General features: G+C 69.4%; 47 protein-coding genes. 28 read left to right on the forward strand and 19 right to left on the reverse strand.

Annotation, left to right across the window (positions count from 1 at the left end):
- The 5 genes from VGB75_15615 to VGB75_15635 form a co-directional block, all read left to right on the forward strand.
- Positions 1 to 146 (forward strand): integrase core domain-containing protein (locus tag VGB75_15615; GenBank protein HEY0168470.1); only part of this gene is annotated, 146 nt, incomplete at its 5' end.
- Between the two features lie 48 nt (positions 147 to 194).
- Positions 195 to 797 carry a hypothetical protein gene (locus tag VGB75_15620; protein HEY0168471.1) on the forward strand — a complete coding sequence of 201 codons (603 nt, stop codon included), beginning with the start codon at positions 195 to 197 and terminating at the stop codon, positions 795 to 797.
- 312 nt (positions 798 to 1,109) lie between these two features.
- Positions 1,110 to 1,601, forward strand: coding sequence for a hypothetical protein (locus VGB75_15625; GenBank protein ID HEY0168472.1), 492 nt, complete (start codon positions 1,110 to 1,112; stop codon positions 1,599 to 1,601).
- Between the two features lie 58 nt (positions 1,602 to 1,659).
- A complete protein-coding gene (purD, locus tag VGB75_15630; protein HEY0168473.1) occupies positions 1,660 to 2,904 on the forward strand; it encodes a phosphoribosylamine--glycine ligase in 1,245 nt (414 codons plus the stop codon).
- 101 nt (positions 2,905 to 3,005) lie between these two features.
- Positions 3,006 to 4,847, forward strand: a complete 1,842-nt coding sequence (locus VGB75_15635; GenBank protein HEY0168474.1) for a DUF4157 domain-containing protein — start codon at positions 3,006 to 3,008, stop codon at positions 4,845 to 4,847.
- Positions 4,848 to 5,016: 169 nt separating this feature from the next.
- Here the strand turns inward: VGB75_15635 and VGB75_15640 are convergent, their stop codons facing one another.
- Complete coding sequence (locus VGB75_15640) at positions 5,017 to 5,844, reverse strand: ABC transporter permease subunit (protein ID HEY0168475.1); 828 nt, start codon at positions 5,842 to 5,844, stop codon at positions 5,017 to 5,019.
- Positions 5,841 to 6,773, reverse strand: coding sequence for an ATP-binding cassette domain-containing protein (locus tag VGB75_15645; protein ID HEY0168476.1), 933 nt, complete (start codon positions 6,771 to 6,773; stop codon positions 5,841 to 5,843). Before VGB75_15645 ends, VGB75_15640 begins: the two co-directional genes overlap by 4 nt.
- 111 nt (positions 6,774 to 6,884) lie before the next feature.
- Between VGB75_15645 and VGB75_15650 the strand changes: the two genes are divergently transcribed.
- Positions 6,885 to 7,577 carry a TetR/AcrR family transcriptional regulator gene (locus VGB75_15650; protein HEY0168477.1) on the forward strand — a complete coding sequence of 231 codons (693 nt, stop codon included), beginning with the start codon at positions 6,885 to 6,887 and terminating at the stop codon, positions 7,575 to 7,577.
- Between the two features lie 13 nt (positions 7,578 to 7,590).
- Here VGB75_15650 and VGB75_15655 read toward each other — a convergent pair whose 3' ends face one another.
- Complete coding sequence (locus VGB75_15655) at positions 7,591 to 9,441, reverse strand: 5'-nucleotidase C-terminal domain-containing protein (protein ID HEY0168478.1); 1,851 nt, start codon at positions 9,439 to 9,441, stop codon at positions 7,591 to 7,593.
- A gap of 120 nt (positions 9,442 to 9,561) precedes the next feature.
- Here VGB75_15655 and purB point away from each other — a divergent pair, with 120 nt between their 5' ends.
- Positions 9,562 to 11,082 carry an adenylosuccinate lyase gene (gene purB, locus VGB75_15660; protein HEY0168479.1) on the forward strand — a complete coding sequence of 507 codons (1,521 nt, stop codon included), beginning with the start codon at positions 9,562 to 9,564 and terminating at the stop codon, positions 11,080 to 11,082.
- Positions 11,083 to 11,098: 16 nt separating this feature from the next.
- Here the strand turns inward: purB and VGB75_15665 are convergent, their stop codons facing one another.
- The 3 genes from VGB75_15665 to VGB75_15675 form a co-directional block, all read right to left on the reverse strand.
- Positions 11,099 to 12,661 carry a hypothetical protein gene (locus VGB75_15665; GenBank protein ID HEY0168480.1) on the reverse strand — a complete coding sequence of 521 codons (1,563 nt, stop codon included), beginning with the start codon at positions 12,659 to 12,661 and terminating at the stop codon, positions 11,099 to 11,101.
- On the reverse strand, positions 12,658 to 13,158 hold the full coding sequence (locus VGB75_15670; protein ID HEY0168481.1) for a SigE family RNA polymerase sigma factor: 501 nt from the start codon (positions 13,156 to 13,158) through the stop codon (positions 12,658 to 12,660). Before VGB75_15670 ends, VGB75_15665 begins: the two co-directional genes overlap by 4 nt.
- Positions 13,159 to 13,369: 211 nt before the next feature.
- Entirely contained in the window at positions 13,370 to 14,722 is a 1,353-nt protein-coding gene (locus tag VGB75_15675) for a hypothetical protein (GenBank protein ID HEY0168482.1), read from the reverse strand.
- Between the two features lie 207 nt (positions 14,723 to 14,929).
- On the opposite strand from VGB75_15675, the gene VGB75_15680 reads away from it, so the two are divergent.
- Together VGB75_15680 and VGB75_15685 are read left to right on the forward strand one after the other, a co-directional pair.
- On the forward strand, positions 14,930 to 15,856 hold the full coding sequence (locus VGB75_15680) for a phosphoribosylaminoimidazolesuccinocarboxamide synthase (GenBank protein ID HEY0168483.1): 927 nt from the start codon (positions 14,930 to 14,932) through the stop codon (positions 15,854 to 15,856).
- 52 nt (positions 15,857 to 15,908) lie between these two features.
- The gene (locus VGB75_15685; GenBank protein HEY0168484.1) at positions 15,909 to 16,460 is read left to right on the forward strand and encodes a GNAT family protein; all 552 of its coding nucleotides are present in this window, start codon (positions 15,909 to 15,911) and stop codon (positions 16,458 to 16,460) included.
- A gap of 12 nt (positions 16,461 to 16,472) precedes the next feature.
- On the opposite strand, the gene VGB75_15690 is transcribed toward VGB75_15685, so the two are convergent.
- Positions 16,473 to 17,003 carry a hypothetical protein gene (locus VGB75_15690; protein HEY0168485.1) on the reverse strand — a complete coding sequence of 177 codons (531 nt, stop codon included), beginning with the start codon at positions 17,001 to 17,003 and terminating at the stop codon, positions 16,473 to 16,475.
- A 61-nt stretch (positions 17,004 to 17,064) separates the two neighbouring features.
- Between VGB75_15690 and purS the strand changes: the two genes are divergently transcribed.
- From purS to purM, 9 genes are all read left to right on the forward strand, one after another.
- Positions 17,065 to 17,295, forward strand: a complete 231-nt coding sequence (gene purS, locus VGB75_15695; GenBank protein HEY0168486.1) for a phosphoribosylformylglycinamidine synthase subunit PurS — start codon at positions 17,065 to 17,067, stop codon at positions 17,293 to 17,295.
- 134 nt (positions 17,296 to 17,429) lie between these two features.
- Complete coding sequence (purQ, locus tag VGB75_15700; protein HEY0168487.1) at positions 17,430 to 18,107, forward strand: phosphoribosylformylglycinamidine synthase subunit PurQ; 678 nt, start codon at positions 17,430 to 17,432, stop codon at positions 18,105 to 18,107.
- The gene (gene purL, locus VGB75_15705) at positions 18,104 to 20,473 is read left to right on the forward strand and encodes a phosphoribosylformylglycinamidine synthase subunit PurL (GenBank protein HEY0168488.1); all 2,370 of its coding nucleotides are present in this window, start codon (positions 18,104 to 18,106) and stop codon (positions 20,471 to 20,473) included. Before purQ ends, purL begins: the two co-directional genes overlap by 4 nt.
- Positions 20,474 to 20,476: 3 nt before the next feature.
- Positions 20,477 to 21,250 (forward strand): sterol carrier family protein, encoded by a 774-nt coding sequence (locus VGB75_15710; protein ID HEY0168489.1) that lies wholly within the window; start codon positions 20,477 to 20,479, stop codon positions 21,248 to 21,250.
- 89 nt (positions 21,251 to 21,339) lie between these two features.
- On the forward strand, positions 21,340 to 22,488 hold the full coding sequence (locus VGB75_15715; GenBank protein HEY0168490.1) for a hypothetical protein: 1,149 nt from the start codon (positions 21,340 to 21,342) through the stop codon (positions 22,486 to 22,488).
- The gene (locus tag VGB75_15720; GenBank protein HEY0168491.1) at positions 22,485 to 25,370 is read left to right on the forward strand and encodes a tetratricopeptide repeat protein; all 2,886 of its coding nucleotides are present in this window, start codon (positions 22,485 to 22,487) and stop codon (positions 25,368 to 25,370) included. The genes VGB75_15715 and VGB75_15720 overlap by 4 nt, the downstream gene beginning before the upstream one ends.
- A gap of 34 nt (positions 25,371 to 25,404) precedes the next feature.
- Positions 25,405 to 25,956 carry an MOSC domain-containing protein gene (locus VGB75_15725; GenBank protein ID HEY0168492.1) on the forward strand — a complete coding sequence of 184 codons (552 nt, stop codon included), beginning with the start codon at positions 25,405 to 25,407 and terminating at the stop codon, positions 25,954 to 25,956.
- Positions 25,957 to 26,069: 113 nt separating this feature from the next.
- Positions 26,070 to 27,638, forward strand: a complete 1,569-nt coding sequence (gene purF, locus VGB75_15730; GenBank protein ID HEY0168493.1) for an amidophosphoribosyltransferase — start codon at positions 26,070 to 26,072, stop codon at positions 27,636 to 27,638.
- Positions 27,635 to 28,762, forward strand: a complete 1,128-nt coding sequence (gene purM, locus VGB75_15735; GenBank protein HEY0168494.1) for a phosphoribosylformylglycinamidine cyclo-ligase — start codon at positions 27,635 to 27,637, stop codon at positions 28,760 to 28,762. The genes purF and purM overlap by 4 nt, the downstream gene beginning before the upstream one ends.
- Positions 28,763 to 28,774: 12 nt before the next feature.
- On the opposite strand, the gene VGB75_15740 is transcribed toward purM, so the two are convergent.
- Complete coding sequence (locus VGB75_15740) at positions 28,775 to 28,978, reverse strand: DUF3073 domain-containing protein (protein ID HEY0168495.1); 204 nt, start codon at positions 28,976 to 28,978, stop codon at positions 28,775 to 28,777.
- Between the two features lie 372 nt (positions 28,979 to 29,350).
- Here VGB75_15740 and VGB75_15745 point away from each other — a divergent pair, with 372 nt between their 5' ends.
- The 4 genes from VGB75_15745 to VGB75_15760 all read left to right on the forward strand — a co-directional run bounded on the left by VGB75_15745 (position 29,351) and on the right by VGB75_15760 (position 33,210).
- On the forward strand, positions 29,351 to 29,563 hold the full coding sequence (locus VGB75_15745; protein HEY0168496.1) for a BldC family transcriptional regulator: 213 nt from the start codon (positions 29,351 to 29,353) through the stop codon (positions 29,561 to 29,563).
- A gap of 309 nt (positions 29,564 to 29,872) precedes the next feature.
- The gene (locus VGB75_15750) at positions 29,873 to 31,210 is read left to right on the forward strand and encodes an FAD-dependent monooxygenase (GenBank protein HEY0168497.1); all 1,338 of its coding nucleotides are present in this window, start codon (positions 29,873 to 29,875) and stop codon (positions 31,208 to 31,210) included.
- A 93-nt stretch (positions 31,211 to 31,303) separates the two neighbouring features.
- On the forward strand, positions 31,304 to 32,185 hold the full coding sequence (locus tag VGB75_15755) for a patatin-like phospholipase family protein (protein ID HEY0168498.1): 882 nt from the start codon (positions 31,304 to 31,306) through the stop codon (positions 32,183 to 32,185).
- A complete protein-coding gene (locus tag VGB75_15760) occupies positions 32,182 to 33,210 on the forward strand; it encodes a 1-acyl-sn-glycerol-3-phosphate acyltransferase (GenBank protein HEY0168499.1) in 1,029 nt (342 codons plus the stop codon). The genes VGB75_15755 and VGB75_15760 overlap by 4 nt, the downstream gene beginning before the upstream one ends.
- Positions 33,211 to 33,272: 62 nt before the next feature.
- Here VGB75_15760 and VGB75_15765 read toward each other — a convergent pair whose 3' ends face one another.
- The 4 genes from VGB75_15765 to VGB75_15780 all read right to left on the reverse strand — a co-directional run bounded on the left by VGB75_15765 (position 33,273) and on the right by VGB75_15780 (position 38,822).
- Complete coding sequence (locus VGB75_15765) at positions 33,273 to 34,463, reverse strand: CaiB/BaiF CoA-transferase family protein (GenBank protein HEY0168500.1); 1,191 nt, start codon at positions 34,461 to 34,463, stop codon at positions 33,273 to 33,275.
- Complete coding sequence (locus VGB75_15770; GenBank protein ID HEY0168501.1) at positions 34,460 to 36,634, reverse strand: 3-hydroxyacyl-CoA dehydrogenase NAD-binding domain-containing protein; 2,175 nt, start codon at positions 36,632 to 36,634, stop codon at positions 34,460 to 34,462. Before VGB75_15770 ends, VGB75_15765 begins: the two co-directional genes overlap by 4 nt.
- Positions 36,634 to 37,848 carry an acetyl-CoA C-acetyltransferase gene (locus VGB75_15775; GenBank protein ID HEY0168502.1) on the reverse strand — a complete coding sequence of 405 codons (1,215 nt, stop codon included), beginning with the start codon at positions 37,846 to 37,848 and terminating at the stop codon, positions 36,634 to 36,636. Before VGB75_15775 ends, VGB75_15770 begins: the two co-directional genes overlap by 1 nt.
- 188 nt (positions 37,849 to 38,036) lie before the next feature.
- Positions 38,037 to 38,822: an alpha/beta hydrolase gene (locus VGB75_15780; protein ID HEY0168503.1), complete on the reverse strand. Its 786-nt coding sequence runs from the start codon at positions 38,820 to 38,822 to the stop codon at positions 38,037 to 38,039.
- A 106-nt stretch (positions 38,823 to 38,928) separates the two neighbouring features.
- Between VGB75_15780 and VGB75_15785 the strand changes: the two genes are divergently transcribed.
- The 4 genes from VGB75_15785 to VGB75_15800 all read left to right on the forward strand — a co-directional run bounded on the left by VGB75_15785 (position 38,929) and on the right by VGB75_15800 (position 41,021).
- Positions 38,929 to 39,420 carry a metallophosphoesterase family protein gene (locus VGB75_15785; GenBank protein ID HEY0168504.1) on the forward strand — a complete coding sequence of 164 codons (492 nt, stop codon included), beginning with the start codon at positions 38,929 to 38,931 and terminating at the stop codon, positions 39,418 to 39,420.
- A gap of 129 nt (positions 39,421 to 39,549) precedes the next feature.
- Entirely contained in the window at positions 39,550 to 39,891 is a 342-nt protein-coding gene (locus VGB75_15790; GenBank protein ID HEY0168505.1) for a metalloregulator ArsR/SmtB family transcription factor, read from the forward strand.
- A gap of 3 nt (positions 39,892 to 39,894) precedes the next feature.
- A complete protein-coding gene (locus VGB75_15795) occupies positions 39,895 to 40,401 on the forward strand; it encodes an SRPBCC family protein (protein ID HEY0168506.1) in 507 nt (168 codons plus the stop codon).
- Positions 40,401 to 41,021 (forward strand): dihydrofolate reductase family protein, encoded by a 621-nt coding sequence (locus VGB75_15800; protein ID HEY0168507.1) that lies wholly within the window; start codon positions 40,401 to 40,403, stop codon positions 41,019 to 41,021. The genes VGB75_15795 and VGB75_15800 overlap by 1 nt, the downstream gene beginning before the upstream one ends.
- A gap of 55 nt (positions 41,022 to 41,076) precedes the next feature.
- Here VGB75_15800 and hutI read toward each other — a convergent pair whose 3' ends face one another.
- The 3 genes from hutI to VGB75_15815 are packed head-to-tail and all read right to left on the reverse strand — an operon-like array spanning position 41,077 to position 43,309.
- On the reverse strand, positions 41,077 to 42,240 hold the full coding sequence (gene hutI / locus VGB75_15805; GenBank protein HEY0168508.1) for an imidazolonepropionase: 1,164 nt from the start codon (positions 42,238 to 42,240) through the stop codon (positions 41,077 to 41,079).
- Positions 42,237 to 42,812 carry an HhH-GPD-type base excision DNA repair protein gene (locus tag VGB75_15810; GenBank protein ID HEY0168509.1) on the reverse strand — a complete coding sequence of 192 codons (576 nt, stop codon included), beginning with the start codon at positions 42,810 to 42,812 and terminating at the stop codon, positions 42,237 to 42,239. The genes hutI and VGB75_15810 overlap by 4 nt, the downstream gene beginning before the upstream one ends.
- A gap of 53 nt (positions 42,813 to 42,865) precedes the next feature.
- Positions 42,866 to 43,309: a DUF4190 domain-containing protein gene (locus VGB75_15815; protein HEY0168510.1), complete on the reverse strand. Its 444-nt coding sequence runs from the start codon at positions 43,307 to 43,309 to the stop codon at positions 42,866 to 42,868.
- 185 nt (positions 43,310 to 43,494) lie between these two features.
- Here VGB75_15815 and VGB75_15820 point away from each other — a divergent pair, with 185 nt between their 5' ends.
- Positions 43,495 to 44,268, forward strand: coding sequence for a PHB depolymerase family esterase (locus VGB75_15820; GenBank protein HEY0168511.1), 774 nt, complete (start codon positions 43,495 to 43,497; stop codon positions 44,266 to 44,268).
- 30 nt (positions 44,269 to 44,298) lie between these two features.
- Here the strand turns inward: VGB75_15820 and VGB75_15825 are convergent, their stop codons facing one another.
- Positions 44,299 to 45,669, reverse strand: a complete 1,371-nt coding sequence (locus tag VGB75_15825; GenBank protein ID HEY0168512.1) for a hypothetical protein — start codon at positions 45,667 to 45,669, stop codon at positions 44,299 to 44,301.
- Positions 45,670 to 46,965: 1,296 nt separating this feature from the next.
- On the opposite strand from VGB75_15825, the gene VGB75_15830 reads away from it, so the two are divergent.
- Entirely contained in the window at positions 46,966 to 47,835 is an 870-nt protein-coding gene (locus VGB75_15830; protein HEY0168513.1) for a hypothetical protein, read from the forward strand.
- 48 nt (positions 47,836 to 47,883) lie between these two features.
- Here the strand turns inward: VGB75_15830 and VGB75_15835 are convergent, their stop codons facing one another.
- The 3 genes from VGB75_15835 to VGB75_15845 form a co-directional block, all read right to left on the reverse strand.
- Positions 47,884 to 48,420 (reverse strand): hypothetical protein, encoded by a 537-nt coding sequence (locus VGB75_15835; protein HEY0168514.1) that lies wholly within the window; start codon positions 48,418 to 48,420, stop codon positions 47,884 to 47,886.
- Positions 48,421 to 48,903: 483 nt separating this feature from the next.
- The gene (hutU, locus tag VGB75_15840; protein HEY0168515.1) at positions 48,904 to 50,577 is read right to left on the reverse strand and encodes a urocanate hydratase; all 1,674 of its coding nucleotides are present in this window, start codon (positions 50,575 to 50,577) and stop codon (positions 48,904 to 48,906) included.
- On the reverse strand, positions 50,574 to 50,779 hold a 206-nt coding region (locus tag VGB75_15845), incomplete at its 5' end, for a hypothetical protein (GenBank protein ID HEY0168516.1). The genes hutU and VGB75_15845, both read right to left, overlap by 4 nt.

A 50,779-nucleotide genomic window follows, 5' to 3' on the forward strand; every position in this document is an offset into this window, starting at 1 on the left:
ACGCCCGCTACTACGACTCCGAGACAGCCCGCCGCCAAGCACTCCCAGCATGGCTGCACTTCTACAATCACCACCGAGCCCACAGCGCAATCGGAGCCCTACCGCCGATCAGCCGCCTGACCAACCTGCCTGGACATCACAGCTAGGGCATGGGCGGCGATCAGAGATGGCCAGCCCGCTGACGAGGTCATCTCATGACGGCTCGGAAGAAGTCGTCGAAGGGCGAAACGGCCGCTGAGCTGATCGCCGAGTTGCAGGACGATCAGGAATACCAGCGCAGAACCGGAGCGGCCGAGGCGGAGCGCCAGGTGCGCGTGCGGGAATTGCGCCGCGCTGAGCAGCCAATCGTGGCTGATCTGCGCGACGCCGGAGTAGAGGTCGATTCGGTCTGGGATCTGGTCAACACATCGGACCCATACCCGGCGGCGCTGCCGGTGCTGCTGAAGCATCTGCAGCAAGGGGGTTACCCCGACCGGGTGATGGAAGGCATCGCCAGCGCGCTAGCGGTGAAACCAGCCGCCTTCGCATGGGGCATCTTGCGAAAGCTCTATGTGAAAGCGCAGGGGCGGGGTGAGGAAGAAGGGTTGGCCGTCGCGCTGGCCGCATCCGCGACTGAGCAGCACCTCGATGAGCTGATCGAGCTGCTGCACGAGGACTCCCGTGGCGATACACGCATCCACTTCCTGAGCGCCATCAAACGCCTCGGCGGTCAACGAGGACGGCAGGTGCTTGAATCGCTCAGGTCCGATGCCATGTTCGGCAAGGAGGCTCGGGCCTTGCTGAAGTCGCGCGGCTGATCGTCGCGCACAGCCGCACAGCCGCACAGCCGCACAGCCGCACAGCCGCACAGCCGCACAGCCGCACAGCCGCACAGCCGCACAGCCGCACAGCCGCACAGGCGCAGCGCTGAGCCCGCGCGGCTCAGCGCTGCGCTCGGCAGCGGTCGGCAGGTCGGTCAACCCGGAGGCGGGGGTGCGCGCAGACGCCACCCGGGTCCGCTGTGTGGGCACAGTGAAGCGATTTCGGCCCGGCTTGACGGCATTGGCCCTATACGCCACCGTGTGCCTTACTTACACCCCCTTTCCGTCCCCCGACTGATTGGCTCATCCATGAGAAATCGCTTTTTCGTACTCCTAGCGGGCCTGGTGATGGCGCTGACCGGCCTGGTCGCGACCAGCGCCCCGGCTTCGGCCGTCACCAAGCTGACCCACGCCCAGGCCACCTCGCAGCTGTCCAGCGCGGGCATCACCTGGAGCTCCAGCGGTAACTGCTCCAACCGCAACATCTCGACGTGCACGTCGTTCGAGCAGATCAACCAGAGCACCATCTCGGGCGTCATCACCCTCAAGCGCTCCAGCGGCTGCTCGATCAACATCACCGGTGGCACCGAGACCGGTCACGCCAGCGGCACCTACAGCCACTGGAACGGCTACAAGGTCGACATCAGCCACCGCACCTGCGTCGACTCCTACATCAAGAACAGCTTCACCCGGATCGGCAACCGCGGCGACGGCTACCCGCAGTGGCAGGCCGCCTCGGGCAACATCTACTGCGACGAGGGCTCGCACTGGGACATCCTGTACTACACCTGCGGCTGCTGACAGCCGCTGCCGCCTGGCAGCAGAACCCGCATACCCTCCACTAGTTAGCCTGGCGGGTATGCGGGTTCTTGTCGTTGGCTCCGGTGCTCGTGAGCACGCCCTCTGCCTGTCGCTGGCGGCCGACCCCGCGGTCACCGCGCTGATCTGCGCTCCAGGCAACGCGGGCACCGCGACTATCGCCGAGCATCGCGGACTGGACGCCTCGGACCCGGCCGCGGTCGCCGCGCTGGCCGTCGACGTCCGGGCCGACCTAGTGGTGATCGGCCCGGAGGCGCCGCTGGTGGCCGGCGCCGCCGACGCGGTCCGCGCCGCCGGCATCGCCTGCTTCGGACCGTCGCGGCAGGCGGCCCAGCTCGAGGGCAGCAAAGCCTTCGCCAAGGACGTGATGGCCGCGGCCGGGGTGCCCACCGCCCGGGCCGCGCTGTGCGTCACCGCCGAGCAGGTCGCCGCCGCGCTGGAGGAGTTCGGACCGCCCTACGTGGTCAAGGACGACGGCCTGGCAGCGGGCAAGGGCGTGGTGGTGACCGCTGACCGGCGCCAGGCCGCCGAGCACGCCGCAGCGTGTGGCCGGGTGCTGGTAGAGGAGTACCTCGACGGTCCCGAGGTGTCGCTGTTCTGCGTCACCGACGGAGTGAGCGTGCTGCCGTTGCTGCCGGCCCAGGACTTCAAGCGGATCGGCGACGGCGACACCGGCCCGAACACCGGTGGCATGGGCGCCTACGCGCCGCTGGACTGGCTGCCCGCCGAGACGGTCGAGCAGGTGGTGGCACAGGTCGCCCAGCCGACCGTGGACGAGCTGCGCCGGCGAGGCACGCCGTTCGCGGGGTTGCTCTACGTCGGCCTGGCGATGACGGCGGCCGGGCCGCGGGTGATCGAGTTCAACGCCAGGTTCGGCGACCCGGAGACCCAGGTGGTGCTGGCGCTGCTGGAGTCCTCCTTGGCCGGGCTGCTGCACGCGGCGGCGACCGGCACGCTGGCCGAGCACCCGCCGCTGCGTTGGCGCGCCGGCGCGGCCGTCACCGTCGTGATCGCGGCGGCGAACTACCCTGGCCCGCCACGGCTGGACGATCCGATCACCGGCGGCGACCAGCCCGGGGTGATCCACGCCGGCACCCGCCGCGACGGCGACGGGGTGCTGCGCTCGGCCGGCGGCCGGGTGCTGTCGGCCACCGCCGTCGGCGACACCCTGGCCGAGGCGCGCGACGCGGCGTACCGGCTGGTGGCCGGCGTCGAGTTGGCCGGCAGCCAGCACCGCACCGACATCGCGGCCAAGGCACTGGCCACCCGCTCGCCGGCCAGCTGAAACACGTCCTCGACTGCTCACGGCCCCCTCATTCAGTTAACATGGACTTAATTCCGCTGCCGCGTTAGCCGGCGCGGTCGGGTGCGGGCTGAGGGGCGACGATGGCGGACGGCCCCACTTCCAAGCAGGCCAAGCAGGCCAAGCAGGCCAAGCCCGAACGGTCAGACCCGACCTCCGCCGACCCGCACCGACCGACTGTCATTGAGCAGAGCCCGGCCGCCGCGGCGGTCTGGATGCCGCCGGTGCCGGGGTTGGCCAGCGTCCAGCCGCACTTGCGGCGCAGCTCGGGCGCTGCCGAGGACCCGCTCGGCGGAACCGAGATCCCGTCCGACATCGTGTCGACCTTGCGACGCCGGGCCGGCGGCGGCCGCCCGTTGCCCCCGGGCATAGCCGAGCCGATGGGCCAGCAGCTGGGGCATGACCTGTCCGGCGTCCGGGTGCATGCCGACAACGAGGCCGCCTCAATCGCCCGCCGGGTACAGGCGGTCGCCTTCACCTCCGGCAACGACGTCTACTTCAGCCAGGGCAGCTACAGCCCGGACTCGGCCGGTGGCCAGCGGCTGCTGGCGCACGAGCTCTCCCACGTCGCGCACGAGGCGAGAGGTTCGGCTGGGGGTGCGGCTGTGATCGGGCGCGCCGATGACCCGGCCGAGCGGGCGGCCGATCGCAGCGCCGACCAGATCGTCGGCGCGCTGCGCCGGCAAGCGGCCAGCCGGCCGGCGCCTCAGTGCGAGCACTCGCCGGCAGCGGGCACCGATGGGCCGGTCCGGCGTAGCCTGGCCGAGCCTGGCGTGCTTCGCCGCGCCCTGCTGAACAACCTGGTCGGAAACACCGTCACCGACGTCGGCATCGGCGTCGGGATGGGCGCGCGCTCGCTCGGAGGTTGGCTGGTGGGTGAAGGCCCGAGCGCCGCGCCGACGTTCGGGCCGCTGAGCAGCGGCGGTTTCGGCACCAGCATGTACACGGTGCTCGGCCCCGGTTATCCCAAAGCCGGCGGCGAGCCAGCCAACGACGCGCCCGCCATGCACGGCTGGGATCAGGTGCTGTCGCGCCGCAAGCCCGCCAATGGCAGGGGCGCGTACTACGTCCGGGCGCACTTGCTGCGAGACAAGTTCGGCGGGCCGGCCAGTTGGAGCAACCTGGTTCCGCTGACCAACGACGGAAACAACGGCATGCAGCCGCTGTCGCATTTCCGGGCGGTCGAGCAGCTGATCCAGGCCGAGCTCGTGAACCACAAGACGATCGGTTACAAGGTGCAGCCGGTCTACTCCCAGATGCCGTTCGGGGCGCCCAGGCTGGCAGTGGGCACCCTGGCCGGGTGGCTGCCGTTCCTCGGTGAGCTGGGAGAGTTGCTGTATTGGGAGTCGCTGATTCCCACCGCCCTGACCACCAGCTGGTGGGACGCCGAGTCCTGGAATCCGGTTCCCTCGGTGCGGGTGATCCGCAACTGGGCGCACTCCGACGCGGACCTGCTGACCATGCGGATGCGGGTGAACGGCATCGCCGGCGCCCAGGTGCTCACCGGCCAGCAGATGGTGCTGCTGGCCGTGGTGGAGGCACTCAAGCTTGCGGTGGCGGCCGGAGCGCCGCTGCTGATCGGCGCCGCGGCCGGCGTGAGTTACGGCGAGTGGGCCGACATCCTCGGCTCGTCCACCTGGGCGACGCTGCGCCCGCTGGTGAGCATGCTGGCCGGCGCGGTCGGGCTGGGCGGGCTGGTGCCGACCGACCCGACGGTGCTGGCGGCCCTGTTTGCCGAGGTCTTTCGGCAGTTGCCGTGGTGGAGCGCGGCCGAGAGCGTCGGCCAGGTGGGCATGTCACAGCGGATGCGCCGCCTGCTCGGCGGTTACGGCGGCTTCGTGCCGTCAGCGGCCAGCATCGCCGCCGCCGTCGGCACCGCGGGGGCAGCGGCGGTGCGGCTGGCTGCCGGCCCCGCCGAAGACTGAGCATCGCGCAGCCGGCCGCCGGATAGTCCGGCGGCCGACTGAGGCGATCAGGTCGACCAGGTCGACCAGGCGACCAGGCGACCAGGCGACCAGGTCGACCAGATCGATCAGGCGATCACTCGATCAGGTCGACCAGGTCGATCAGGCGATCACTCGATCAGGGGTCCTGTCAGGCGTCGACGCGGCGAAGCTGCCAGGCGGCCAAGCCGATCAACACCACCGCGTAGCCGCACATCACGCCGAATCCGGTCCACGGCGCCAGCGGGTCGCTGAGGCCGTAGTCGCCGCCGACCAGCATCGCGCCGGCGTTGGATGGCAGGTACTGCGCGAAGTGGTCGGCGAATGAGGCAGGCAGCAGCATGGTCAGCGGCGGGATCACGAAGAAGGCGCCGACGAAGGTTGAGATCGCGGCGGCGGTGTTGCGCAGCAACGCACCCAACGCGACACCGGTGATGCCCGCGACGGTCAGGTAGAGCGCCGCGCCGACGATCGAGCGAAGCGTCCCTGGCGTGGTCAGCGAGGCGTTCTGGTGGTGCCCCTCCAGCAGCGCCTGGCCGGTGACGAAGGCCGTGAAGCTGGCGATCAGCATGGTGAGAAACACCGCCGCGGCGAACACGGCCAGTTTGGCCCACAGCATCGGCAGCCGCCGGGGCACCACGGTCAGTGAGGCGCGGATCATGCCGGTGCTGTACTCACCGCTGATCAGCAGTACCCCGAGCACGCCGATGGCCAGCTGCGCGAAGAACGTGCCGGTCAGGCTGGTCGATGTCGCGTTCTCTCCGGGGCCGAAACCGCTGGGCTGGCTGGCGGTGACGGCCGAGAACACGGCGCCGAGCCCGATCAGAAGCACAGCGGCGACCAGCAACGTGTGCAGCGTCGAGCGCAGCGAGCGGAACTTGGTCCACTCCGAACGCAGGACTCGCGGCTGCGTCACCCGCAACTGGGTGGCGCGGGCAGCCGCTGCCGAGGCCGAGGCAGGAGCCAGCGTGGCGGTCATGCCGCCACCGCCGCAGTGCCCGCGATCTCGGTCGAGCGGTAGTCGACGGTTTCACGGGTCAGGTGCATGAACGCTTCCTCCAGTGAGGCTTGCCGGACGGACAACTCGAAAATCGGCACATGGGCCTGCCACGCGATGGCGCCGACGCGTTCGGCCGTCAGGCCGTCGATCCGCAGCACGTCGGACTGCTCCCTGGTCACGGTGATGTCCGGAAACGGCAGCAGATCCCGTAGCCGAGCCGCCTCCGGCGTGCGAACCGTGACGGAGTTCTGTGAGGCGCGGGCGACGAATTCGGCGACCGTGGTGTCAGCGATGAGGCGGCCACGGCCGATGACCACCAACCGGGTGGCGGTGAGGGCCATCTCGCTCATCAGGTGAGATGACACGAACACCGTGTGTCCGTCGGCGGCCAGAGCCTTGAGCATGGTGCGCATCCACAGCACGCCCTCCGGGTCCAGGCCGTTGGCCGGCTCGTCGAGAACCACCGTCCTGGGATTGCCCAGCAGCGCCGAGGCCACTCCCAGCCGCTGGCCCATGCCGAGTGAGAACCCGCCGACCCGCTTTCGGGCCACCTCGCGCAGGCCGACGAGCTCGATCACCTCATCCACCCGCTGCCGGCCGATGCCGTTGGTCTGGGCCAGCGCGAGCAGGTGATTGCGGGCCGACCGACCGGTGTGCACCGCTTTGGCTTCCAGCAGGACGCCGAGTTCGGCCATCGGTGTGGTCGCGGACCGGTAGTCGCGGCCGTTGACCGCGACCCGGCCGGCGCTCGGCTGGTCCAGGCCCGCGATCATCCGCATCGTGGTGGACTTTCCGGCGCCGTTCGGGCCGAGGAACCCGGTGACGGTTGCGGGCTGCACCACGAAACTCAACCCGGCCACCGCCAGCTTGTCCCCGTAACGCTTGCTCAGGTTCTCTACCTCGATCATCGGCTTGCCTTTCGCTGGCGAGTGGGTCGACCGTACTTAGTACGAGACCGTATAGTACTTAGTACGGCCCTGTAAAGTACTTAGTACGAACCGCTCGGACTGGGGAGTGAGATGGCCAAGACCGCAGATCAGGCAGAAGTCGCCGAACGGGTTCCGCTCAGCCGCGATCGGGTGCTGGGAGGCGCCGTCGCGGTGGCCGATGCGGGGGGCATCGCGGCTCTCACGATCCGCACGCTGGCCCATGAACTCGGCGTCAAACCGATGTCGGTCTACCACTACGTCGCCAACAAGGACGAGATCCTCGACGGCATCGTCGATCTCGTCTTCAGCGAGATCGAGCTACCGGTGGTCGGCGGGGACTGGCAGACGGAGATGCGCCGGCGAGCGGATTCAGCCCGGCAGGTGCTCAGGCGTCACCCGTGGGCGACCCCGCTGCTGCAATCACGCCTCAACGCAGGCCCCGCGACGCTGCGACACCACAACGCGTTTCTCGGCACCCTGCGGGGGGCAGGCTTCACCGTGCAGCAGGCCGCCCATGCCTTTGCCCTGATCGACAGTTACGTCTACGGCTTCGCGATGTCGGAGAGGGCGCTGCCCATACACGGCCCCGAGAGTGTCGCCGACCTAGCCGCGGTGATGGTGAAGCGGTTTCCGGCCGATGAGTACCCACACCTGTTCGAGTTCACCATCTCCCACGTCATGCAGCCCGGTTACGACTTCGGCCTGGAGTTCCAGTTCGGACTGGACTTGATCCTCAGCGCCCTCGCCAGGTCTGTCTCCGACGCGGCGCATCCCGGCGACTGACCTCCCGGCCAGCTCAGCCGCTGATCTGGATCGGTTGGCCGTTAGACACCAGCTTCCAGTCGACCTTGGCGAAGACCGTCGGGTCGATCACCTTGGCGGCACTCACCCAGTCGATGATCAGCTGCCGGATCTCGACCTGGGCGTTGTAGACCACCGGCGCGGTCTTGACCCCCGGGTAGTTGCCGCCCCCGGACTGCCGGTAGTTGTTGATCGCGATCACGAATCGCTGCCCGTCGGTCACCGGGGCGCCGCCGTAGCTCAGGTTCTTGATCCGGGACCCGACGGCCTGGGCGATGTCGATGTCATAGGTCAGCGGGGCGTCCAGGCCGCCCATGATGTCGTAGTTGTAGTCCGGGGTTCCGTTCGGCGCAGTCGCGGTGACGGCATTGGTGAGCTGGCTCGGCGAGAAGGGGCCGACTCCGCTTATCTGCTTGAAGTACGCCGCCGAGAACTCCAGGTAGGCCCTCACCTGGGCGCCGGTGAACACGATGCCCAGCAGGGTGTTGTCGAAGATGTAGAGACCGGCCACGTCGCGCACCGTCACGTCGCCGGCCGGGATCGCCGCGGCGGAGTTGAACGGGGCAGCGATCGACAGGACCGGCAGCGACGCCGAGGGCGAGCCGGCCAGCGCCTTCTTCACCGCCTCACCCTGGACGTGGTTGATGAAGTCCATCGCGGCGGTGTCCCGGTAGCGCGAGGTCGCTGCCGACATGGCGGCGGTGGACGTTCCGACCACTCCGTTGACGTAGCTGCGCACCTTCTCGTGCTGCTGGCGGACCAGCGAGACGACCTTCTCGTCGGCGGCGACGGTGTTGGCGTTGAGCACGGTCGCGCTGGCGGCGCCGACCTGCCAGCGACCGCGGTCCTTGACCAGGTCCAGGTCCATCACGGTCAGCCGCTCACCCCAGCGCAGCGGCTCGGACAGCAGCACCTGCTTGCCGGTAGCGGTGTTGCGCACGAAGCGCTGCGGGATCTCCTGGTGGGCGTGCCCGACCAGGATCGCGTCGATGCCGGGCACCTCTTGGGCCAGCAAGGTCGAAGCGTTCTCGGGCCAGGGCAGCGCGTCGCCGTAGCTGGAGGAGGTGTCGGCGCCGGAGTGGCAGGACACGATGACGATGTCGGCGCCGGCCTGCTTGACCTTCGGGATCACGATCTGAGCCTGCTCGACGATGCCGTTGAACTTGATCTTGCCGTCGAGGTTGGCCTTGTCCCAGATGGCGCAGCCGGGCGTCACCAGGCCGACGATGCCCACTGTGACGAACTCGCCGGTCCCCTGATGCTGAGGGCCGCGGCGTTGGCCCACCCGGACCTTTCTGAGGATGAACTCGGGAAACGCCGGCTCGCCGGTGTTCCAGTCCAGGGCGTTGGCGCACAGCAGCGGGTGATGCAACTGCGACTGGAACTTGCGCAGAGTCTCGACGCCGTAGTTGAACTCGTGATTGCCCAGCGCGGCGGCGTCGTAGCCGATCGCGTTCATGGCGGCGGCCATCGGGTGAATCGGCGCCTTCGCGCCGGTGATCGGGTCGATCCGGGCGTAGTAATAGGCCAGCGGGGTGCCCTGAATGGTGTCGCCGGCGTCCAGGGTCAGCGTCGCCTCCAGGCCTCGCTCGGCGCGCATCGCGCTCACCAGCGTGGAGATCTTGGCCAGGCCGACGTCGTTGTGCTGGGCGTCGTCGTACTCAGCGTCCTTGAAATAGTCCCAGTTCAGGACGTTGCCGTGGGTGTCTGTCGTCCCGAGCACCGTCAGCCGGAAGCCGTCGTGGGCGTCGCGGCCCCTGCCCAGCGCCGCCGCCGGAGCGGCAGCGAAGAATGCGGCGCCTACCGTGCCGACAGCGGCGGAGGCCAGCAGTTGACGTCGGCTCATCGTGATCTCGTCCACTAGAAAGTCCATCCTGTCTAGAAGCGGATATATGACCGCTTGTGCGCATGTCGCAGCCTAGGTGACCGGTGCGACACCCACGCGGCAGTGCGGAAGAATGTCGGCGTGACCGACCAGCCAGCCCAGCCCGCCCACCCCGCCGACACCGCCGCTCCCGAGTCAGCCAAGCCAGCCATTCCCAACGTGCTTGCCCACCGCTACGCCTCGACGTCGATGGCGACCCTGTTCAGCCCGCAGCACAAGGCAGTGCTCGAACGCCAGCTGTGGCTGGCGGTGCTCATCGCGCAGCGGGACCTGGGCATCAGCACCCCGGACGGCGCGATCGAGGCCTACCGCAAGGTGGTCGAGGCCGGCGTCGAGGCCGTGGACCTGGACTCGATCGCCGAGCGCGAGCGGGTGACCAAGCACGACGTCAAGGCCCGGATCGAGGAGTTCAACGCGCTGGCAGCCGAGGGGGCGACCACCGAGCAGCCCTACGAGCTGATCCACCGGGGGATGACCAGCCGCGACGTGACCGAGAACGTCGAGCAGTTGCAGGTCCGTTCGGCGCTGAAGCTGGTCCGGACGAAGACGCTGGCGGTGCTGGTCAGGCTGGCCCGCCGAGCCGCCGAGTACGAGTCGCTGGCCCTGGCCGGCCGCTCGCACAACGTCGCCGCCCAGACCACCACGCTGGGCAAGCGGTTCGCCTCGGTGGCCGACGAGCTGCTGGCGGCGCTGGCCCGCCTGGACGACCTGCTGGCCCGGTATCCGCTGCGCGGCGTCAAGGGCCCGGTCGGCACCGCTCAGGACATGCTCGACCTGCTCGACGGCGACTCGGGCAAGCTGGCCGAGCTCGAGCGCCGGGTCGCTGAGCACCTGGGCTTTGAGAAGACGCTGACCAGCGTCGGCCAGGTCTACCCGCGGTCGCTGGACTACGACGTGCTGTCGGCCCTGGTGCAGCTGGCCGCCGCGCCGTCCAGCTTCGCCACCACCCTGCGGCTGATGGCCGGCCACGAGTTGGTCACCGAGGGCTTCCGGCCCGGCCAGGTCGGCTCGTCGGCGATGCCGCACAAGATGAACACCCGATCGGCCGAGCGGATCAACGGCTTCGCGGTGCTGCTGCGCGGCTACGCCTCGATGGCCGGCGAGCTGGCCGGCGACCAGTGGAACGAGGGCGACGTCAGCTGCTCGGTGGTCCGCCGCATCGCGCTGCCCGACGCCTTCTTCGCCTTGGACGGCCTGCTGGAGACCACCCTGACGGTGCTGGATGACTTCGGGGCGTTTCCGGCGGTGATCGCCCGGGAGCTGGACCGCTACCTGCCGTTCCTGGCCACCACCAAGGTGCTGATGGCCGCGGTCCGGGCCGGCGTGGGGCGCGAGCAGGCGCACGAGGCGATCAAGGAGCACGCCGTCCGGGTCGCCCTGGACATGCGCGAGCAGGGCGCGGCCGGCAACGACCTGCTGGCCCGGTTGGCCGCCGACGAGCGGCTGGGACTGGACGAAGACGCCCTGACCGGCCTGCTGGCCGACCCGCTGGCCTTCACCGGCGCCGCCCAGGCCCAGGTCCGGGCCGTGATCGCCGCCGTCGAGTACGCGCTGGAGAGCGAGCCGGCCGCCGCCGGCTACGCCCCCGAGCCCATTCTGTAGCTACCGCAGCACCCGGCTACCGCGGCGGGTCGGTGGCACGGTACGCCAGCGCCCACAGGATCGTCCCGCCGTTGACCTGCCCGCCCAGCAGTGTGGTGAGTTCGTCAGTGCGAGGGTCGTAGCTGAGGATCTGCTGGTCGGTTCCGCAGCCCACGCCCACGTCCAGGTACAGCATCTGCCGGGTGGCCTGCAAGATGTGAGCCCCTTGGCGCGTGCCAGCGCGTTTCTGGAAATTCAGCGGGCGTGCTGTGCCGTCCGGCTGCAGGACGGAGAGGTCGATATCGCCGCAGTGAAGATGGCCGTGCTCGAGGAAGGTCTTGGAACCGGCCTCAATGGCGTCATTGAACTCGATCGGGTCGGCTTGCGATGTCAGCAGCGGCGTCGCGGGCGCGCCGGTGATCGGCACCAGCCACAGCTTGGGGTCATTGTGCGTAGGGCCGGGGTAGCAGGTCATCAGCATGGTGGTGTCAGTCCACCAGCGGTGAAAAAGGCAATGCGCGATCCCTGCGGGCCTGGCCACCCCTCGCACCACGGCGCCGTCGTTGGTGGTGACCACCCAACCCTGGTCGGTGCTGCGGATCAACTGGCTGCCGTCCGGGGTGTAGTGCCCCCCGCTCACCTTGCCGACACCGGGCTGGGACGTCGGGTACAGCAGCTGCCGAGAGCCGTCCAGGCCGACGCGCTCGAGTCCGCTGTCGCGGCTCACCAGCAGGGCCAGGCCACGCGGCTTGGTGTAGCTGAAGGTGGCACGGCCGGGGACGCTGATCTCGCGCCAGGCGCCGGTGTCGAGATTGAGCTCCACATTGGTGGAGGTGGTCGAATTCGCGTTCGGGATCCTGCGCGCGAAGCTCGCCCGCCGGCCGTCGCCGGACCACTGCTCCAGTTGCAGGTGATGGTTCACCGGCAAGGTCGTGATCAGGTAGCGGCCTCCCACCGGGTTGACCAGGAACAGGCTTTCCGGGGCGTTTCTCAGCGTCGCACCTTGGGTGCTCTCGTCGATTTCGGTGGTCGGCGACCACAGGGCCAACGTCCAACCAGGGCCGACCTGGCTCCACGGGACCTGGGACCGGTCGCCTTGCTTGCCGTTGCCCAGCAGCGGCGCCTGCGCCGGTGGAGTGGCGGTAGCTGACGATTGGGCGTCGCCCGACGGGGACGGCGCGGGGTCGGTGGGCGTCGGGGACAGGCTCGGCGCCGGCGTGCTTATCTGGGTGGCCGGCGGGGCAGGCGCGCGGTCGCCGTTGTTGACCGAGGTCGAGACGGCGGTGACTCCGACGGCCACCGCGATGACCGCGGCCGCTGCCAGCGCCGGAGCGAACCAGCGGGCGTGCCGGGACGAGCCGGCCGGGTGGTCGACGTCGAGCCGGGTCACCGTGGTGCGGGGCGCGAAGGGGTTACTGCCGTCAGGGTCGGCGTCGGCGAAGCCCGGGATCGTGGAGAAGTCGTCGGAGTCCGAGCCGTCGAGGTCTGCGGCGAGCAGCTGGCGCCGCTGGGCGGCGAGCTGGTCCAGGCGCTCGTCGGTGACCTGCTCGGCCTTGGCGTCGAACGCGGCGCGTAGCCGGTCCTCGGTCTGGCGGTTCATCGGGTGTCTCCCAAGATTGTTTCGAGCTTGTCCATCCCGCGGCTGGCGTTGGACTTCACCGCGCCGCGCGAGATGCCCAACGCCTCGGCGATCTCGGCCTCGGACAGGTTCGCCCAGTACCGCAGGGTCAGCACTTCGCGCTGGCGGGCGGGAAGTTGGCGGACGGCGGCCAGCACCTCCTGGTGCGCGGCGGCCAGCATCAGCTCGCTGTCGGCCGGTTCGGCGTCCTGCAGTCTTGCCAGGCTCAGATGGCGGCGGGCGGTCTGGCGCTTGCGCAGCACCGAGCGGGCGTTGTTGACGACCGTGGTGCGCAGGTAGCCGAGCGCGGCCGCCGGCTCGCGCACCCGGTCCTGGTTCTGGTGCAGCGCGGTGAACGCGTCGTGCACCACGTCCTCGGCGCTGCCGATGTCATCGACCAGCAGCACCGCCATTCGCACCAGCTTCAGCCGGTGAGCGGCGTACAAGCCGGCGATGTCGATCGTGAGGGATTGCGTCACTGCGCTGTCCGTTCCTGGCCGTGGAAAGCCGGCCAACGCCCCGTGCGGAGAATGTTCCGCTTGTCGGACGCACTCCGCATGCCAGGGTTGCATCGGCGATTCTGTGAACCGCCTACCGTTACCGAGGTGTGACTGAATGAGCCTGACAAGCGGCTGGACCTGGTTGAAGCGCTTGGCGAGCCGGCCGCCGCCGGCTACGCCCTCCGAGCCTCTAGTAACGCCGTGCTGCTCCGTCGCGGCTGGGGTAGGAGAACACCCTGTTACCGAACCCTGTGGCCAAAGTCATCTTGGCTCCGGTCACGATGTCGACCGCGATCAACGAGACCGGGTCGGGCTTGTACGAGCACTGCCTCCGCTGGTCCACGATCACGACATCCCCGTCTACGGCGTGTAACGGCGGCGGGTTAGCGATGCCTGACGGCAGCGCCAGCTTGCTGATCACCCCGTTGCGCAGGACGTCCAGCTCGCCCGGGCCACAGCCGGACTCTTCACGCAGCAACAGACCGCCGCTGTACCGCCAGGCGTTCTGAATGCCGAACGGGGTGGCTGCGCTGGCGCCGGCCAGCTTCGTCGGGCTGCCGCCGGACACGGGTTGGAGGAAGAGTTCGGAGGGCAGAAAGATACGTTGACTCTTGATGACGTGGTTCGTGCATCTGGTCAACACCGTCGCCGCGTCCCACCACTTGATCGGGTCGCACTCGCGTTGCTCCGCCGGCGCAGGCAGCGTCCGGATGACATGACCGTCATTTCCGAGCAATGCGAGGCCGTTTCGGGCGCCGATCAGCAGCTCAGTGCCGTCGGGGCTGTACAGGGCGGTCTGGGTCGACAACTTCCCCAGGCCGGGCAGCTCGGAGGGGTAGGTCAGCTGGTGGCGGCCGTCGGTTCCAAATCTTTGCAGTGTGGTCCGCGCCGTGGATCCCTTGCCGACGGTCACCTCTACCAGGATGGCTTGACCTGTCGGCCGGGTGTAGCTGACGAACGAGGCGCCTCCAGGGATGGTGAAGGTGCGCAGCACCTTCCCGGTTGCCAGCTCCAGCTCACTGAAGTCACCTGCCCCTTCCTCTTTAAGCAGGACCCGTCTGCCGTCAGGTGACCAGGCGCGGATGTCGCCAATGGCCACCTGGCTGATCAGATACCGGCCGCCGATCGGGTTGACCAGGTAGAGCGGGGCCTTCGCTGCCTCAGGCGTGGCAGTGCTGGAGATCAGATGCCAACCGGAGCCGACTTGGCTCCACGGGATCTGGGACTGGTCTGCAAGCTGGCCGTTCCCCAGCGGCGGCGCCATCTGCGCCGGCGGGGTGGCGGTGGCCGCGGGTCTGGCCGAGCCGAGGCCGGCAGGCCGTGGCGCGGGCGTGGTGTGGCTGGGCGTCGGACTCGGACTCGGCGCCGGCGTGCTGAGCTGGGTGACCGGCTGGATGGTGGTGCGCTTGCCGTTGTCGACCGAGGTCGAGACGGCGGTGATTCCGACAGCCACCGCGACGGCGGCGGTCGCGGCCGCGGCCAGCGCCGGAATCAACCAGCGGGCGCGCCGGGGCCAAGCGGCCGGGCGTTCGAGCCGGGTCACCGGAGTTCCAGCCGGTGGGTCGCGTTCAAGCCGGCGATGTCAATCATCAAAGAGTGCGTCACTGCGCTGTCCGTTCCTGGCCGTGTGTGAGCCGGCCACCGCCCCGTGTGGAGAATGTTCCGCTTGTCAGACGCGTCCCCCCTCGCGAGGTTGCACTTCAAGATCTGTCGGGCAACATCGTTACCCGGGTGTGACAGGATTCGGCCCGTGCCCTCCACACCGGCCACCGACCGCCCCGACAGCGGCCTGACCCACGTCCACTCGGGCAAGGTGCGCGACCTGTACGCCACCGACACCGGGCACCTGGTCATGGTCGCCAGCGACCGGATCTCGGCCTTCGATTACGTGCTGCCCACCGAGATCCCGGACAAGGGCCGGATCCTGACGGCGATGTCGGTCTGGTGGTTCGACCAGCTCGCCGACCTGGTCGACAACCACCTGATCAGCTATGACGACGAGCTGATCCCCGACGCCTGGCGCGGCCGGTCGATGCTGTGCGCCAAGCTCGACATGATCGCGGTCGAGGCGGTGGTGCGCGGCTATCTCACCGGCGGCGGCCTGCTGGACTACCAGGCCACCGGCTCGGTCTGCGGCATCGCGCTGCCGCCGGGGCTGACCGACGGCGACCGGCTGCCCGAGCCGATCTTCACCCCGGCCGCCAAGGCCGCCGTGGGTGAGCATGACGAGAACATCAGCTTCGCGGCGGTGGTCGAGCAGGCCGGGGAGAAGACCGCCGGCCGGCTGCGCGCGCTCAGCCTGGCGATCTACGCCCGGGCCCGCGACATCGCCGCCGACCGCGGCATCATCCTGGCCGACACCAAGTTCGAGTTCGGCCTGCATTCCTGTACCGGCGAGCTGATGCTCGGCGATGAGGTGCTGACCCCGGACTCGTCCCGGTTCTGGCCGGCTGAGCAGTGGCAGCCCGGGCGCCGGCAACCCAGCTATGACAAGCAGTACGTCCGGGACTGGCTCAGCTCGCCCGAGTCCGGCTGGGACCGGCACTCCGATCAGCCGCCGCCCCCGCTGCCCGAGGAGGTGGTGGCCGCCACCCGGCAGCGATATTTGGATGCCTACGAGCGGCTCACCGGGTTACGGTTCGACGAATGGTTGGCCCCGGCCCGGACAGCTCCGTGAACCTCGGAGCCGACTTGCCGGTCGAGGCCGAGGACGAATGGGGTGCGCCGCGATGCTGTTCGGCAAGCTGGTCACGCTTCGGGCCTTGACCGACGCCGACCTACCGAGGCTGACCGAGTTCAAGAACGACGTCGAGGTCGAGCTGTTCGGCGGCGGCGACCCGCCTCGCCCTCGCTCATTCGAGGTGGTTCGCGCTGCCTACGAGGAGGAGGCGAAGGACAAGGAGAGGCAGAACTTCGCCATCGAGGCTGACGGCGTCTTCATCGGTGAGTGCGGGCTGCACAACGTCAACCGGCGCGACGGCACGGCCGAGGTGGGCATCGGCATCGGCGACCGCGCGTACTGGGGCCGCGGCTACGGCCGCGAGGCGCTGACGTTGCTGGTCGATTACGGCTTCCGGATGCAGAACCTGCGCAAGATCTGGCTGGAGACCCATGGCGGCAACGAGCGGGCGATCCGGTCCTACCGCGCGGTCGGCTTCGTCGAGGAGGGCCGTCAGCGTGAGCAGGTGTGGTCCGGCGGCCGGTACGAGGACACCGTCCTGATGGGCCTATTCCGGTCGGACTTCTGGTCTAGGCCGGCCGACTCAGCGCCGGCCGGCTGAGCCCTGGCCGACTCAGCGCCGGCCGACTGAGCCCTGGCCGACTGAGCGCAGCCACCGCCGGGCCTGTCTCGGTGAGCTCAGCCGGATCACCGTCAGACCGCTGCGCCGCTGGATCGCTGCTCGCGTCATAGACCGCTGCCGTGCATGGGTGCTCCACGCCCACCGGACCGGGTGCTCGGGATCGAGCCAGTCCCGGAACCCCTCGGTGTTGCCGTTGAAGATCGGTTCGCGCAGGGCGGCCCGCCGAAACGACCGTCGCAGTACCCGGTGCATCACGGTCCGGCGCGGAAAGTCCAGCCAGATCAACGTGTCGGCGCGAGCCAGCAGCAGCGGCCGGACTTGGCCGTACTGCCACTCCGACACCCACGAGTCACCGGCGGCCACCGCCTGGACATCATCGCCGAACTCCGGACGCGGCACCCAGTTCGGGCCGTGGAACAGCGAGTCCAGCTCGACGTAGGGCAGGCCCAACCGGCGCGAGAACTCCGCGGCCAGGGTCGATTTGCCCGAGCCGGACGAGCCGGCGACCAGGACGCGCTGCACGGACGCCGAGGCTACGCCAGGCGCCTGGCTAAGCTGGCCCGCAGCCGATCGAAGGAGACCAATGGCCCGCGTAGTAGTCGACGTCGTGATGAAGCCGGAGATCCTGGACCCGCAGGGTCAGGCCATCTTGGGCGCGCTGACCCGGCTCGGCATCGAGGGCGTCAACTCGGTGCGGCAGGGCAAGCACTTTGAACTCGACGTCGATGACGACCTCGATGACGCCACCCTGACCAAGCTGGCCGACACCCTGCTGGCCAATCCGGTCATCGAGGACTTCACCATCTCCCGCTGACCCGCCGCTGACCGCCCTCTGCCGCATTGTGCGGCCTGAATCCGCGCCGGACTCGACTGCAACCGCGGATTCAGGCCGCACAATGCGGAAAGGCGCAGGCGGGCAGCGGGCAACGCGACCGGTAGCCTGTCGGCGTGAGCGTGCGCGTCGGAGTGGTGACCTTTCCCGGAAGTCTCGACGATCGCGACGCCATGCGCGCGGTCCGGCTGGCCGGCGCCGAGCCGGTGCCGCTGTGGCACGGCGACAAGTGGCTCTCCGACGTCGACGCGGTGGTGCTGCCCGGCGGCTTCTCCTACGGCGACTACCTGCGCTGCGGCGCCATCGCCCGGTTCTCACCGGCCATGGAGTCGGTGATCGACGGCGCCCGTAACGGCCTGCCGGTGCTCGGCATCTGCAACGGCTTCCAGGTGCTGTGCGAGGCCCACCTGCTGCCCGGCGCGCTGATCCGCAACGCCGAGCGCCGGTTCGTCTGCCGCGACCAGCGGATCCGGATCGACAACGCCGGCACCCCCTGGACCACCGGCTACCAGCCCGGCCAGGAGCTGGTGATCCCGATCAAGAACATCGACGGCGGCTACGTCGCCGACCAGCGGACGTTGGACGAGCTCGAAGCCGAGGGCCGGGTGGTGGCCACCTACCTCGACGGCAATCCCAACGGCTCGTACCGCGACATCGCCGGCATCTGCAACCCCGCCGGCAACGTGGTCGGGCTGATGCCGCACCCCGAACACGCTGTGGACCCCCTCACCGGCCCCAGCGCTGACGGCCTGGGTTTCTTCAGCTCCGTCCTGTCCAAGCTGGTCAACGCGTGACCGCCACCCGGAGGGCTTCGCTGGACACGGTGCAGGTCGCCGAGGGCTCCGCCGAGCAGGTCCAGCCCTACGCCGAGCTGGGCCTGGCCAAGGACGAGTACGCCAGGATCAAGGAGATCCTGGGCCGGCGGCCGACCAGCTCGGAGCTGGCGATGTACTCGGTGATGTGGTCCGAGCACTGCTCCTACAAGTCCTCCAAGGTGCACCTGAAGCAGTTCGCCGAGAAGAAGCCGGTGAAGGCCTCCGGCGAGAAGGACATCCTGCTGGTCGGCATGGGTGAGAACGCCGGCGTGGTCGACGTCGGGGGCGGCCTGGCGGTGACCTTCAAGATCGAGTCGCACAACCACCCCTCCTACGTCGAGCCGCATCAGGGCGCGGCCACCGGGGTCGGCGGCATCGTCCGCGACATCCTGACCATGGGCGCGCGCCCGATCGCGGTGCTCGACTCGCTCCGCTTCGGCGCTGCCGGCGCCGCTGACACCGCGCGGGTGCTGCCCGGCGTGGTGTCGGGCATCGGCGGCTACGGCAACTGCCTGGGGCTGCCCAACATCGGCGGCGAGCTGGTGTTCGACCCGAGCTACCTGGCCAACCCGCTGGTGAACGCGCTGTGCGTCGGCGTGCTGCGCGCGGATGAGATCAAGCTGGCCAAGGCCGAGGGGCCCGGCAGCCTGGTCGTGCTGTTCGGCGCCCGCACCGGCGGCGACGGCATCGGCGGCGCCTCGGTGCTGGCCAGCGCCAGCTTCGACAACGATGACGACAGCGAGGTGAGCATCGCAGCGAGCGCCAGCGAGCGAGGAGCGGAGTCGAGCAGAAAGCGCAGCGGGCCGAGCAAGCGCCCGGCGGTGCAGGTCGGCGACCCGTTTGCCGAGAAGGTGCTGATCGAGTGCTGCCTGGAGATCTTCGCCGCCGACCTGGTGACCGGTATCCAGGACCTGGGCGCGGCGGGGCTGTCCTGCGCGACCACCGAGCTGGCCGCGGCCGGCGACGGCGGCATGATGATCGACCTGGACCTCGCGCCCCTGCGCGATGAGACGCTCTCGCCCGAAGAGATCCTGATGAGCGAGTCCCAGGAGCGGATGATGGCGGTGGTGACGCCGCAGAACCTGGAGGCGTTCGAGCAGGTCTGCGCCAAGTGGGACGTCACCGCCACCGTGCTGGGAACCGTGACCGAGGGCGACCGGCTGGTGATGCGCTGGCACGGCGAGACGATCGTCGACGTGCCGCCGCGCACCCTGGCCCACGAGGGCCCGGTGTACCGGCGGCCGGTGCGCCGTCCCTATGACCAGGACGCGCTCAACGGCGAGCACGGCAACGGCCTGCCGCGGCCCAAGACCGGCGAGCAGTTGCGGGCCACCGCGTTGAAGCTGATCAGCTCGCCGAACCTGGCCGACAAGTCCTGGGTCACCGACCAGTACGACCGGTACGTGCAGGGCAACACGGTGCTGGCCCAGCCGGAGGACGCCGGCATGGTCCGGCTGCCCGGGCCGGACGGCCAGGACAGCGACCTCGGCGTCGCGATCTCGGTGGACGGCAACGGCCGGTACTGCCGGCTTGACCCCTACGCCGGCGCGCAGCTGGCGCTGGCCGAGGCCTACCGCAACGTCGCGGTCACCGGCGCCCGGCCGCTGGCTGTCACCAACTGCCTGAACTTCGGCTCGCCGGAGGACCCGGCCGTGATGTGGCAGTTCGCCGAGGCGGTCCGCGGGCTGGCCGACGGCTGCCAGCAGCTGGGCATTCCGGTGACCGGGGGCAATGTCAGCTTCTACAACCAGACTGGGACCACCGCCATCCTCCCCACGCCGGTGGTCGGGGTGCTCGGGGTCATCGACGACGTCACCCGCCGGACGCCGATGGCGCTGCGCCAGGACGGCGCCCAGCTCTACCTGCTCGGTGACACCCGTGATGAGTTCGGCGGCTCGGAGTGGGCCCACGTCGCGCACGGCTTTCTCGGTGGCCGGCCGCCGGCAGTGGACCTCGACCGGGAGCGGTTGCTCGCCGACGTGCTGATCAACGCCTCCCGGGACGGCCTGATCGACGCCGCCCACGACCTGTCCGACGGCGGGCTGTTCGTGGCCGTGGCCGAGGCCTGCCTGCGCGGCAACGTCGGCGTCCGGCTGATCCTGCCCGAGGGCGCGGACCCGTTCGTGTTCCTGTTTTCCGAGTCGGCCGGGCGGGCGATCGTGGCAGTGCCGCGCACCGAGCAGGTCCGGTTCACCGACATGTGCACCGCTCGCGGGTTGCCCGCGCAGCGTATCGGCGTGCTCGACGTGCTCGAGTCGGCCATCGAGGTGCAGGGGCAGTTCCGGCTGCCGATGCCGGAGTTGCGGGTGGCCTGGGCCTCGACGCTGCCTGCGCTGTTCGGCTGATCGATGCCCTCTGATCCGAGCCGGCCGCTGCTCGCCCAAGCCGCGCTGATGCGGGACTGGCTGGCGCAGCTGCCCTACGAGGCGTTCGGCCAGCCCAGCGTGCTGCCTGGCTGGGACGTCCGGCAGCTGACCGGGCACGTGTCGATGATCTTCCAGGGGCTGCTGGGCGCGCTGGGCTCGCCGGTCTTGACGGCTCAGGACCCGCCGCTGGCGTTGCACGACTACGTCGCCCGCTACCGGCCGGATGCCGAGCTGATCGACGCGGTCACCGCCGAGCTGGCAGCTGACCGGACGCCGGATGACCTGCTCACCGGGCTGGACCTGCTGTTGAGCCAGGCGCGCGTCCGGCTGGCTGAGCCGCTGCCCAAGGTGGTCCGGGCGCCGCGCGGGCCGATCAGCGGCGCTGATTACCTGATGACCCGGATCTTCGAGGTGCTGGCGCATTCGGAGGACCTGAGCCGGTCGCTGCCGGACCGGGAGCCGATCCGGCTGGACCGCACGGCGCTCGGAGTGGGCGTGCGCGGCCTGGCCGGCATGCTCGCGGCCAAGTACCCGGGCCGGTCGGTCGAGGTGCGGGTGCCGCCGTTCACCGCGGTGCAGTGCATCCAAGGCCCGCGGCACACCCGGGGCACCCCGCCGAACGTGGTCGAGGCCGACCCGGTCACGTTTGTGCTGTTGGCCACCGGGCGCGCGGACTGGAGCCAGGCCCTGGCCGCCGGTCAGGTCCGCGCCAGCGGCGCCCGGGCCGACCTGAGCGAGCAGTTGCCGCTGCTCTAACCTACGGCAGTCTTGTTATACAACGTTCTTGACGTACAACAAATCTGCCGTATGTTTGGCGCGTGACTTCCTCTCTCGCCATCCGACCCATGAGCACCAACCCGGGCGGGGTGGTCGACCCCGCCGACCTCATCGGTAGGGACCGTGAACTAGGCCGGTTGCAACGCTCGGTGAGCACTGGCGGTGCCAAGATGTTGGGTGATCGGCGAATGGGCAAGACGTCGTTGCTGCACGCGCTGAGCACCAGCCTCGATAAGGCCGGGCACACGGTGATCCGGATCAGCGCCGAGTCGAAGGACCCTGAGAAATTCGGCCGCGACCTTGTCGCCGAGATGCGTCGAAACCGGCTGCTTCGCGATCACGTTCGCCGGTGGGAGGCCGATCTCGGCGGTGAGCTTAAAGTCAACGTCGGCGTAGGAGGCCTGACCCTGCAGGGCCACGCGGCTCGTCCGCGGGTTGATGTGGAAGAGGATTTGTTCCGCGCCTGCGCCGATGCCTGCCACCACATCAAGCCGTACCGGCTGGTGTTCATCTTCGATGAGATCACTGCGCTGGCAAGTCGCCTGGGCCGGCTGGTGCCGGGTGGGCCGGAGGAGTTCCTCCGTTCGCTGCGGGTGCCGCGCCAGGAACTGTCCGGGATCTCGATGATCTTTGCCGGTTCTGTCGGGCTGCACCATGTCCTGAGCGAGCAGTCGCCGGTGAACGACCTCGACCCGGTGACTGTCGGTCCGTTGAGCCAGCCAGATGCGCTTTACCTCGCGCGCTGCCTGTTGCGCGGAGCCGGCGTCGCCCAGTCGGATGAGAGGCGGGCGGCCGAGACGATTGTCGAGCAGACCTGCGCGATTCCGTTCTATATCCACCGGCTGGTTCAAGACCTGGCCGAACGAGGCGCAAACCGACTTACAGAGGCCGACATTGTGGCGATGGTTGATGACGCGCTGCGCGATGACCGGTGGGAGATGCAGCATTACCGTGATCGGATTCCCCGGTATTACGGTGAGGACGCGGAATTGGTGAGGTCCATGCTCGATGAGTATGCGACTGCCGACCAACCGCTTACCGTAGAGAACATCGTCGACCGGCTCACCTCAACCGAGTTGGCTCAGCAGGCGCGTCGTCCGAAGGTGCTGAGCCTGGTTGGCCGGCTGGAGGACGACCACTACTTGGTGAGAGTGGGCGCCGCTGATCGGTTCGCCACCTCGTTGCTGCGCCGAGCTTGGCTGGAGATGAAGCGATGACGGCAAGTGGGTTCGCACGTCCTCCGGGTCGCGTCCGGCCGTTCACGCCCTCGCAGGAATCGGCTGCTGACCTATCGGACCGCACGGTTGGCCGTGACGAGACTCTGGAAATACTGGTCGATCGACTGGTCAGTGCCGCGACCTCCGGCAACCGTGCGCACAGCCTGCTGGTCGGCCCTCGCGGGTCGGGCAAGACGCATCTGCTGAACGTGGCGCTTCACCGTGCGCTGCAACGACCCGAGGTCCGGAAGCGGCTGAGGTTCGTTCGCTTCGACGAGGACGCGGTAGGCATCACCCGCTACTTCGACATCCTGCAAGAGGTGCTGTCCGCGCTCAGCCCCCCGCAGCCAGGTAGCCGTCGGTCCGCGCTGCCTTTGAATCCTGAAGAGGCAGTCGCCGAGGCATTGGGCGATCAGGTGCTGGTGCTGGTGATCGAGAACCTGGATCGGATCTTTCATGCGTTCGGCGAAGGTGGTCAGCAGGATTTTCGCTCCTGGGTCGAGAACTCCCGGCAAGTCATGGTGCTGGCGACGACGCCGCTGCTGTTCCCCGGTGTCAGCGATCGAGCTTTGCCGTGGTGGGGCAACTTCGGCATTTCGCATCTGGAAGAACTCGACGTCGGACAGGGCCGCGAGTTACTGATACGCCTCGCACAGGGCTCGGGTGACACGGCGCTGGCGGAATTCCTGGCAACAGACAAGGGCGAGGCCAGGCTGCGCGCGATCAACGCCCTGGCTGGCGGCTCGCCAAGGATCTGGATGATCCTGTCCGAATGCCTGACCGTTGAGTTGCTGGACGAGCTGGTGCCGGCGGTCGAGGCACTGCTTGAGGGGCTGGTGCCGTACTACCAGCAGCTGTTGTGGGACTTGTCGCCCGTTGAACAGCGGCTGGTCCGGGAACTGGCAGACGGCCCGCATCAGGCAGCAACGGTGGCTGAGCTGGCGAAGGCGGCCGGCATCGAGCAGCGGGTGGCCGCCTCAACCCTCGGCCGGCTTGCTGACATCCGGTGGGTGCGCGCTGAGAAGGTCCCAGAACTGGACAAGAGATCAACTTGGTACCGGCTGCGTGAGCCGATGCTGCGGCACCACTTTCACTACCGCTCTGCCACCACCCAACCGCTACCGCTGATCGTCGAGATCTTGCGTGCCTGGTATGACCCTGACGAAAGGCGGGGGCAGCTTCTGCGCGCTGAGCCCGGCTCTCACGTCGAGCGATTTGCGGCAGCAACTCTACGGGCTGAGTCCCGGCGTTTTGATCTGGCTTATGGCGACCGTGACCCAGATGCCTTACAGGTTGAAGCGAGAACGTGGGTCTATGGTGCTGCAGCCGACTCGCGTACGCCTGAAGCGGGAAGCCTCATCGACACAGCAGTGATGTCGATCCGAGCCGGTGCGGCTGAGGCTCGGGATTCAATCGAACGGCGACAGCTTGATGTGACTACTAAGCGGGTCGCGGATGTGATTGTCAAATGTGCGGCTGCTCAGGACGGTGCAGTTGCTGTGGCCGACCGAGTTGCCGAACTGCTCCGGTTAGCCGCCAAGTCGACAACCGGTATGACACACGACGTCATCGAGTTCGTGTCAGCCTGTTGGGATGCGCCCTCTGACAGCCGGACAGCGATCGCCCGTTTGCGCACGCTGGCAGCCGGACGGCAATTTGTCGATGACCGGTTAGGGCTCGATGTGCGCCACGAACTGGCGTGGTTGACCGCGGACACGGGTGACCCGGCGTCGGCGCGGGACCAGTTCGCGACTTTGGTTGTGGATCGTGCGCGGGTGTGCGGTCCTGAGGATCGTGACACGTTGAGTGCGCGACAGGGTTTGGCCTGGGCTACGGATGATGCAGTGTCGGCGCGGGACCAGTTCGCGGCCTTGGTTGTGGATCGTGCGCGGGTAGCTGGGCCTGATGATCGTGAGACATTGCGCGCGCGCCATAGTTTGGCGTGGTTCACCGGTGAGGCGGGTGACCCGTTTTTGGCACGGGACTTATTTGCGGCGTTAGCGGTTGACTTCCTAAGGGTGTTCGGGCCCTACGATCGTGACACGTTGCGCGTGCGGCGAAGTTTGGCATGGTTCACCGGTGATGCAGATGGCCCGGCGTCGGCGCGGGAGCTGTACGGGCAGCTGGTGGCCGACTTCGTGCGAATGTTCGGGCCGGATGATTCTGACACGTTAGCCACACGGGACAGCTTGGCGTGGTTCACCGCGCAGGCGGGTGACCCGGCGTCGGCGCGGGATCTGTTCGCGGCGTTGGTGGCTGATCGTACGCGGGTGTTCGGAGCTGATGATCGTGACACGTTGGACGCGCGGCGAAGTTTGGCGTGGTTCTCTGCGGAGGCGGGTGATCCGGCGTCGGCGCGGGATCTGCTTGAGGAACTGGTGGCAGACTTCGTGCGGGTGTTCGGGTCGGATGATTCTGACACGTTAGACGCGCGGCACACCTTGGCGTGGTTCACTGCGGAGGCGGGTGATCCGGCGTCGGCGCGGGACCAGTTCGAGGCGTTGGCGGCTGATTATGCGCGGGTGCTCGGCCCTGAAAATCGCGCCACGCTCAGAGCGCGGATCCAACTGGCTTGGCTGTCCGGTGAAGTTGGCGTCCCTCTGCAGGCGATCAACGAAGCCCGACCTGTGCTCAGGCTTGGGCCGCACAATGCCCCCGAGTTGACAGCACTGGCAAACGCAGTGATTCGAGAGAACGTCCGAAAACTGCTATCTAGTCAAAGATCACAATTGGTGGATCCGCTAACTCTGGAGGGGCAGCTGGTGACAGATTTGCGCGTAGCGGTCGAGGGTTCGGCTGAAGCCATGGTGCGGTTGCCGTTGGAGCTGGTCGAGATCGTCGAGAGCCTGCGAGCATCACTAGAGAGCGTTGGTTCGCGCTGACGGGTGCACGAGACGCCGGTGGCAGACTGTCAGGGTGAGCAATGAGCAGCCGTCGGTGGTCGCGGTCAGCCTCGACGACCGCCACCGCTTCAGCAAGAAGCCGGTCGAGCAGATCACCCTCATCGCCGGTCACGGCGTCGAGGGCGACGCGCACGCCGGCGCCACGGTCAAACACCGATTCCAGATGCGCAGGGATAAGACCCAGCCCAACCTGCGCCAGGTGCACCTGATGCACGCCGAGCTGTTCGACGAGCTCGCCGGGCAGGGCTTCGAGGTCGAACCCGGCCAGCTCGGCGAGAACGTCACCACCCGCGGACTCGACCTGCTCACCCTGCCGGCCGGCACGCTGCTGCGAATGGGTCCCGAAGCAGTCGTCCAGGTCACCGGCCTGCGCGACCCGTGCGTCCTGATCGACAAGTTCCAGCACGGCCTGCTCAAGGCCGTGATCGAACGCGACGGCGACGGCCGGCTGATCGGCAAGGCCGGCATCATGGGCGTCGTCGTGCACGGCGGCCCGGTCAGCCCCGCGGACCCGGTGACGGTCGAGCTGCCCGCGCCGCCGCACGTCGCCCTTGAGGTCATCTGATCGCCCTAGGCGCCTGATCGCCCGAGGCCATCTGAGCCGAACGCCGGCACAGTCACGGCGTTGCCTGGCCGCTTGGGGCGCGAGCACCGGCAGCTACCCCCTAGACTGTGCCCGTGGCGCGCGGAGACGGCAGGCTGACCCATGAACTCGACCCCCACGACCAAGGACCGCAGGACCAATGCGGCGTCTTCGGTGTCTGGGCACCCGGTGAAGAGGTCTCCAAGCTGGCGTACTTCGGCATGTACGCCCTGCAGCATCGGGGCCAGGAGGCCGCCGGGATCGCGGTGAGCGACGGCTCGTCGATCCTGGTCTTCAAGGACCTCGGCCTGGTCTCCCAGGTCTTCGACGAGTCGACGCTGGCGACCCTGAAGGGCCATATCGCCCTCGGCCACACCCGCTACTCCACCACCGGCTCCTCCACCTGGGAGAACGCCCAGCCGGTGTTTCGCACCACCAAGGCCGGCACCGGCATCGCGCTGGCGCACAACGGCAACCTGGTCAACACCGCCAAGCTGCACGAAGCCGCCAGCGGCGACGGCGGCCGCGACCGGGGGTCGCAGCTGACGGCTACCACGGACTCGGACCTGATGACCGAGCTGCTGGCCGCGTACCCCGACGTCTCGGTCGAAGAGGCCGCGATGCGGGTGCTGCCTACCATCGAGGGCGCCTTCTCGCTGGTCTTCATGGACGAGCACACCCTCTACGCCGCCCGCGACCCCCAGGGCGTCCGACCGCTGTCACTCGGCCGGCTGGACCGGGGCTGGGTGGTCACCAGCGAGTCCGCCGCGCTGGACATCGTCGGCGCCTCCTTCGTCCGTGAGGTCGAGCCCGGAGAGCTGATCGCGATCGATGAGGACGGCCTGCGCTCGCAGCGCTTCGCCAACCCCGACCCCAAGGGCTGCGTCTTCGAGTACGTCTACCTGGCCCGGCCCGACACCACCATCGCCGGCCGGTCGGTGCACTCGACCAGGCTTGAGATCGGTCGCCGGCTGGCCGCGGAGCATCCGGTCGAGGCCGACCTGGTGATGCCGACCCCGGAGTCGGGCACCCCCGCCGCGATCGGCTACGCCGAGGCCTCCGGCATTCCGTACGGCATGGGCCTGGTCAAGAACGCCTACGTCGGCCGGACGTTCATCCAGCCCTCCCAGACCATCCGGCAGCTCGGCATCCGCTTGAAGCTCAACCCGCTGCGCGACGTCATCCGCGGCAAGCGGCTGGTCGTGGTCGACGACTCGATCGTGCGCGGCAACACCCAGCGCGCGGTGGTGCGGATGCTGCGCGAGGCCGGCGCGGTCGAGGTGCACGTCCGGATCGCCTCGCCGCCGATCAAGTGGCCCTGCTTCTACGGCATCGATTTCGCCACCCGCGCCGAGCTGATCGCCAGCGGGCTGGACGTCAACGGCATCCGCGCCTCGCTCGGGGCGGACTCGCTTGGCTTTGTGTCGCTGGAGAACCTGGTCGCGGCCACCGAGCAGCCCAAGACCCGGCTGTGCCGGGCCTGCTTCGACGGCGCGTACCCGATTCCGCTGCCCCAGGTGGTCGGCAAGCACGTCCTGGAGGGAATCGGCAGGGCGGTCAACGGCGTCAACGCCTCAGCCCAGGGCAACGGCGCGGCAGCGGTGGGCCCAGAGCCTGACCGGGTGGAAGGCCTTGCCGGCGCGGACTCGCTGCGCCTGACGTGAGCCAGCCGAGCGACTTGGACTCCGCCGCTTCACGCTCTGCTGCCACCAGCCCCGCCCCGGTCTCCTACGCCAGCGCCGGCGTCGACATCGAGGCAGGCGAGCGGGCCGTCGAGCTGATGAAGGCCTCGGTCCGGCGGACCGCCCGTCCTGAGGTGCTGGGCGGCCTCGGCGGCTTCGCCGGGCTCTTCCAGCTCGACCTCACCCGGTACCCGCGCCCGGTCCTGGCCACCTCGACCGACGGGGTGGGCACCAAGCTGGTGCTCGCCCAGCAGCTGGACCGGCACGACACCATCGGCATCGACCTGGTGGCGATGGTGATCGACGACCTGGTGGTGGTGGGCGCCGAGCCGCTGTTCATGACGGACTACATCGCCACCGGCAAGGTGGTCCCGGAGAAGATCGCCCAGATCGTGTCGGGCATCGCCGAGGGTTGCGTCCAGGCCGGCTGTGCCCTGGTGGGTGGCGAGACCGCCGAGCACCCGGGCGTGATGGGACCCGATGACTATGACATCTCCGGCGCCGGCACCGGGGTGGTGAACGCCGACGCGGTGCTGGGCGCGGACCGGGTGCGACCCGGCGACGCCCTGATAGCGATCGGCTCGTCAGGGGTGCACTCCAACGGCTACTCCCTGGTGCGGCACGTGCTGGCCACCGCCGGGTGGGCGCTGTCAGACACGCCTGCCGAGCTGGCCGGCCGCAGCCTGGGTGAGGAGCTGCTGACTCCCACCCGGATCTACGCCCGGGACTGCCTGCGGCTGATCGCCGACGGCGGCCTTGCCGGGGTGCACGCGTTCTCCCACATCACCGGTGGCGGCCTGGCCGCGAACCTGGAGCGGGTGCTGCCGCCGGGGCTGAGCGCGCAGGTCGACCGGGCCACCTGGTCACCGTTGCCGATCTTTCAGGTGCTTGCCCGGGCCGGCGCGATCGAGCGCGCCGCGTTGGAGCCGGCGTTCAACCTGGGAGTGGGCATGGTGGCCGTGGTGTCGGCGGGGTACGCCGAAGCCGCGCTGGAGCTGCTGGCGGCCTGCGAGCTGACCGCCTGGCGTCTCGGGGTAGTCACCGCCGGCGACCCCGGCCAGAGCAGGGTGCGCCTTAGTGGCGATTACGCAGCTAGCAGCTTCTAGCGAAGCTGAGGGCTAACGGGGACCGCTCACCCAGCTCTGTTCATCCTCGATGCCGTCGTCGGCGTAGGGATCGCCGTCCGAGCCTGGCTCCGAGTAGCCGGGTTCGGCTGGATGGCCGAGCTCCCGCTGGAGTGCAGTGAAGTCAGTGCTCTGGGAGTTGTACTTCAGCTCCCGCGCCACTTTTTGCTGCTTTGCCTTAGCACGGCCGCGCCCCATGGCTCGACCCCCTCGCTCGCACGGTCATCCGGGCGGAGTCGCTAGGGAAGTCCGCGCCGGGAATGAGTATCAATTCGTAGGTCCGAGAGTACATCGCAGATCCGCTCCGCCGCACACCGCCCGTGAACAGCGGGCGACGAGCGTCAAGTCGGCTTCGAGCGCGCATCCAGCCAGACCGCTAACACCGTGTGTTTCTGTGATCACCAACTGTGTAAGAAATACAGCTTTGCAGCGCTTCGATGCTAAATCGTGATCTAACAAGGCAAACTTCACAGCGCGCAGACAAGAGGTTGCATCGGAAACTGGTGCATACTTCCTAGGACGTCGCAACGGGATGCGCGTTATAAATATCCAGGAAGGGGGCGAGGGTCAATGACCAATCCTCGTCAACGTACAGAGTCTGAGCCGCTACTGACTCCGTCAGAGGTGGCGACGCTCTTCCGAGTCGACCCCAAAACGGTTACTCGGTGGGCGAAGGCTGGCAAGCTTACCTCGATTCGCACGCTTGGCGGCCACCGCCGCTACCGTGAGTCTGAAGTTCGCTCGCTGCTCGAGGGAAACACCAACACCCCCGCCGAGGTGTAACCACACCGAAGCGTTGTCGAACGCCGCAGCTCCCGCCGGGACTGCGGCGTTCGTCATTTCTGGGGGTGACCGGAGGAGCCCGAGATGGCGGGCCACTCGGGTGACGCGTGCGCCTCGTCGGGTGTCCGGGTAGCCATCGGTCATCTTTTCCGATTCACTCGCGTGCATTTTCTTCCACCGTGCTCGCCCTCAGCGGCCCGCAAGCGACGGGGCATCGCAGAAGACTCGTCGGCGCGCCGCGGGTGCGAAGGTAGGGCGTGGCTGCTCGCCGCTGAGCCGCAGACTCCAGCGCTGAGAGGAACATCGCCGATGAGCCTGATCCTGGGTGACCGCGCAGTAGTTCTGGGCGCTGGCATGGCCGGCCTGCTGACCGCGCGCGTGCTGGCAGATCGATACCGGCAGGTCGTGGTCATCGAACGCGACCCGGTCGCCGCCATCGGCCAGGCCCGCAAGGGCGTGCCCCAGGGTCGGCACGCGCACGCTCTGCTGGCTCGGGGCCAGCGGATCCTGGAAGACCTGTTCCCCGGCCTGCAGCAGGAGCTCACCGCCTCCGGCGTGCTGAGCTGCGATCTGGCCGGCAACATCCGGTGGTATTTCAACGGCAGGCCGCTGAAGCAGCAGGAGTCCGGCCTGCTCAGCGTGTCGGCGACCCGGCCGCAGCTGGAGGGGCACGTGCGCCAGCGGGTGACCTCGATGCCCAATGTCGAGCTGCGCGACCTCACGGTGGTCAACGGCCTGCAGCTCACCGACGACGGGAGCAGGGTGACCGGTGTGCGCGTCACCGGGGTAGCCGGCGACGCCGAGCCCGAGGTGCTGACCGCCGACCTGGTGATCGACGCCTGCGGACGGGGCAGCCGAACGCCGGCCTGGTTGGAGGAGATGGGCTACCCGCGTCCGGCCGAGGAGAGGGTCGTGATCGACCTCGCCTACACCACCCGGCTGTTCAAGCTCGGCTCAGATCCCTACGGCGCGGACCTGTCGATCAACTCGGTGGCTCATCCCGGCAACCCGCGCGGGGCGTTCTTCGCCCGCCTGGACAAAGACGTCGCGATGCTGTCACTGACCGGCCTGCTCGGCGATCACCCGCCGCGCGAGGACGACGGGTTCCTGGAGTACGCGAAGTCCTTGGACGCCAAGGAGATCTATCAGACCGTCAAGGACTGCGTGCCCGTCGATGACGCGGTCACCTTTCACGTGCCCGCAAGCGTCCGGCGCCGCTATGACCAGCTCACCCGCTTTCCCGAGGCGTTGCTGGTCGTGGGGGACGGTACGTGCGCGTTCAACCCGGTCTACGGCCAGGGGATGACCGTGGCGGCCATGCAGGCGGTGGCGCTGGCCGAGCACCTCGACCGGGGGCCGGCCCGTCCGATCGACTTCTTCCAGGAGTGCAAGCCCATCGTCGACGTTCCGTGGGACATCTCCGCCGGCGGGGACCTGGCCTTCCCCGGCGTTCAGGGCAAGCGCACCGTGAAGGGGCGGATGGGCAATGCCTACATCTCCAAGCTGCACACCGCGGCCCAGTCCGACGGCAGGTTCACCGCCGCGTTCTTCCGGGTGGCAGGCCTGGTCGATCGGCCCGATGCGCTGATGCGGCCCGGCCTGGTGCTCGGCGTCTTGCGCGCCGTCCGGGCGAGCCGCAAGCGCTGACCGGGCTCTGAGCCGGGCGGTCGGCGGGTGGCCGCGGTCGCTGCGAGCGGGTTCATCCAGTGAGCAGCCGCCCACCCAGGCATGATCACTGCTATGGCCCAACCCGAACCGCAGCCCGAACCGCAGTCCGAGGTGGCGTTCGTGCTGGGCGGCGGCGGGGTGCTCGGGGCGACGCAGGTGGGCATGCTGCGAGCGCTGCTGGAGCGCGGGATCCGTCCGGACCTGGTGCTGGGCACCAGCGTCGGGGCTCTGAACGGGGCGATGCTGGCCGCCGATCCCAGCCTGGACAGCGTGCGCGGGTTGACCGAGCTCTGGAAGGAGCTCGCCGCCTCTGAGGTGTTCTCCGGGTCGGTCTTCGGCCGGGCCAGGACCCTGATCAGGCACGGCACTCACCTGCACTCCTCGGACGCGCTGCGGCAGTTGGCCGCCGACCACCTGAAGGTTCGCGACATCGAGGACCTGCAGGTGCGTTTTCAGTGCGTGGCCGCCAGCATCGAGCGAGCCACCGCGCACTGGTTCACGGCCGGTCCGATCGCCGAGGCAGTGCTCGCCTCGTGCGCCGTGCCGGGTCTGCTGCCGCCGGTGGTCATCGACGGCGAGCATTTTCTGGACGGCGGCCTGGTGCACTCGATTCCAGTCGGCCGAGCGGTGGCCTTGGGCGCTCGGACGATCTACGTCCTGCACGTGGGGCGGGTCGAGCAGCCGTTGCGGGCGCCCCGCTTTCCGTGGGAGGTCGGGCTGGTGGCCTTCGAGATCGCCCGTCGGCACCGGTTCGTCGAAGAGATGGCCTCCCTGACCGGCGACGTCGACGTCGAGGTGCATGTGTTGCCCAGCGGTGATCCGGACACGCCGCTGGTGTCGATGCGCTACCGGGACGCCTCCCGGGTCGCGGACCGGATCGAGCGGGGCTACGAAGCCTCGGCCCAATACCTGGCTGACCCTGCCCCCAGCACCCGGCCGGGCAGTGCTGGATGACCGCCGGCCTGCCACCGCGATGGCTGCGCCGGTGCCTGGTGGACCCGCTGTGGGTGCCGCTGGCGGTGCTGCTGAGCTGCCTGTTCGCGGTGCTGGGCGCGCTCGCCTGGCTCGACGGGGCGCTGATCGGGCTGGTCCGGCCCGTCAACGGCAGGCTCTGGCGGCTGGCATGGCTGGCCTGGGCGTACCTGACGCTCAATCTGGTGATGGTGCTCGGCTGTTTCGGGCTGTGGTTGACCCACCCGCTACGGAGCCGGCGCGGAGCTGAGTGGTTGCCTGCCCATGTGGCGCTGCTGCGCTGGTGCCTGGACCGGCTGCAGGTCGCCAGCCACGCGCTGGTCGGGTTCACGGTGCTGACCGAGCAGCCGCTGCCGCCCCGGCAGGCCGGCTCGACGGCGCCGTTTCTGGTGTTCGCCCGGCACGCCGGCCCCGGCGACTCCTTCGCCCTGGTGCACCTGATCGCCAGCCGGCTCGACCGGTGCCCGAGAGTGGTGCTCAAGGCTGCCCTGCAGTGGGACCCAGGGCTGGACGTGCTGCTCAACCGGCTTCGCTGCTACTTCGTGCCGTCACGGTCTGGCGCCGGCGAGGACCGGGTCGAACCGCTCAGTGAGCTGGCCGCCGGCCTGGGCGGCGACGACGCGCTCTTATTGTTCCCCGAAGGCGGCAACTGGACGCCGCACCGGCACCGGCGGGCCGTCCGGCGGCTGTGGCGCTCAGGTCGGCGGCGGGCGGCCCGGGAGGCCGAGGCCAACACCCACGTCCTGCCGCCGTACCCCGGCGGCGCGCTGGCCTGCCTGCAGGCCCGCCCGGACGCTGAGGTGCTGGTCGTGGCGCACACCGGCCTGGACACCCTCACCAGCCCCGGCTTGATCTGGCGGGCGCTGCCGCTGGGTGAGCGTCCGATGCGGATCAGCTGGTGGCAGCAGAGCGCGGCCACGATTCCGGCGGACGAGGCCGGCCAGCGGGACTGGCTGGAGGCGCAGTGGGATCGGATGCAGGACTGGGTCGCGCAGAACTCCCGCTGACTGCTCTGACTGCTCTGACTGCTCTGACTGCTCGCTCAGCCGATGACTGCCCGGTCGCCCGCTCAGCCGATGACGCCGGCGGCCCGCAGCTCAGCTTGCCGGTCAGCCGGGTACCCCAGCGCGGTCAACACCTCGTCGGTGTCGGCCCCGATCTCAGGCGGTGGCCCCGCCACGGTCGCCGGGGTGCCGCTGAAGCGGGGGACTGGTGTGGCCACCGGCACGCCGGCTACCTCCACGTAGGACCCGCGAGCCTGGTTGTGCGGATAGTCCAGCGCCTCGGCCAGGGTCAGCACCGGCGCCACGCAGGCGTCCAGGCCGGCGAACAACGCCGCCCAGTCATCGCGCGGCCGGCGGGCGAAGACGCCGGCGAGCAGATCCGCCAGCTCGCCGGCGCGAGCCGGGTCCAGCGGCGACGGGGTGCTGTCCGGGTCCAGCCCGAGGGTGCGCACCACGAGGTCCCAGAACCTCGGCTCCAGCGCTCCCACCGCGACGTATCGGCCGTCGGAGCAGGCGTAGCAGCGGTAGTGGGGGGCGCCGCCGTCGAAGATGTTGGCCTCGCGCTCGTCGCGCCACAGCCCATGGCCGTGCAAGGTCCGCACCATCGTCGCCAGGTAGGCGGCCCCGTCGACCATCGAGGCGTCGACCACCTGGCCGGCGCCGGTGGACCGGGCGCTGAGCACCGCGGCCAGCAGCCCGACCGCCAGCGACATCGCGCCGCCGCCGAAGTCACCGACATAGTTGGCCGCCGGGATCGGCGGACCGGCTGCCGGGCCCATCCCGTGCAGCAGGCCCGAGACCGCGAGGTAGGTGATGTCGTGACCGGCGGTCAGCGCCAGCGGCCCCTCCTGCCCCCAGCCGGTCATCCGGCCGTACACCAGCCGGGGGTTGCGGGCCAGCCCCTGCGCCGGTCCGATCCCGAGCCGCTCGGCCACCCCGGGCCGAAAACCCTCGATCAGCACGTCGACCTCGGCCATCAGGTCCAGGGCCACCGCCGCGCCGGCCGGCTGGCGCAGATCGACCGCCACCGACTTGCGACCGCGGCCCAGCGGGCCCGCCGGCCCGAGCAACGTCGACAGCGGATCGGCGCCCGGAGTCCTCCGGTCGATCCGGATCACCTCGGCGCCCAGGTCAGCCAAGAGCATGCCGAGGAACGGCACCGGCCCGATCGCGGGCAACTCCAGGATGCGGATGCCGTTCAGCGGGCCGGGCGCCGGGCTCGCCGGCGCCTGGGCGCCGGGCGGGCCCGAACTCACAAGGTCTCGCCGTTCTCGGCCTTCTTGACCAGCAGCGGCGGGGGGCTGAACCGGTCGCCGTAGCGCGCGGCCAGCTGTTCGGCGCGGGCGAGGAATCCCGCGACCCCGTCACCGGTGCGCCCGCGGTAGCCGTTGACGTACTGCAGCACGCCCCCGGTCCAGGGTGGGAAGCCGATGCCCATGATCGAGCCGATGTTGGCGTCGGCGACCGTGGTGAGCACGCCTTCCTCCAGGCAGCGCACGGACTCTAGCGCCTCGGCGAACAGCATCCGCTCTCCGAGCTCGACCAGGTCCTGCTCGGCCGGGTCGCCGCGGACTTCGAACTCAGCGCCCAGGCCCGGCCAGAGCCCGACCCGCTCACCGGCGGAGTCGTAGTCGTAGAAGCCCGCGCCCCGGAGCCGGCCCGGACGCTGCAGGGCCAGCATCCGGTCCACCACCGCCTCGCCGGGATGGGAGGCCAACGTGCCGCCGGAGGCCTGCAGCGCCGCCCGGCTCTCGTCCCGGATCTTGGCGAACAGCTCCATGTTGAGCTCGTCGGCCAGCTGCAGCGCCCCGACCGGGTAGCCGGCCTGGGTGGTGGCCTGCTCGATGGTGGCCGGGTGCACGCCCTCGCCGAGCATGGCCAGCGCCTCGTTGACGAAGGTGCCGATCACCCGGCTGGTGAAGAAGCCGCGGCTGTCCTGAACGACGATCGGGGTCTTCTTGACCTGCCGGGCGAAGTCCAGGGCCCGCGCGAGCGCCGAGTCAGAGGTCTGCTCGCCCCGGATGATCTCCAGCAGCGGCAGCTTGTCGACCGGTGAGAAGAAGTGCAGGCCTATGAAGTCCTGCCGCCGGGTGACGCCCTCGGCCAGCGAGGTGATCGGCAGCGTGGAGGTGTTGGAGCCGAGCAGCGCGTCCGGCGCGACCACCGGCTCGACCTCGGCGAGCACCTGGTGCTTGAGCCGGAGGTTCTCATACACCGCCTCGATGACCAGATCACAGCCGGCCAGATCGGCCACCGAATCGGTCGGCGTGATCCGGGCCAGCACCTGATCGCGCTCGTCACTGGTCAGCTTGCCGCGCGAGACGGCCTTGTCCAGCAGCTTGCGGGAGTAGTCCTTGCCCTTCTCGGCGGCCGCCGCCGAGACGTCGCGCAGCACCACCTCGATGCCGTTGCGCGCCGCCACGTAGGCGATTCCGGCGCCCATCATGCCGGCGCCGAGCACCGCGACCCGGCTGACCAGCCGGGGCGGGAAGCCGGCCGGCCGGCTCGCGCCGGAGTTGATCGAGTTCAGGTCGAACCAGAACGCCTTGATCATGTTCTTGCTGACCTGCCCGCGTGCCAGGTCGGTGAGGTAGCGGGTCTCAATCCGCAGCGCGGTGTCGATGTCGACCTGGCTGCCTTCCACCGCCGCGGCCAGGATGTGGTGCGGCGCCGGCATCGGCGCTCCCTTGAGCTGCTTGCGCAGGTTGGCGGGAAAGGCCGGCAGCATCGCCGCGAACGACGGGTTGGCCGGGGTGCCGCCGGGGATCTTGTGCCCCTTGCGGTCCCACGGCTGGGCCGGCTCGGGATTGGCCGCGATCCAGCGCCGGGCGGCGGCCAGCAGCTCCTCGGGGCTGCTGGCCAGCTCATCGACGATGCCGGTCTCGACAGCCTCGGCCGGGCGCAGCCGCTGGCCCTTGAGCAGCAGCTTGGTCAGCGCGTCGGCGATGCCGAGCATCCGGACCGTCCGGACCACCCCGCCGCCGCCGGGCATCAGGCCGAGGGTTACCTCGGGCAGGCCGTACTGGCTGTCCGGGCGGTCCAGCGCGACCCGGTGGTGGCAGGCCAGCGCGATCTCCAGCCCGCCCCCCAGGGCGGTGCCGTTCAGCGCCGCCACGACCGGCCGGGGATAGGTCTCCAGCCGGCGCAGCTCGGCCTTGACCTTCTCGGCGGCGGCGAAGAACTCCGCCGCGGTGTCGTCGGTGACCTGGCTGAGCAGCCGCAGGTCCCCGCCGGCGAAGAAGGTGTTCTTGGCCGAGGTCAGGATCACGCCGCTGATGGCGTCCTGCTCGGCGTAGAGCTGGTCGACGACCTGCACCAGGGAGTCCTGGAAGGCGGCGTTCATGGTGTTGGCGCGCTGCTCGGGGTCATCCATCGTCAGCGTCAGGATGCCGTCGGCGTCGAGGTCCCACGTGATCATGCCGGTCATCAGACGCGCTCCACAATCGTCGCCACGCCCATGCCGCCGCCCACGCACAGGGTGGCCAGGCCATAGCGCTGGTCCCTGCGCTCCAGCTCGTCGATCAGGGTCGAGAGGATGATGGTCCCGGTCGCGCCCAGCGGGTGGCCCAACGCGATCGCGCCGCCGTTGACGTTGACCTTCTCAGCCGGCACGTCCAGGTCACGCAGGAACTTCAGGACGACGGCGGCGAAGGCCTCGTTGACCTCGAACAACTCGATCTGGTCGATGCTCAGGCCGGCCTTGGCCAGCGCCTTGCTGGCGGCCGGAGCCGGTCCGGTCAGCATGATCGTCGGCTCCTGGGCCACCACGCCGGTGGACACGATGCGGGCCCGAGGGGTCAGGCCCAGATCGGCGCCGGCCTGCTCGCTGCCGATCAGCGTCAACGCCGCCCCGTCGACGATGCCCGAGGAGTTGCCGGCGGTGTGCACGTGGTTGATCCGTTCCACCCAGTGGTACTTCTGCTGGGCGACCGCGTCGAAGCCGCCCATCTGCCCCATCGCCTCGAACGAGGCCGGCAGCTTGCCCAGCGTCTCGACGGTGGTGCCGGGTCGCGGGAACTCGTCGTGGTCGAGCAGGGTCAACCCGCTGCGGTCGCGCACCGGGATCAGCGACCTGCTGAAGGCGCCGTTGGCCTGGGCCTTGGCGGCCTTGGTCTGGGAGTCCGCGGCGAAGGTGTCGACGTCCTCGCGGCTGAAGCCCTCGATGGTCGCGATCAGGTCGGCGCTGATGCCCTGGGGGACGAAGCTGGTGGCGTAGGAGGTCTCGGGGTCCGCCGCCCAGGCGCCGCCGTCAGAGCCCATCGGCACCCGCGACATCGACTCGACACCGCCGGCCAGCAGCAGGTCCTCCCAGCCGGAACGGACCTTCTGGGCGGCCAGGTTGACCGCCTCGAGTCCCGAGGCGCAGAACCGGTTGACCTGGATGCCCGCGCCTGAGGTGGTCAGGCCGGCGGCCAACGCGGCGGTGCGGGCGATCACCGAGCCCTGATCGCCGATCGGAGACACCACGCCGAGGATCACGTCCTCGATCCGGGCCGGGTCCAGGCCGGGGTTGCGCCGCTGGATCTCCTCGATCAGGCCGACCACCAGCGAGATCGGTTTGACCTCGTGCAGCGATCCGCTCTGCTTGCCCCTGCCTCGCGGGGTGCGAATCGCGTCGTAAACAAATGCCTCGGTGACCATGCCACGTCCTTCGAGCTTCGCGGGTAGTTACCCTACGGTAACCTGCCGTCCGTTCAGACGGAATCGTCCCGGTGGCCCTTTTGTCAACAGGGCTGCCGCTGGCGGATCAGTAGCGGCCCGCGACCGGCTACCGGCGCCGCCGGCTGAGACGTCCGACGCGTGGCGGGTTCGGTGCGAAGAGTCGCTGGTCAACCGGCAAGCAGGTCCGGCAGCAGGCCCAGGATCGCCTGCCAGGCGGCCGAGGCCGGATCGATGACCCCGAAATGGCCGCCGGTGACCTCGATCAAGCTGGCGTCGTCGCCAGCCGCGCGGGCTGTCTGGACGTAGTCAGCGCTTTGGGAGAACGGCACCGTGTCATCGTCCGGGCTGTGCACGCAGCGAACCGGGACGCCCAGCGGCAGCTGGTGTCGCGGGCTGGCCAGCCGGTAGCGCTCGGGAACCTCGTCCGGCATACCGCCGAGCAGCGCGGGCACGGCCATGCTGCCCAGGCCGTCAGCAGCACCCTGGACCAGGTCAAGCACCCCGGCCTGCGCGATCACCCCGGTCAGCCTGACGAGGGGAGCGCCACCGACGGCGGTGTCCGGCAGCTTCGGCCGCCCGGCGGCCCAGGTGGCCAAGTGCCCGCCGGCGGAGTGCCCGATCGCCACCACCCGGCCGAGGTCGAGGCCCAGCTCGGCCAACAGGTCGATCCCAGCCGCCACGTCGGCCATCGTGTTCGGCCAGCCACCGCCGTTGCCGACCCGGCGGTACTCCAGGTTCCAGGCGGCCCAACCCCGGGCGGCGAGGTCCGCGGCCAGCGGCGCGCCGAGATCTGCGCCGTACTGGGCCTTCCAGAACCCGCCGTGGATCACGATCACGGTGCCCGGCCGCCGGCCGCCCGCAGGCAGGTGCAACTGGCCGTACTGGGACTCGTCGCTGCCGTAGCGGCGCCGGATGACGGCGGCGCCGGTCAGGGGGTGATCGGTGTCGTCCACGGCCGTCAGTCTGCCCTGCGGGTCCCGGCGGCGGCTGTGGTCCCGGCTGCGGCTGCGGGCTTGGCTGCGCTGTGGCCCCCGGCTGCGCTGTGCGAGGCTGGTGGGCATGAGGGTGGCCGTGCTGTCTGACACCCACGCGCCCCGGTACTGGAAGTCCTGCCCGCCGCCGGTCGCGCGGCTGCTGGAGCACGTCGAGGTGATCCTGCACGCCGGTGACGTCTGCACCCCGGTCGTGCTCGACGAGCTGTCGGCGTGGGCGCCGGTGCACGCGGTGCGCGGCAACAACGACGGCCCGGACGTGGCCGATTGGGGCGCCCCGGACACCCTGGAGCTGGAGCTGGCCGGCCTGCCGGTGGCGATGGTCCACGACAGCGGCGCGAGGGCCGGCCGGCCGGCCCGGCTGCGGCGCCGGTTTCCCGACGCCAAGCTGGTGGTGTTCGGGCACTCGCACATTCCGCTGAACGAGGTGCACGACGGTCAGCGGATCTTCAATCCCGGCTCACCCACAGACAAGCGCCGCCAACCCCGAGGCACCGTCGGCCTGCTGCTCATCGAAGACGGCGAGCTGGTTCAGGCCGATCTCGTGGCGGTGACCTGACCTACGGCGACTGCTGGCCCGGGCCGAGGGGATCGCTCGCCGGTTCGCCTGAGACTCCTTAGTTCATCGAACAGCCCAGACCACGCCTATCCGGCTTGACGCGTGCCGATATGGGAATATGATTGCGCCATGGCACGCGCAGCGACGACGTCGGACGTCTTCAACGCGATCGCCGAGCCGCAGCGCCGGCAGATCCTGGTGCTGCTTCGGGCGGGTGAGTGGCCAGTCACCGAGTTGGCCAAGGAGCTGGGGATGACCCAGCCGGGGGCGTCCAAGCACTTGCGGGTGCTCCGGGAGGTCGGACTGGTGCGGGACCGCAAGGCAGGCAAGCAACGCCTGTATGGCCTTGACGCCCGCGGGCTGCGACCGATTCACGAGTGGACCGACGGGTTCGAGCGGTTCTGGAACCAGAGTTTCGACCGGCTGGACGAGTACGTGCAGGACCTCAAGCAGGCAAGGCAGAAGGAGTAGCTGATGAGCGCGACAGGACGACAAGCGCCGGCGCGGTCCGCGACGGCCGACCGCGAGATCGTGATCTCCCGAGCCATCAGCGCCCCGCGCGAGTTGGTGTTCAAGGCGTTCACCGAGGTGCGGCACCTGTCGCGGTGGTGGGGGCCGGAGGGGTTCACCACCACCACGCGGGCGTTCGAGTTCGGCGTCGGCGGGGCGTGGGACTTCGTGATGCACGGACCGGACGGGACGGACTACCAGGAGTGGATCACCTGGACCGAGATCACCCCACTGGAGCGGATCGCGATGCTGCACGGTGAGTCCCGCGGCGACCCGAACGCCTTCGAGTCGGTCTTGACGTTCGCGGCCGACGGAGCGGCGACCCGGATCCAGATGCGCACGGTGTTCCCCACCAAGCAGCTGCGCGACGAGGCGGTCGAGAAGTACCACGCGATCGAGGGCGCCCAGCAGACCCTGGGCAACCTGGCTGCCTACGTCATCGAACTCGTTCGCAAGACAGCTGAGGGCTGATGACCGGAAAGGTCTTCTTCAGCGTGACGATGTCGCTGGACGGGTTCATCGCGCCCGGGTCCCTCGGGGAGTTGATGGGGCAGCAGTGGATGGAACTGCAGCAGTGGGTCTTCTCGCAGCGGTTCTTCCGGGAGAACCTCAAGCTCGGCGAAGGCGGCGAGGAGGGGCGCGACAACGACATCGTGCGGGAGACGCATCTGCGCACCGGCGCGTGCGTGATGGGCAAGCGCATGTTCGACGCCGGCGAGCAGATGTGGCCGGAGGAGGCGCCGTTCCACACGCCGGTCTTCGTCGTGACGCATTCCAAGCGCGACCCCTGGCAGCGGCCGGGCGGCACCACGTTCCACTTCGTCAACGACGGCATCGAGTCCGCGCTGCGCCAGGCCCGCGAGGCCGCCGGCGACCGGGACGTCCGCATCGCCGGCGGCGGCGCGACGATCCTGCAATACCTCAACGCCGGCCTGGTCGATGAGTTCACGATCGCGCTCTCACCCGTGCTGTTCGGTTCCGGGATCCGCCTGTTCGAGGGCGTGGACGCGAGCCGCGTGGCCCTGGAGCAGATCCGCTCGGAGCCGACGCAGCGGGTGACCCACCTGACCTACGCAGTCCGGGAACGGTGACCGTCTCGACCTCAGCGCTCCCCGCCAAGGCCGGCAGCGCGCTGAGATCCTTCGACTACTCCTGGCAGCCCTCGCCAGACCAAGCCGTGCCGCCGATCCAGACCTGCCGGATCAGCGGCACGCCCGGCCGGTAGGCCAGGTGCAGGTAGCTCGGGGCGTCCAGCGCCACCAGGTCTGCTCGCATGCCTACCGCCAGCCGGCCGATGTCGTCGCGGCGCAGCGCCTGGGCGCCGCCGGCGGTTGCGGCGTAGACCGCCTCGGCCGGGGTCATCCGCATCTCGCGGACGGCCAGCGCGATCGCCAGCGGCATCGAGGTGGAGAACCCGGAGCCGGGGTTGCAGTCGGTGGCCAGCGCCACGACCGCGCCGGCGTCGAGCAGGCCGCGGGCGTCTGGGTAGGGCGAGCGGGTGGAGAACTCGACCAGCGGCAGCAGCGTGGCCACCGTCGACGAGCCGGCGAGAGCGTCGATGTCGGAGGCTGACAGGTGGGTGCAGTGGTCGGCGCTGGCGGCGTCGAGCTCGACGGCCAGCGCCACGCCGCCGCCGGCGCTCAGCTGGTTGGCGTGCAACCGGGGCGCCAACCCGGCGGCCATGCCGGCCCGCAGCACCGCCCGGCTCTCGGCCACGTCGAAGGCGCCCTGCTCGCAGAACACGTCCACCCAGCGGGCGTGCGGCGCGCACGCGTCGAGCATGGGCCCGCAGACCAAGTCGAGGTAGTCGCCCCGGTCGACGCCGGCCGGCACCACGTGGGCGCCGAGAAAGCTGACCTCGGACGTCTGCTCGGCGGCCAGCCGCACCGAGCGCTGCTCGGTGGCCACATCCAGGCCGTAGCCGGACTTGCACTCGAAGGTGGTCACCCCGGCGGCGTGCAGCTCGGCCGCCAGCCGGGCCAGGTTGGCCCGCAACTGCTCATCGGTCGCCGCCCGGGTCGCGGCCACCGTGGACCGGATGCCGCCTGCCGTATAGGGCTGGCCGGTCATCCGGGCGGCGAACTCCTCGGCGCGGTCGCCGGCGAACACCAGGTGCGCGTGTGAGTCGACGAATCCCGGCAGGAGGCAACGCCCGCCCAGGTCGAGAGCGGTGTCGGCGGCCGGCGCCTGGGCGGCCGGGCCGATCCAGGCCAGCAGCCCGTCCTCGATCACCAGCGCGGCGTTGGAGATCTCGCCGAGTTCAGGGTCCTGGGTCGCCAGCAGCCCGATCCCGCTCAGCAGCAGGCTCACGAACCGGCCTTGGCCGCGGCCTTGGCCTGCTTCTTGAAGTCGCGGACCTTCTTCAGCGACTCGCCGTCGACCACGTCGGCGACCGACCGGAAGGCACCCGTCTCCCCGTAGGCAGCTGCCGCGGTGTCCCAGCCGACCGGCCGGACCCCGAACTGCTTGCCGAGCAGGGCGGTGAAGATCCGGGCCTTCTGCTGGCCGAAGCCGGGCAGGCCGGCGATCCGCTTGACCAGCTCCGGGCCGTCGGCGGCGGTGGTCCACACCGAGGCGGTGTCGCCGTCATACTGCTCGACCAGCGCCCGGCACAGGTCCTGCACCCGCTTGGCCATCGCGGCCGGAAAGCGGTGCAGCGCCGGCACCCGCCGGAACAGCTCCTCGAACTCCACAGCGTCGTAGTCGGCGATCAGAGCCGCGTCCAGCCGAGGAACCCCGAGCCGCTCGGCGAGCACCTGGGGCGAGGTGAATGCCTTCTCCATCGGGATCTGCTGGTCCAGCAGCATGCCGACGAGCAGTGCCAGTGGGTCCTGAGCCAGCAGCGCGTTGGCTGCCGGCGTCGTCGCGAGATGCAGGCTCATATGCCCATCTTGGTACAGAGCGTCGGCAGCCAACTGCGCTGAGGCGCAATGGCCTACGGGTTGTTGGTGACCTGGTCGCGGAACTCGTCCTCGCACTGCTGCACCTGGCTCTGGTTGGTGCCGGCGTCTCGGAGGCAGTCCTGCAGGTTCTGGGCCTCATCGGAGTTGAGCAAGCTGACCCCGATCGCGATCAGCGCGACCGAGATCGCGATGCCGAGCAGGCCGAGGATGATGCCCGCGATCGCCCGGCCGCGGCCGGTGGCCAGGCCGCGACGGGCCTTGCGCAGGCCGATGAAGCCGAGAATCACCGCGAGCAGGCCCAGCAGGACACCGCCGAGGACGGTGAAAGAAGTGATCACAGCCAGGACGCCGAGCACCAGCGCCGTCGTTGCCATGCCGCTGCCGCCGACCGGCCGCGCGGGCTGGGCCTGGGGGGCTGAGGGCGGCATGGAGCCGTACGAGCTGGAACCGTAGGAACCGGGGGGATTGTCGGTCACGATAGGTGCTCCTTGAGTGGGCACGGGATCGTGTTTGACCCGTTAAGTGGATCATCCTCGCACTCCTGAGCGGCAGTCAAACCAGCAGGCGCGGCGAAGGGCGTCGCGCGGGCTCCTGGAAGGGCAGTCAGAGGTCCCGCTCAGCACGAGCGTCACCGGCAGATCCGGTCCTAGGATGAGAGGCGGTGGGGATTGGATCGAGCCCAGGCGCCCGCTACCCATCAGAGGACGATGTGAACGCTGTCTTCTCCCCGCAGGCCCAGCTCGGCTGGCAGGTCGGAGCGCTGTCAGCTCGGCCGGGTCAGCCCACCGATGCGCCGCTGCCTCCTGGCCTGCACCTGTTGTCAGATGGCCGTGGCCAGGAGTCAGCGCTGTTCGTGCCCCCGGGTGCGACCAGCGCCGCGCTGCCGTTGGCGGTGCTGCTGCACGGCGCCACCTCCCATCCGCAGCGGGTGCTCCCGGTCCTGCGCGAGCAGGCTGAGCGCGGCCGCTTCCTGGTGCTGGCGCCGAAGTCGCGGGAGCGCAGTTGGGACATCGTCGGCGGCGGGTTCGGCCCGGACATCGCGATGCTGGATCGGCTGCTGAGCCAGGTGTTCGAGCACTTCGAGGTTGACCCGGCCCGCATCGCGGTGGCCGGGTTCTCCGACGGCGCCTCCTACGCGCTGTCCGTCGGCCTGATCAACGGCGAGCTGTTCAACCGGATACTGGCCTTCTCGCCGGGCTTCGTGGCGCCCGGTCGACGCAGCGGCAAGCCGGCGGTCTTCATCTCCCACGGCGACGCCGACACGGTGCTGCCGATTCAGCGCTGCAGCCGGCGGATCGTCGGCCAACTGCGGGCCGAGGGCTACCAGGTCGACTACCGCGAGTTCGCCGGCGGCCACATGGTGCCGCCTGACCTGGCGGCCGCGGCCGTCGAGCCGCTGGTCGTCCTGCCCGGCGGAGCCGCCGCCAGAGACTGAGCGCATCGCCGGGGACCGGCGTCCGGCAACTCAGTCGCCGCCGCCTCCACCGCCTCCGTCACCGCCGCCGCCTCCGTCACCGCCGCCGCCTCCGTCGCCGCCGCCGTCGCCGCCGCCGCTGTCATCGCCCGATCCGCTGCCGCCGCTGTGGTCGCCGCCCGGTCGGCGCGGCGGGCGCTGACGCGCCCGTCCGACGCGCAGCCGAGCCGCGGGCAGCAGCACCGCGTCAGCGGTGATCAGCGATGCGATCCCGCCGTCGTGCAGCGAGCCGAGCAGCACGGCGTCCTCGACGATCCACAGCTGTGGCATAAGCCGCTCAGCGGACCCGAGGACTTCACCCGCCTCGCTCTCGACGTTGGCGCCGGCAGCCGCGTGCTTGGGCGGGGGCAGCGCCGCAGACAGCGCCAAGCTGGCGATGGGGCGCTCGGCGGCCCGTGCGTAAGCGCTGCCCAGGGCGGGAAGGATCAGGGCGTGGCCCCTCTCGTCCAGGCAAGTCCTGACCCGCAGCACGGGGTGATCGCCCGAGCGCAACGCTGCCAGGCCACGGCGCCACCGCCAGTTGTGCAGCAGCGAGAAGAACGCCAGCAGGAAGCAGCCCGCGCCGGCGCTCTGCCAGCCGGTCGAATCCCGCGGCTCGGCCACCAGCCGGACCCAGCGCGGGTCCTCGGGGTCCAGCAGCAACGGGGTGCTCGAGTGCAACGGATAAGGCGCAGTGTCGATCAGGTCGATCGTGAGCTCGCCGGCCTCGACAGCGGAGCTGTTGACCTCGAGCTTGATGTGCTCATCGCGCTGGACCTCGGTGATGCTGGCCTGGACCCGGACGGCACGGTCCAGATGAGCCTGCTCGGTGGCCACCTCGTGGCCGTACCAGGAGAAAAGTCCGATGCCCACCAGCACCAGCGCGCCGGCGAGGGCCAGCTGCCCGGCGCTCAGGTGACGGGCATCCTTCGACGCACCCGCGACGCTGCCGGCCGTGGCCCGCAGGCCGCCCGAGGCCGCAGCCGCGATCCGCCGCTGCTCGGCCGCGCCGTGCGCCAACCGCACCGCGACCAGCGCGCACAGCAGGCCATGCAGCCCGAACGCCCAACGGGCGCCAGTCACGTCGTCGTAGCGAAGCTCGGCGAGCGCGAAGGCCACCCCTGCCAGGCAGCCGAAAACCGGCATCCACCACAGCAGCACCGGCGTCGCCAGGCACACCACGACCCACAGGGCGAAGGTGGAGTCGGGCCCGCAGATAGACGGATCCTGCGGCGTGCACCGGGCGGTGTCGTTGACCACCGCCACCACGACCGCCAGCGCCCACAGCGAGGGGAGCGCGACGCTGGTGACCCAGCGGGGCAGCCCGGCGCGAATCCAGCGATCCGCGTCGGCAGGGGTGAACGGTAGGGCAGTGGGCAGCACGTGGTGTTCTCCTCAGCGCTGCCAGCTTCGCTCGGCGAGCCCGGCGCAGGTGCGGTTAGGCGGGGACGGCCGAGATTAACAACCCCTGCCCGAGTGCACGGGCGATTCGCCGAACGTCTCACTGCTCAGTCGCGGTCCTGGCCTCGCATCCGCGCTCGGCGGTGACCTCGTCAGCGCTTTTAGGCAATCGTCTAGAGGGAAGAGGTTAAAGGACTCCGCCATTTAATTGCCCCAGTTGGTAACCGCCCCGTTCCGCAGGAAATAGCGGTTGACTGTCTGAGTAATAGGCGGGCCTGAAGTTTGGGGCTCCCTCTATAGGCGAACTGTCTATAATTACACCCCTGTACTTCCCAAAGTAGCCTTGGCCTTGCTGCTACGGCACCCGGAAGTTTGTCTGAATTGGCTGCTCCGGGCGCTTCGAGCCTGTTCAAGCTCTCCCCGCCATCAGCCTCTCGGGACAATTGAGACCGGGATAAGTCCTAACTGGATTTGGGCAATGCCGGGTTTGGCGAAACGCAACCTGGCATACTCCGACGAGCACTCGCGCTGCTGGTCAACCCGACCCATGTCCTGGCCCTGACGGCCGGTCAGTTCAGTAACGGTCCCAGGCGGCGCTAGTCGAGACAACACACCCCGTTCGCCCTACGCCGCAAAGGCGAAACCCCCATGCTGCACCATCCGAGCGAAGCGCATCTGAGCGCGTCAGACAGAAGGTACGTGTGTACTGCCACGCTGGAGTGTCAACTAGTGGTGACAGATCCGAGTATGACGGGTACGGTCTGTGACGGTCGGTACGGGGGGATTGCGATGAGAAGCGGCTTGATCGGCGGCAGGGCGCGGCCTTGTGAGCCGCGCCCTGCCACGGATCGTGTACGTAGGTTTACGACCAGTCCCAGTGACGCAGCATCAATAACACCCCCTCCGACAGTTGGAGTGCGCGTCCGCGTTCCCTCGGATCGCAGCCGGGCACCCCGTCTTTTTGCGGTGCACTTAGGCGACCGGCCAGTGCCAGTTGTTCATGATGAAACCCCGCCGTCCAGGCTTGATGACCGAAGCTCAGCAGGAGGCCCGAGACAGTGTCAGCTGTCCCGGGCACCCCGTTTCTGCGAGCTTGTTTAACCCCAGTGCCAGCTATTCATAACGAAACCCCTCCTCCCGTCCGACGACAGGCGCGCGAAAATGACCCTTGCGATTGAGTACTTCGCGCTCTTGGTATTGCTGAGTCTCGCTTATTCGACCTCTTTAAGGCGAGTAGAGCGGCTACGACGCGCCGTTACTCTTGACCGCGTTCCCGATATGACCGGCATCTGGACTTTCGCGGGAGCAGTGGTGCTCCCGTTGCCGCTCGTAGCGGCGCTCGTAATAATCGCCGCACTTGGTGAGTGGCCGTCGCGGAAGGTGCATCAGGGTGGCCGGCCGGTCAAATACGCCGTCAGCATTGCGGGGTTGGCCAGCGCATATCTGGCTGCGGCCTTTGTGGTGAGCCACGTCCCAGGGCCAAGTGGCGTCGCGCTAGCAGTGCCCACTGTCTGCCTGCTGAACGTTGGATACGTCGCGGCGCTGTACTACATCTCGGGGGGCCGCAACGGGTTGCGGATGTTCCTGGACCCGCGCCTGCATTTGATCGAGGTCAGCACCCAGGGATTGGGTGCAGTAGTGGGTTTGGCCATGCTCTACTGGCACCCGCTGCTCGCGGTGGGCGCGTTGGTGCTGCTGTACGGCTTGCACCTCGCCTCGCTCCGTCACGCCGTCGACGTCACCGAATCGTTCGATTCCGTCACGGGCCTGTGGTCCGAAGAGGCGTGGATGGTGCAGGCTCAGCAGAGGCTGCATGACGTGTACGGTTCCGTCGCCCTGTTCATGATCGATCCGGATGAGGCGGGTCAGGAGGTGCGCATTCTGCAGACCATCGAGTCGGGTCTGCAACCCTCGGACCTGCTGGGCCGTTACGGCTCCCGGCAGATTCTGGTGCTGATCCCGGTCGGCCTGCCTGAGGGCGGGCCGTTCTTGGCCACCGGGTTCCGCAAGGACCTGGCCGCTGCCGGGGTGCGCGCGGCGCTGGGCTGCGCGACCACAGCCGACGCCGAGCTGGAGGGCCTGCTGATCGAGGCGATGTCTGACCTGATGGGCCGGCGCGACGCGGCCGGCATCACCCGGAACTGGTAGCAGGGGCAGGACTAGCTGTCCTACCTCCCGGCCGGCCACCTGCCGTGGCTAGCTGCCTTCTAATCCTTGAACGGCTGATGCCAGCGTGCTTTGGACTAAGGCCAGGACCGCCGCGAAGCCGGCGAGCCCCTCGGCCTGCGCCGCCTGGGTCCGGTCTCCCAGCTCGGAGACCAGGCCGGTGACTTGGCGCCGCTCGGCGGTGCTGAACGTGGAGATGTCGATCGGCGTCGGCGCAGGCACGGCCGCAGGCGCGGTGAACGCGCGAATGAGCTCTGCCACCGCTTGCGCCTGCTCGATCGTCAGCGTCCCGGTGGAGGCCGGCAGCATCGAGGCCAGCAGCGATCGGTCCTCTGAGACGTCGATCTGGAACTGGGTGGCGTAGCTCAGCACCACCTCCCGGGCGTCCACGCCCAGAGCGCTCGCGGTGCCTTCGATGACCTCACGAGACTTCGGCCAACCCCGCACCTCGCCCTTGCTGATCTTGCCGAACGTCTGATAAGGCACCGAGCCGCCGGAGCGCTGCTCAAGCTGGCGCAGGGTCAAGCCGGTGGCGAGCTTCTGACGGACGAGCTCGGCGATGGGCACATGTCCGGAGGCTGAGTCAACCACTGCGTTATCGGCCCCTCTCGGTGGGAAACGGCTGCGTGACTGCGGCCTCGCCAAGCGGCGCCTGGCGTCTACCGAAAGGTAGAGGTAGCCGAACCATCCCATGCCCCGGTTCTCAGAACTACACGCCGGTAATTGTGATCATGAGGTCTACCAACAGCGGCAAGGGTCGGCAGGACGCGGCACCCGGACCCTGGCGCCAGCGGAGCTGTGCGGTGTCATCTCGCAGAGGGGGACACGGGGGTCACATCTGAAAGCCATGCATAAAAAGGTGCCCGAGACAGTCTCAGCCGTCCCGGGCACCCACTTGTGGAGCGCGTTTAACCCCAGTGCCAGTTATTCATAGCCAAGCCCCTCTCCCTCCGACGACAGGCGCGCGAAAGCCGGCGCAGGCGCGGCTAACGCGGGACGGCCCGAGACTAACCAACCCTGCGCGGTCGCGCGCCAGGTCGCCGAAAAGGCCTACTGCTCCCGCATCGGGACCCGCACCCCGCGCTCGGCGGCGACCTCGTCGGCGCGCGGGTAGCCGGCGTCGACGTGCCTGATCACGCCCATGCCGGGGTCGTTGCTGAGCACCCGCGCCAGCTTCTGGGCCGCCAGCGGCGTTCCGTCGGCCACGCTGACCTGGCCGGCGTGGATGGAACGGCCCATGCCCACGCCGCCGCCGTGGTGGATCGAGACCCAGGTCGCCCCGCTGGAGGCGTTGACCAGGGCGTTGAGCAGCGGCCAGTCCGCGATCGCGTCCGAGCCGTCGGCCATCGCCTCGGTCTCGCGGTAGGGCGAGGCCACCGAACCCGCGTCCAGGTGGTCGCGGCCGATCACGATCGGCGCGCTCACCTCGCCGCGGGCCACCAGGTCGTTGAAGGCCAGGCCGGCCTTGTCCCGCTCGCCGTAGCCGAGCCAGCAGATCCGGGCCGGCAGGCCCTGAAAGTGCACCCGCTCCTGCGCCATCTTGATCCACCGGTGCAGCGACTCGTTCTCGGGGAACAGCTCGAGCACGGCCTTGTCGGTGCGGGCGATGTCCTTGGGGTCACCGGACAGCGCCGCCCACCGGAACGGGCCCTTGCCCTCGGCGAACAGCGGGCGGATGTAGGCCGGGACGAAGCCGGGAAACGCGAAGGCGCGGGAGTAGCCGGCCAGCTGCGCCTCGCCGCGGATGGAGTTGCCGTAGTCGAAGACCTCGGCGCCGGCGTCGGCGAAACCCACCATCGCCTCGACATGGCGGGCCATCGAGGCCCGGGCCCGGCCGGTGAACTCCTCCGGCTTGCGCGCGGCGTACTCCTTCATGTCCTCGAACTCGACGCCGATCGGCAGGTAGGCCAGCGGGTCGTGCGCCGAGGTCTGGTCGGTCACGATGTCGATCGGGGCGCCGTTGGCCAGCAGCTGCGGCACCAGCGACGCGGCGTTGCCGAGCAGCCCGATCGACAGCGGCCGGCGCGCGTCGCGGGCCTCGACGGCCAGCTCCAGCGCGTGCTGCATCGAGTCGGCCTGCACGTCGAGGTACCGGTGCTCGATCCGGCGCGCGATCCGGGAGGGGTCGCACTCGATGCAGATCGCGACGCCGTCGTTCATGGTGACCGCCAGCGGCTGCGCGCCGCCCATCCCGCCCAGGCCGGCGGTCAGGGTGATGGTGCCGGCCAGGGTGCCGTTGAACTTCTTGGCCGCGACCGCCGAGAACGTCTCGTAGGTGCCCTGCAGGATGCCCTGGGTGCCGATGTAGATCCAGGACCCGGCCGTCATCTGGCCGTACATGGTCAGCCCGAGCTGCTCCAACCGGCGGAACTCCTCCCAGTTGGCCCAGTCGCCCACCAGGTTGGAGTTCGCGATCAGGACGCGCGGTGCCCACTCGTCGGTGCGCAGCACGCCGACCGGCTTGCCGCTCTGCACGAGCATGGTCTCGTCGTCGGCGAGCGTGGTCAGGGTGCGGACGAGCGCGTCGTAGGACTCCCAGTTCCGCGCCGCCTTCCCGGTCCCGCCGTACACGACGAGCTCGGCGGGGTTCTCGGCGTTCTCGGGGTCCAGGTTGTTCATCAGCATCCGCAGCGGCGCCTCGGTCTGCCACGAGCGCGCGGTCAGCTCGCTGCCGCGGCCGGCGCGGATCGGCAGTCGTGGGTTGTCGGTTTCATGGACGGTCATTGCAGCTCTCCGATCACGGCTTCGACGGCAGCCAGGACCTGACCGTCGCGGACGAGGTTGACGGTGGCTTCGATCTCGGGCGAGAGGTGTCGGTCGGGACCGGGCCCCTCGACCCCGTTGCTGCGCAGCAGGTCGACCACCGCGGCGGTCGCGGGCGACGGCTCGAGCGGACGCCGGAGGTCCAGGGCGCGGGCCGCGGTCA

Origin of the sequence: Jatrophihabitans sp., assembly GCA_036399055.1 — a bacterium.
Taxonomy (GTDB): domain Bacteria; phylum Actinomycetota; class Actinomycetes; order Mycobacteriales; family Jatrophihabitantaceae; genus Jatrophihabitans_A.

Coding starts and splice junctions, on each gene's coding strand:
- VGB75_15650 (HEY0168477.1), top strand. CDS start 6,885: ATGGCCAAGACCGCAGATCAGGCAGAAGTCGCCGAACGGGTTCCGCTC.
- VGB75_15810 (HEY0168509.1), bottom strand. CDS start 42,812: ATGAGCCTGCATCTCGCGACGACGCCGGCAGCCAACGCGCTGCTGGCT.
- VGB75_15710 (HEY0168489.1), top strand. CDS start 20,477: ATGCCCTCTGATCCGAGCCGGCCGCTGCTCGCCCAAGCCGCGCTGATG.
- VGB75_15740 (HEY0168495.1), bottom strand. CDS start 28,978: ATGGGGCGCGGCCGTGCTAAGGCAAAGCAGCAAAAAGTGGCGCGGGAG.
- VGB75_15800 (HEY0168507.1), top strand. CDS start 40,401: ATGACCGGAAAGGTCTTCTTCAGCGTGACGATGTCGCTGGACGGGTTC.
- VGB75_15790 (HEY0168505.1), top strand. CDS start 39,550: ATGGCACGCGCAGCGACGACGTCGGACGTCTTCAACGCGATCGCCGAG.
- VGB75_15655 (HEY0168478.1), bottom strand. CDS start 9,441: ATGAGCCGACGTCAACTGCTGGCCTCCGCCGCTGTCGGCACGGTAGGC.
- VGB75_15715 (HEY0168490.1), top strand. CDS start 21,340: ATGAGCACCAACCCGGGCGGGGTGGTCGACCCCGCCGACCTCATCGGT.
- VGB75_15755 (HEY0168498.1), top strand. CDS start 31,304: ATGGCCCAACCCGAACCGCAGCCCGAACCGCAGTCCGAGGTGGCGTTC.
- VGB75_15720 (HEY0168491.1), top strand. CDS start 22,485: ATGACGGCAAGTGGGTTCGCACGTCCTCCGGGTCGCGTCCGGCCGTTC.
- purD (HEY0168473.1), top strand. CDS start 1,660: ATGCGGGTTCTTGTCGTTGGCTCCGGTGCTCGTGAGCACGCCCTCTGC.
- VGB75_15625 (HEY0168472.1), top strand. CDS start 1,110: ATGAGAAATCGCTTTTTCGTACTCCTAGCGGGCCTGGTGATGGCGCTG.
- VGB75_15745 (HEY0168496.1), top strand. CDS start 29,351: ATGACCAATCCTCGTCAACGTACAGAGTCTGAGCCGCTACTGACTCCG.
- VGB75_15770 (HEY0168501.1), bottom strand. CDS start 36,634: ATGACCGGCATGATCACGTGGGACCTCGACGCCGACGGCATCCTGACG.
- VGB75_15750 (HEY0168497.1), top strand. CDS start 29,873: ATGAGCCTGATCCTGGGTGACCGCGCAGTAGTTCTGGGCGCTGGCATG.
- VGB75_15775 (HEY0168502.1), bottom strand. CDS start 37,848: ATGGTCACCGAGGCATTTGTTTACGACGCGATTCGCACCCCGCGAGGC.
- VGB75_15645 (HEY0168476.1), bottom strand. CDS start 6,773: ATGATCGAGGTAGAGAACCTGAGCAAGCGTTACGGGGACAAGCTGGCG.
- VGB75_15665 (HEY0168480.1), bottom strand. CDS start 12,661: ATGAACCGCCAGACCGAGGACCGGCTACGCGCCGCGTTCGACGCCAAG.
- VGB75_15795 (HEY0168506.1), top strand. CDS start 39,895: ATGAGCGCGACAGGACGACAAGCGCCGGCGCGGTCCGCGACGGCCGAC.
- VGB75_15760 (HEY0168499.1), top strand. CDS start 32,182: ATGACCGCCGGCCTGCCACCGCGATGGCTGCGCCGGTGCCTGGTGGAC.
- purS (HEY0168486.1), top strand. CDS start 17,065: ATGGCCCGCGTAGTAGTCGACGTCGTGATGAAGCCGGAGATCCTGGAC.
- VGB75_15635 (HEY0168474.1), top strand. CDS start 3,006: ATGGCGGACGGCCCCACTTCCAAGCAGGCCAAGCAGGCCAAGCAGGCC.
- hutU (HEY0168515.1), bottom strand. CDS start 50,577: ATGACCGTCCATGAAACCGACAACCCACGACTGCCGATCCGCGCCGGC.
- VGB75_15620 (HEY0168471.1), top strand. CDS start 195: ATGACGGCTCGGAAGAAGTCGTCGAAGGGCGAAACGGCCGCTGAGCTG.
- VGB75_15830 (HEY0168513.1), top strand. CDS start 46,966: ATGACCGGCATCTGGACTTTCGCGGGAGCAGTGGTGCTCCCGTTGCCG.
- VGB75_15785 (HEY0168504.1), top strand. CDS start 38,929: ATGAGGGTGGCCGTGCTGTCTGACACCCACGCGCCCCGGTACTGGAAG.
- VGB75_15640 (HEY0168475.1), bottom strand. CDS start 5,844: ATGACCGCCACGCTGGCTCCTGCCTCGGCCTCGGCAGCGGCTGCCCGC.
- VGB75_15685 (HEY0168484.1), top strand. CDS start 15,909: ATGCTGTTCGGCAAGCTGGTCACGCTTCGGGCCTTGACCGACGCCGAC.